53 protein-coding genes and 2 pseudogenes (1 of these 55 cut by a window edge) are annotated in these 55,729 nt (G+C 71.0%); 26 read left to right on the top strand and 29 right to left on the bottom strand.

The window, feature by feature from the left end:
- Nucleotides 1-169: the 3' end of an amino acid permease gene (locus tag ACI2L1_RS38425; RefSeq protein ID WP_404744081.1), read on the top strand. It extends 1,286 nt beyond the left edge of the window; only the last 169 of its 1,455 coding nucleotides appear in the window; the start codon falls outside the window, past its left edge; the stop codon is at nt 167-169.
- A gap of 287 nt (nt 170-456) precedes the next feature.
- The gene (locus ACI2L1_RS38420) at nt 457-726 is read left to right on the top strand and encodes a hypothetical protein (protein ID WP_404744080.1); all 270 of its coding nucleotides are present in this window, start codon (nt 457-459) and stop codon (nt 724-726) included.
- 28 nt (nt 727-754) lie between these two features.
- Here the strand turns inward: ACI2L1_RS38420 and ACI2L1_RS38415 are convergent, their stop codons facing one another.
- Nucleotides 755-2,872 (bottom strand): SpoIIE family protein phosphatase, encoded by a 2,118-nt coding sequence (locus ACI2L1_RS38415; RefSeq protein ID WP_404744079.1) that lies wholly within the window; start codon nt 2,870-2,872, stop codon nt 755-757.
- Between the two features lie 188 nt (nt 2,873-3,060).
- Here ACI2L1_RS38415 and ACI2L1_RS38410 point away from each other — a divergent pair, with 188 nt between their 5' ends.
- Both ACI2L1_RS38410 and ACI2L1_RS38405 read left to right on the top strand, forming a co-directional pair.
- Nucleotides 3,061-4,005, top strand: a complete 945-nt coding sequence (locus ACI2L1_RS38410; protein ID WP_404744078.1) for an ROK family protein — start codon at nt 3,061-3,063, stop codon at nt 4,003-4,005.
- Nucleotides 4,006-4,151: 146 nt separating this feature from the next.
- A complete protein-coding gene (locus ACI2L1_RS38405; RefSeq protein WP_404744077.1) occupies nt 4,152-6,617 on the top strand; it encodes a SpoIIE family protein phosphatase in 2,466 nt (821 codons plus the stop codon).
- A 30-nt stretch (nt 6,618-6,647) separates the two neighbouring features.
- Here the strand turns inward: ACI2L1_RS38405 and ACI2L1_RS38400 are convergent, their stop codons facing one another.
- The 3 genes from ACI2L1_RS38400 to ACI2L1_RS38390 are packed head-to-tail and all read right to left on the bottom strand — an operon-like array spanning nt 6,648 to nt 9,719.
- Nucleotides 6,648-7,496, bottom strand: a complete 849-nt coding sequence (locus tag ACI2L1_RS38400) for a carbohydrate ABC transporter permease (RefSeq protein ID WP_404744076.1) — start codon at nt 7,494-7,496, stop codon at nt 6,648-6,650.
- Nucleotides 7,493-8,434, bottom strand: coding sequence for a carbohydrate ABC transporter permease (locus ACI2L1_RS38395; protein WP_404744075.1), 942 nt, complete (start codon nt 8,432-8,434; stop codon nt 7,493-7,495). The genes ACI2L1_RS38400 and ACI2L1_RS38395 overlap by 4 nt, the downstream gene beginning before the upstream one ends.
- 4 nt (nt 8,435-8,438) lie before the next feature.
- Complete coding sequence (locus ACI2L1_RS38390) at nt 8,439-9,719, bottom strand: extracellular solute-binding protein (protein WP_404744074.1); 1,281 nt, start codon at nt 9,717-9,719, stop codon at nt 8,439-8,441.
- Nucleotides 9,720-9,894: 175 nt separating this feature from the next.
- On the opposite strand from ACI2L1_RS38390, the gene ACI2L1_RS38385 reads away from it, so the two are divergent.
- The 3 genes from ACI2L1_RS38385 to ACI2L1_RS38375 all read left to right on the top strand — a co-directional run bounded on the left by ACI2L1_RS38385 (nt 9,895) and on the right by ACI2L1_RS38375 (nt 11,709).
- Entirely contained in the window at nt 9,895-11,238 is a 1,344-nt protein-coding gene (locus tag ACI2L1_RS38385) for a mucin-1 (protein ID WP_404744073.1), read from the top strand.
- A gap of 124 nt (nt 11,239-11,362) precedes the next feature.
- The gene (locus ACI2L1_RS38380) at nt 11,363-11,527 is read left to right on the top strand and encodes a hypothetical protein (RefSeq protein ID WP_404744094.1); all 165 of its coding nucleotides are present in this window, start codon (nt 11,363-11,365) and stop codon (nt 11,525-11,527) included.
- Between the two features lie 14 nt (nt 11,528-11,541).
- Nucleotides 11,542-11,709, top strand: coding sequence for a hypothetical protein (locus tag ACI2L1_RS38375; RefSeq protein ID WP_404744093.1), 168 nt, complete (start codon nt 11,542-11,544; stop codon nt 11,707-11,709).
- Here the strand turns inward: ACI2L1_RS38375 and ACI2L1_RS38370 are convergent.
- Together ACI2L1_RS38370 and ACI2L1_RS38365 are read right to left on the bottom strand one after the other, a co-directional pair.
- Nucleotides 11,688-11,732: pseudogene (locus tag ACI2L1_RS38370) on the bottom strand (hypothetical protein); the annotation flags it as partial. The gene ACI2L1_RS38375 and the pseudogene ACI2L1_RS38370 sit on opposite strands and share 22 nt — an antisense overlap.
- Before the next feature lie 49 nt (nt 11,733-11,781).
- Nucleotides 11,782-12,660 carry a UbiA family prenyltransferase gene (locus ACI2L1_RS38365; protein WP_404744072.1) on the bottom strand — a complete coding sequence of 293 codons (879 nt, stop codon included), beginning with the start codon at nt 12,658-12,660 and terminating at the stop codon, nt 11,782-11,784.
- Between the two features lie 109 nt (nt 12,661-12,769).
- On the opposite strand from ACI2L1_RS38365, the gene ACI2L1_RS38360 reads away from it, so the two are divergent.
- The 3 genes from ACI2L1_RS38360 to ACI2L1_RS38350 are packed head-to-tail and all read left to right on the top strand — an operon-like array spanning nt 12,770 to nt 15,418.
- Nucleotides 12,770-13,846 carry a type III polyketide synthase gene (locus ACI2L1_RS38360; protein ID WP_404744071.1) on the top strand — a complete coding sequence of 359 codons (1,077 nt, stop codon included), beginning with the start codon at nt 12,770-12,772 and terminating at the stop codon, nt 13,844-13,846.
- Nucleotides 13,847-13,853: 7 nt separating this feature from the next.
- Entirely contained in the window at nt 13,854-14,402 is a 549-nt protein-coding gene (locus tag ACI2L1_RS38355) for an isoprenylcysteine carboxyl methyltransferase family protein (protein ID WP_404744070.1), read from the top strand.
- Nucleotides 14,387-15,418 carry an NAD(P)/FAD-dependent oxidoreductase gene (locus ACI2L1_RS38350; RefSeq protein ID WP_404744069.1) on the top strand — a complete coding sequence of 344 codons (1,032 nt, stop codon included), beginning with the start codon at nt 14,387-14,389 and terminating at the stop codon, nt 15,416-15,418. Before ACI2L1_RS38355 ends, ACI2L1_RS38350 begins: the two co-directional genes overlap by 16 nt.
- Nucleotides 15,419-15,590: 172 nt before the next feature.
- On the opposite strand, the gene ACI2L1_RS38345 is transcribed toward ACI2L1_RS38350, so the two are convergent.
- From ACI2L1_RS38345 to ACI2L1_RS38335, 3 genes and pseudogenes are all read right to left on the bottom strand, one after another.
- Complete coding sequence (locus tag ACI2L1_RS38345) at nt 15,591-16,568, bottom strand: AsnC family transcriptional regulator (protein ID WP_404744068.1); 978 nt, start codon at nt 16,566-16,568, stop codon at nt 15,591-15,593.
- A gap of 195 nt (nt 16,569-16,763) precedes the next feature.
- A pseudogene (locus tag ACI2L1_RS38340) lies at nt 16,764-16,973 on the bottom strand (helix-turn-helix domain-containing protein); the annotation flags it as partial.
- Nucleotides 16,973-17,464: a DUF2975 domain-containing protein gene (locus tag ACI2L1_RS38335; RefSeq protein WP_404744067.1), complete on the bottom strand. Its 492-nt coding sequence runs from the start codon at nt 17,462-17,464 to the stop codon at nt 16,973-16,975. The gene ACI2L1_RS38335 and the pseudogene ACI2L1_RS38340, both read right to left, overlap by 1 nt.
- Before the next feature lie 85 nt (nt 17,465-17,549).
- On the opposite strand from ACI2L1_RS38335, the gene ACI2L1_RS38330 reads away from it, so the two are divergent.
- Nucleotides 17,550-17,963 carry a hypothetical protein gene (locus tag ACI2L1_RS38330; RefSeq protein ID WP_404744066.1) on the top strand — a complete coding sequence of 138 codons (414 nt, stop codon included), beginning with the start codon at nt 17,550-17,552 and terminating at the stop codon, nt 17,961-17,963.
- 527 nt (nt 17,964-18,490) lie between these two features.
- Here the strand turns inward: ACI2L1_RS38330 and ACI2L1_RS38325 are convergent.
- Nucleotides 18,491-19,162: an ANTAR domain-containing response regulator gene (locus ACI2L1_RS38325; protein ID WP_404744065.1), complete on the bottom strand. Its 672-nt coding sequence runs from the start codon at nt 19,160-19,162 to the stop codon at nt 18,491-18,493.
- A gap of 332 nt (nt 19,163-19,494) precedes the next feature.
- Between ACI2L1_RS38325 and ACI2L1_RS38320 the strand changes: the two genes are divergently transcribed.
- Nucleotides 19,495-20,433: an anti-sigma factor RsbA family regulatory protein gene (locus tag ACI2L1_RS38320; RefSeq protein ID WP_404744064.1), complete on the top strand. Its 939-nt coding sequence runs from the start codon at nt 19,495-19,497 to the stop codon at nt 20,431-20,433.
- Nucleotides 20,434-20,457: 24 nt separating this feature from the next.
- Here ACI2L1_RS38320 and ACI2L1_RS38315 read toward each other — a convergent pair whose 3' ends face one another.
- Nucleotides 20,458-21,552 carry a Gfo/Idh/MocA family protein gene (locus ACI2L1_RS38315; protein WP_404744063.1) on the bottom strand — a complete coding sequence of 365 codons (1,095 nt, stop codon included), beginning with the start codon at nt 21,550-21,552 and terminating at the stop codon, nt 20,458-20,460.
- 139 nt (nt 21,553-21,691) lie between these two features.
- Between ACI2L1_RS38315 and ACI2L1_RS38310 the strand changes: the two genes are divergently transcribed.
- A complete protein-coding gene (locus tag ACI2L1_RS38310) occupies nt 21,692-22,315 on the top strand; it encodes a ScbR family autoregulator-binding transcription factor (protein ID WP_404744062.1) in 624 nt (207 codons plus the stop codon).
- Between the two features lie 250 nt (nt 22,316-22,565).
- On the opposite strand, the gene ACI2L1_RS38305 is transcribed toward ACI2L1_RS38310, so the two are convergent.
- From ACI2L1_RS38305 to ACI2L1_RS38285, 5 genes are all read right to left on the bottom strand, one after another.
- Entirely contained in the window at nt 22,566-23,603 is a 1,038-nt protein-coding gene (locus ACI2L1_RS38305; RefSeq protein WP_404744061.1) for a rod shape-determining protein, read from the bottom strand.
- Between the two features lie 195 nt (nt 23,604-23,798).
- Nucleotides 23,799-24,197, bottom strand: coding sequence for a hypothetical protein (locus ACI2L1_RS38300; protein ID WP_404744060.1), 399 nt, complete (start codon nt 24,195-24,197; stop codon nt 23,799-23,801).
- Nucleotides 24,198-24,478: 281 nt separating this feature from the next.
- Nucleotides 24,479-24,637, bottom strand: a complete 159-nt coding sequence (locus ACI2L1_RS38295) for a hypothetical protein (RefSeq protein ID WP_404744059.1) — start codon at nt 24,635-24,637, stop codon at nt 24,479-24,481.
- Nucleotides 24,630-26,108, bottom strand: coding sequence for an acyl-CoA synthetase (locus ACI2L1_RS38290; protein WP_404744058.1), 1,479 nt, complete (start codon nt 26,106-26,108; stop codon nt 24,630-24,632). Before ACI2L1_RS38290 ends, ACI2L1_RS38295 begins: the two co-directional genes overlap by 8 nt.
- 72 nt (nt 26,109-26,180) lie before the next feature.
- Complete coding sequence (locus ACI2L1_RS38285; RefSeq protein WP_404744057.1) at nt 26,181-27,053, bottom strand: RimK family alpha-L-glutamate ligase; 873 nt, start codon at nt 27,051-27,053, stop codon at nt 26,181-26,183.
- A gap of 231 nt (nt 27,054-27,284) precedes the next feature.
- On the opposite strand from ACI2L1_RS38285, the gene tnpA reads away from it, so the two are divergent.
- The 4 genes from tnpA to ACI2L1_RS38265 all read left to right on the top strand — a co-directional run bounded on the left by tnpA (nt 27,285) and on the right by ACI2L1_RS38265 (nt 30,743).
- Entirely contained in the window at nt 27,285-27,707 is a 423-nt protein-coding gene (gene tnpA / locus ACI2L1_RS38280; protein WP_404744092.1) for an IS200/IS605 family transposase, read from the top strand.
- Nucleotides 27,704-28,912 (top strand): RNA-guided endonuclease InsQ/TnpB family protein, encoded by a 1,209-nt coding sequence (locus ACI2L1_RS38275; RefSeq protein WP_404744056.1) that lies wholly within the window; start codon nt 27,704-27,706, stop codon nt 28,910-28,912. Before tnpA ends, ACI2L1_RS38275 begins: the two co-directional genes overlap by 4 nt.
- 101 nt (nt 28,913-29,013) lie before the next feature.
- Nucleotides 29,014-30,066, top strand: coding sequence for a MerR family transcriptional regulator (locus tag ACI2L1_RS38270; RefSeq protein ID WP_404744055.1), 1,053 nt, complete (start codon nt 29,014-29,016; stop codon nt 30,064-30,066).
- A gap of 20 nt (nt 30,067-30,086) precedes the next feature.
- Nucleotides 30,087-30,743 (top strand): O-methyltransferase, encoded by a 657-nt coding sequence (locus tag ACI2L1_RS38265; protein ID WP_404744054.1) that lies wholly within the window; start codon nt 30,087-30,089, stop codon nt 30,741-30,743.
- Nucleotides 30,744-30,749: 6 nt separating this feature from the next.
- Here ACI2L1_RS38265 and ACI2L1_RS38260 read toward each other — a convergent pair whose 3' ends face one another.
- From ACI2L1_RS38260 to ACI2L1_RS38215, 10 genes are all read right to left on the bottom strand, one after another.
- Nucleotides 30,750-31,340 (bottom strand): hypothetical protein, encoded by a 591-nt coding sequence (locus ACI2L1_RS38260; RefSeq protein WP_404744053.1) that lies wholly within the window; start codon nt 31,338-31,340, stop codon nt 30,750-30,752.
- Nucleotides 31,315-32,148, bottom strand: coding sequence for an FkbM family methyltransferase (locus ACI2L1_RS38255; RefSeq protein ID WP_404744052.1), 834 nt, complete (start codon nt 32,146-32,148; stop codon nt 31,315-31,317). Before ACI2L1_RS38255 ends, ACI2L1_RS38260 begins: the two co-directional genes overlap by 26 nt.
- Nucleotides 32,145-32,354 (bottom strand): Trm112 family protein, encoded by a 210-nt coding sequence (locus ACI2L1_RS38250; protein ID WP_057615464.1) that lies wholly within the window; start codon nt 32,352-32,354, stop codon nt 32,145-32,147. Before ACI2L1_RS38250 ends, ACI2L1_RS38255 begins: the two co-directional genes overlap by 4 nt.
- Complete coding sequence (locus tag ACI2L1_RS38245) at nt 32,351-33,256, bottom strand: hypothetical protein (protein ID WP_404744091.1); 906 nt, start codon at nt 33,254-33,256, stop codon at nt 32,351-32,353. The genes ACI2L1_RS38250 and ACI2L1_RS38245 overlap by 4 nt, the downstream gene beginning before the upstream one ends.
- A 25-nt stretch (nt 33,257-33,281) precedes the next feature.
- Nucleotides 33,282-34,019, bottom strand: coding sequence for a methyltransferase domain-containing protein (locus ACI2L1_RS38240; protein WP_404744051.1), 738 nt, complete (start codon nt 34,017-34,019; stop codon nt 33,282-33,284).
- Nucleotides 34,016-35,404, bottom strand: coding sequence for a condensation protein (locus ACI2L1_RS38235; RefSeq protein WP_404744050.1), 1,389 nt, complete (start codon nt 35,402-35,404; stop codon nt 34,016-34,018). The genes ACI2L1_RS38240 and ACI2L1_RS38235 overlap by 4 nt, the downstream gene beginning before the upstream one ends.
- Nucleotides 35,401-39,597: an alpha-(1->3)-arabinofuranosyltransferase family protein gene (locus tag ACI2L1_RS38230; RefSeq protein WP_404744049.1), complete on the bottom strand. Its 4,197-nt coding sequence runs from the start codon at nt 39,595-39,597 to the stop codon at nt 35,401-35,403. Before ACI2L1_RS38230 ends, ACI2L1_RS38235 begins: the two co-directional genes overlap by 4 nt.
- Nucleotides 39,594-40,271 carry a class I SAM-dependent methyltransferase gene (locus tag ACI2L1_RS38225; protein WP_404744048.1) on the bottom strand — a complete coding sequence of 226 codons (678 nt, stop codon included), beginning with the start codon at nt 40,269-40,271 and terminating at the stop codon, nt 39,594-39,596. The genes ACI2L1_RS38230 and ACI2L1_RS38225 overlap by 4 nt, the downstream gene beginning before the upstream one ends.
- A 125-nt stretch (nt 40,272-40,396) precedes the next feature.
- Nucleotides 40,397-41,578, bottom strand: coding sequence for a glycosyltransferase family 4 protein (locus ACI2L1_RS38220; RefSeq protein ID WP_404744047.1), 1,182 nt, complete (start codon nt 41,576-41,578; stop codon nt 40,397-40,399).
- Nucleotides 41,579-41,771: 193 nt separating this feature from the next.
- Nucleotides 41,772-42,761 carry a DUF3068 domain-containing protein gene (locus tag ACI2L1_RS38215; protein ID WP_404744046.1) on the bottom strand — a complete coding sequence of 330 codons (990 nt, stop codon included), beginning with the start codon at nt 42,759-42,761 and terminating at the stop codon, nt 41,772-41,774.
- Nucleotides 42,762-42,977: 216 nt separating this feature from the next.
- On the opposite strand from ACI2L1_RS38215, the gene ACI2L1_RS38210 reads away from it, so the two are divergent.
- The 4 genes from ACI2L1_RS38210 to ACI2L1_RS38195 all read left to right on the top strand — a co-directional run bounded on the left by ACI2L1_RS38210 (nt 42,978) and on the right by ACI2L1_RS38195 (nt 46,244).
- The gene (locus ACI2L1_RS38210; RefSeq protein ID WP_174269114.1) at nt 42,978-43,130 is read left to right on the top strand and encodes a hypothetical protein; all 153 of its coding nucleotides are present in this window, start codon (nt 42,978-42,980) and stop codon (nt 43,128-43,130) included.
- A gap of 3 nt (nt 43,131-43,133) precedes the next feature.
- The gene (locus tag ACI2L1_RS38205) at nt 43,134-44,363 is read left to right on the top strand and encodes a PucR family transcriptional regulator (protein ID WP_404744045.1); all 1,230 of its coding nucleotides are present in this window, start codon (nt 43,134-43,136) and stop codon (nt 44,361-44,363) included.
- Between the two features lie 262 nt (nt 44,364-44,625).
- Nucleotides 44,626-45,399 carry an IclR family transcriptional regulator gene (locus ACI2L1_RS38200; RefSeq protein WP_404744044.1) on the top strand — a complete coding sequence of 258 codons (774 nt, stop codon included), beginning with the start codon at nt 44,626-44,628 and terminating at the stop codon, nt 45,397-45,399.
- The gene (locus tag ACI2L1_RS38195) at nt 45,396-46,244 is read left to right on the top strand and encodes an SMP-30/gluconolactonase/LRE family protein (protein WP_404744043.1); all 849 of its coding nucleotides are present in this window, start codon (nt 45,396-45,398) and stop codon (nt 46,242-46,244) included. The genes ACI2L1_RS38200 and ACI2L1_RS38195 overlap by 4 nt, the downstream gene beginning before the upstream one ends.
- 19 nt (nt 46,245-46,263) lie before the next feature.
- Here the strand turns inward: ACI2L1_RS38195 and ACI2L1_RS38190 are convergent, their stop codons facing one another.
- Genes ACI2L1_RS38190 through ACI2L1_RS38180 form a run of 3 tightly spaced genes read right to left on the bottom strand, consistent with a single transcriptional unit; the run spans nt 46,264 to nt 49,488 of the window.
- Nucleotides 46,264-47,676: an NAD(P)/FAD-dependent oxidoreductase gene (locus ACI2L1_RS38190; RefSeq protein ID WP_404744042.1), complete on the bottom strand. Its 1,413-nt coding sequence runs from the start codon at nt 47,674-47,676 to the stop codon at nt 46,264-46,266.
- Nucleotides 47,669-48,901, bottom strand: a complete 1,233-nt coding sequence (locus ACI2L1_RS38185) for an MAB_1171c family putative transporter (RefSeq protein ID WP_404744041.1) — start codon at nt 48,899-48,901, stop codon at nt 47,669-47,671. Before ACI2L1_RS38185 ends, ACI2L1_RS38190 begins: the two co-directional genes overlap by 8 nt.
- Nucleotides 48,898-49,488 (bottom strand): toxin-antitoxin system, toxin component family protein, encoded by a 591-nt coding sequence (locus ACI2L1_RS38180; RefSeq protein ID WP_404744040.1) that lies wholly within the window; start codon nt 49,486-49,488, stop codon nt 48,898-48,900. Before ACI2L1_RS38180 ends, ACI2L1_RS38185 begins: the two co-directional genes overlap by 4 nt.
- A 179-nt stretch (nt 49,489-49,667) precedes the next feature.
- Here ACI2L1_RS38180 and ACI2L1_RS38175 point away from each other — a divergent pair, with 179 nt between their 5' ends.
- From ACI2L1_RS38175 to ACI2L1_RS38155, 5 genes are all read left to right on the top strand, one after another.
- Complete coding sequence (locus ACI2L1_RS38175) at nt 49,668-51,017, top strand: extracellular solute-binding protein (protein WP_404744039.1); 1,350 nt, start codon at nt 49,668-49,670, stop codon at nt 51,015-51,017.
- 14 nt (nt 51,018-51,031) lie between these two features.
- Entirely contained in the window at nt 51,032-51,970 is a 939-nt protein-coding gene (locus tag ACI2L1_RS38170; RefSeq protein ID WP_404744090.1) for a carbohydrate ABC transporter permease, read from the top strand.
- A complete protein-coding gene (locus ACI2L1_RS38165) occupies nt 51,967-52,824 on the top strand; it encodes a carbohydrate ABC transporter permease (protein WP_404744038.1) in 858 nt (285 codons plus the stop codon). Before ACI2L1_RS38170 ends, ACI2L1_RS38165 begins: the two co-directional genes overlap by 4 nt.
- A gap of 310 nt (nt 52,825-53,134) precedes the next feature.
- On the top strand, nt 53,135-54,124 hold the full coding sequence (locus tag ACI2L1_RS38160) for an arabinan endo-1,5-alpha-L-arabinosidase (RefSeq protein WP_404744037.1): 990 nt from the start codon (nt 53,135-53,137) through the stop codon (nt 54,122-54,124).
- Nucleotides 54,121-55,638 (top strand): alpha-N-arabinofuranosidase, encoded by a 1,518-nt coding sequence (locus tag ACI2L1_RS38155; protein WP_404744036.1) that lies wholly within the window; start codon nt 54,121-54,123, stop codon nt 55,636-55,638. Before ACI2L1_RS38160 ends, ACI2L1_RS38155 begins: the two co-directional genes overlap by 4 nt.
- Nucleotides 55,639-55,729: the final 91 nt, after the last annotated feature.

Here is a 55,729-nt window from a genome sequence, read left to right as displayed (position 1 = left end):
CGCCCTCATCGTGTTCGTGCTCGGCTACATGCTCACCGACACCGCCTCCGGCGGCGGCCGGGACCAGGTCGTCCTGTCCTCCTTGGTGGCCGGGGCCGTGGTGGCCTTCGCGCTGGTCCGCAAGCGGCTGCCACGCAAAGCCCGGCAGGACGCGGACATCCCCTCGTAGCGGCCAGGGGCCCGGCCGGCCTGCGCGGAAATGATCCGCTCCGGGGTCACCACCTTCGCCGACCACCGCTTTTTGGCCGCGGAGACAGGACTGCGGGCCGGCGTCGCGCCCATGTACTTCAGCAGCCCGGGGCGCGGCGGCGTTGGAGGAGACGGTGACGTTCGCGCAGGCGTGGCACGGCGGAGCCGACTGCAGGGTGAGCGTCTCGCTCGGGCCCCATGCGCCGTACACCGTGAACGACGACGATCTGCGGGCCCTGCGGACACGCCCGGCGGCCGGGCCTACGGATGCACATCCACGCCGCCGAGCATCAGGAACTGACGCGGTTCAGCCTCCAGTGGCGCGGGATCACCCCGATCCGCGTTCTGCACGAGACCGGGATGTCGGACGCCGGGGCACTGATCGCACACGGCCGCGGCGTCGAGGAGGACCTGCCGTTGCCGGCCGAGCACGCCGCCATGACCGCCGTGGTCAGCTACCCCGAGGTGTACCTCAAGCACGCCCTCCGCCCTCCCCTTCAGCACTTCCTCCACCTCGTCATCACTGTCAGAAGCTGACCGATGCGCGACTCCCGAACACGCGAGTTCAGGAACGTTCCGGGGTGTCCGGAAAGCTCACGAGCTGAGCCAGGAGCAGTGCCACGTCGTCGCGTTCTGTCCCCGGCTCGAGGATGCTCAGCATGCCGTCGCAGGCTGCCTCCAGCGAGGCGTACGGCTGGGCCAGTTGTGAGCGCAGACGCTCAAGCCCCTGGCCGATGTCCTCGCCGCGGGCTTCGATGAGGCCGTCGGTGTAGAGGACGAGGACCGCCCCATCCGCCACGTCGAATTCCGCTTCCTCGAACTCCACACCGCCGACGCCGAGCGGGGCCCCGGACGGCACGTCCAGCAACCGGACGTCGCGGCCACCGTCGGCCGTGGGTTCCGGGCCGATGAGCAGCGGCGGTACATGTCCCGCCCTCGCGATGACGCAGCGCATGCGCGCGGGGTCGTGCACGGCATAGACGCAGGTGGCCATGAGGGCCTCGCCCGGGTCGCTGGTCAGGTCGGCGGCGATGTCGTCAATGTGCCGCAGCAGCCTGGCCGGTGGGAGATCGAGTACGGAGAGAGTGCGCACGGCAGTGCGCAGCAAGCCCATCGTGGCGGCGGCGCGCAGGCCATGGCCGGCGACATCACCGATGACCAGAGCCACCCGTCCTCCGGCGAGTTGTGTGACGTCGAACCAGTCGCCGCCGGCCTCGTTGCCTGTGCTACCGGGGACGTACCGGAACGCGATGTGCACACCGGGCGGTTCGGGGATGTGCTGGGGCAGGAGAGCGCGCTGCAGCATGAGCGCGTCCTCGCGCTGGCGTGCGTAGAGCCGGGCGTTGTCCACTGAGGTGCTGGCGCGATTGGCCAGCTTCATGGCGAAGGCCAGGTCGTCCTGGTCGAACGGCGGGCTGCCTTCTGCCCGGTAGACCACCAGCAGGCCGAGCACGATGCCGCCGACACGTAGCGGCAGCATCATCATCGAGTGGACGCCAAGCTCCAGGGCAGCCCGGATCTTGGGATCGCCCGGGTAGGTCGCGGTCCGCAACAGCACGGGCGAGTCGAGGAGTTGCGGGATGCCGGTGCTCAGTGTCCGGCTGGCGGCCGAGTTCTCCGCGACACCTACCGACTGACCGACGCGCAGCATACGTTCGACCAGGGGGTTGTGCTGTGCGCAGGCGACGCCCAGCTGGATCAGGGGGGTGCGGTGGGTGGGCGGATGGCGTGGCAGCTCCCCTTCGGCGACCACCGACTCGAGCAGGATGACACTGGCGTAGTCGCTGAATCCGGGGACCAGGGTGTCGGCCAGCCGCCCGGCGATCCCGCGGATGTCGAGCAGGTCGGCCACGCGCGAGCCGACATCGTTGAGAAGGGCGAGGCGTTCGCGGACGATCTCGTTCTGTCTGGCGATGCGGCGGCGTTCCGTGACGTCCATGACGGTGCAGCCGACGCCTGTCACTCGATGGTCCGTGCTCTCCAGGCGGCTGAAGGACACGGAGCGAAATCCCTTCCCGTCCGGCCCTGGCAATGTCATGTCCAGCACCGGTCGGCCGGTTCCGAGCACCTGTCGCTGCAACTCCACGAGCCGACGGCCGACAGGGCCGGCGATCACCTCGTCAATGGTGCGGCCCAGGTGTTGCACGAGCGGACGACGGTCGAGCCGGGCCAGCGCCTCATTGGCCCTGACACACCTCAGGTCGTTGTCGAAGATCGCGACGCCCAGTGGGGACGATTCGAAGAGCGATTCCAGGTCGGCCGGGCCGGGCTCCCCGGTGTTCGGCCCACCCGTCTCGGTGAGCGAAGCGTGGACGAACGCCCTGCCGTCGACGTCGACGAGGCGGGACGCCTGTACGTGGACCTGGACGGGGTGGCCGTCGTGGTGGCGCAGTAGCAGGACACCGCTCCAGCACTCGGAGCCCAGCAACTTGGCGAGGATGTCCTCGGGCGCTTCCGCCTCGGTACCGCCCGCGTCCATGAGGCGGTCGAAGCGACGGGCCGGCACGTACGGTCCCGTCCAGCCCAGCATGTCCCCGACCGACCGGCTCCACAGCCTGATGTGGCCGGTGGCGTCCAGGACGACGTCCACGGCATTCGGCACGAGAACCGGGGGTTCCGGCACGCCGCGGAAGGGGCCCGGGTCGTGCTCTGATCCGCCGGAGGCATGTGGTGGGAAGGTCACCCGTCACCTCCCTCCACAGGGGATTCCCCGGCTCGTGCCTCTGATTATCGACCCATATCTTGGGGAATGATAAAAAAGTGCCGCCGCCCCCGTGGCTCGACGCGGCAGTGGCCCCTGGAACCGCTGCAACCCCGGACACCGCCGAAGCCTTGCCGTCGGCGGCCGCTCCGCGGGCCATCGACGGGCCGGTGGACAAGAGGGAGGCCTTGGTGGAGCGCCTGCTCGGCATCGAGATGGGTGTCGACGAATTGAGGTGGGCGCTGATCGTCGAGGGCTCGATCGAGACGAAGGGCAGCTCCAGAACTCCTCGGGCGGGGCTGGTGCATTTGATCGACGCCGTGACCCGGACGACCCGGGAACACAGTCCGGACCGGCTGGGGGTCGCGGTCCCCGGGGACCTGAACCGCACGACCGGTGTCGTCGGTATGGGCAGCATGAACCTTGTCGGTCCGTGGGCCGGCTACCCGCTGCGGGACGAGCTGGCGTACCGGGTCGGATGCCCGACCGAAATTCTCAACGATGCCCGCGCGTTCGGGCACGGCGAACTTGTGCTGGGTGCGGCGAAGGGTTTGGAGAATGTGCTCTTCATCATGCTGCACCGGGGCGGAGTGGGCGGTGCCTACGCCTTCGAGGGGCGGATCCTGGCGAGTGCGGACGACCGACTCGGCGAGTTCGGCCACCTGACCGTGGAGCCTGGTGGTGCCCACTGTCCGGGCTGCGGCGGACGGGGGTGTCTCGAGACCTTTGCCAGCGGCCAGGCCATCGTCCGCCGCTTCCGGGCCCGCTCCAGCTGGAGTCCGTCCGGAGTGACCGCAGTGACCGAGGCCGCCGCGGACGGCGATCAGGTCGCCGTGGCAGTGCTCGCCGAAAGCGGGCACGCCGTGGGAATCGTCCTGAACAGCCTGGCCGCCGCCTTTCCCACCCAGGCCGCGGTGGTGGGCGGCGACATCGCGTCCGCTGTGCTGCCGTGGATGGAGGACGCGATCAGGATCCGGCTCGCCGAGCGTCCGGGCTCGACCTTTGAGCCAGACCTGCTGCCCGCATCGCTCGGCGTCTGGGGGCCCGCTGTGGGCGCCGCCCTGACCGTCGCCCTCCCCTCGTCCTCGACCCGGGGAAAGGAGAGGGAAGCATGAGGCCCGACGAAGCACGGCGAACTGGGGGCGGTGCTGAACCCGTCGCGCTTCCCACCCCGAGTAATAGCCTGGAAGGCGAGGTTCCGATGAGGACGGTGAGGACCCGAGGACACGGTCGCCGATGCCCTGCGGCGAGGTGAGTGACGATGGATTCGTTTGGTGACGCCCCTCCGGGCGGAGGCGGGGGCCCCGTCCGCTGGACGGACGCGGTGGCCGCCGTCGATGCCCGCGGTCTGATCACGGCATGGAGCCCAGGCGCCGGGCAGTTGCTCGGTTACGCGCCCCCAGATGTCATCGGCCGTCCCGCGTCCCTCCTGCTGGCTGGGGATCCGCCCGCGGCTGCCCTGCGGCAAGCGGCCGCGTCGCCGAGCTGGAGCGGCAGGGTCGCGCTGCGCCACCAGGACGGCCGCCACCTGGAAGCGGATCTGCGGGCATGGTCGGCGCTGGATGCCGACGGACGTCCTCAGTGGTTTCTGATGCACTCCCCGGCGCGGCGAAGCTCCGGGAGGGGGCACGACGACCCGCACCTGGTGGAGTGGGCTTTCGCGCGGTCCCCGCTCACTCTGGCGATCTACGCCCCCGACGGCCGGATCCTGCGGATGAACGCCGCGGCACGCCGTCTGCTCGGCTTCGAAGAGGACGACCAGGTGCTCGGGCATGTCGTCGAGGACCTGTATGAGGCTTCCCGGGAGCAGGAGGTGTCGACCGCCTCCGCGTTCTCCGAGGACGTGACCGCGACGATGCGCCGAGTGGCGGTGACGGGTCAGGAGATCCGTTACGACGTCTCCGCTCCTGCGTCGGTCGGCTCCCAGGATCTGACCTGGTGGTCAGTCACCATGTCGCCCGTGACAGATCCGGCGGGCAGGGTGCACGGAGTGTTCACCACGGGATGCGACATCACCGAGCAGTTCGAAGCGCGGCAGCGGCTGGCCGTGCTCAACGAGGCGGGCGCCCGGATCGGTACCACGCTGGACGTGACGGTCACTGCGGAGGAGCTGGCCGACATGTCCGTCCCCCGGATCGCCGACTTCGTCAGCGTCGATCTGCTCGATTCCGTGCTGCACGGCGGCGAGCCGCTCCCGGGCCCGGTCGAGGGCACCATCGCCCTGCGCCGTGTCGCGCACCGGTCCATAACCGAGGGCATCCCCGAGGCCGCCGTCGCGCTGGGCGCGGTCGACACCTACCCGGACTACTCGCCGCCTGCCCGCTGCCTGGCCTCCGGTCAGCCCGTGCTGAGTATGAAGGGAGACGGCGACTTCGACCGGTGGACCCAGGCGGACCCCATCAGGGCCGCCCGGGTACGCGACTACGGCTTCCACTCGCTGATGGCGGTACCGGTGCGTGCCCGCGGCACCACGCTCGGCGTAGCGGTCTTCGCCCGTCGGCGTCCGAGGCCCTTCGCGGCGGACGACCTGGTCCTGGTCGGCGAAATGGTGGCCAGGGCGGCCGTCTGCGTCGACAACGCCCGCCGCTACACCCGCGAGCGTTCCACCGCCCTGACCCTGCAGCGCAGCATGCTCCCGAGGCAGCTGCCGCAACAGGCGGCAGTGGAGGTCGCCACGCGCTATCTGCCCGGCAGCTCCCAGGCCGGCGTCGGCGGCGACTGGTTCGACGTGATCCCGCTGTCCGGCGCCCGGGTCGCCCTCGTCGTCGGCGATGTCGTCGGCCACGGTATCCACGCGTCGGCAGCCATGGGACGGCTGCGTATCGCCGTACGGACGCTCGCCGATGTCGACCTCGCTCCCGACGAACTCCTCACCCAGCTGGACGACCTGGTCATCCGCCTGGCAGCGGAGAGCAGAAGCACCGATGGCGACGACCACGCGGAGCGGGCCGAGGCCGCCGACGACATGGGCGCCACGTGCCTGTACGCGGTGTACGAACCGATCGGCCGTCACTGCACCATCGCCCGTGCCGGTGGCCCGGTGCCCGCACTCGTCAGGACCGACGGCACGGTCGAGCTGCTCAACATCCCGGCCGGCGCCAGGCTCGGCGTCGGCGGCCTGCCCTTCGAGGCCACGGAGCTGGACGTGCCCGAAGGCAGCCTGCTCGCCCTCTACACCGACGGCCTGATCGAGGCACGGGCCGGGAACCTCGACGAGCTGTGCCGTGTCCTGTCCCGCCGTCCCGGGCACTCGTTGGAAAGTACCTGCGACTCCGTGCTCCAGGCGCTTCTGTCGGAGCAGCCCGCCGACGACGTGGCGCTGCTGATAGCCCGCACTCATGCCCTGGACGCGGCCCATGTCGTCACCTGGGACCTGGCCCCGGATCCCTCCGTCGTGGCCACGGCCCGGAAAAGGACGTCCGACCAGCTGGGCCTCTGGGGGCTGGAGGAACTCACGTTCACCACCGAACTGGTCGTCAGCGAGCTGGTCACCAACGCCATCCGGCACGCTCAGGCCCCCATCCGGCTGCGGCTGATCCAGGATCGGTCCCTGATCTGCGAGGTCGCCGACGGCAGCAACGCCGCACCGCATCTGCGCCGGGCCCGCACGTTCGACGAAGGCGGTCGTGGTCTGCTTCTCGTCGCTCAGCTCGCGGATCGCTGGGGCACCCGCCAGACACCCACGGGCAAGATCATCTGGGCCGAGCAGACCCTCCCCGAGGCCTGACCGCCTCCCGCGCGCGGCACCTGCGTTCGCTCACCCTCGCACGGCCGAACTCGCCACGCCCTGCACGAACCAGCGCTGGAAGACCGCGAACATCACCAGCACCGGAGCGACGAGCAGGACTCCGAAGGCCAGGATCTGGCCCCAGTCCGGCGGTTCCTGGCTCTGGAAGACGCTCATCTCCAGCGGCAGCGGCCGCAAAGAGGGGTCGGAGATCATGAGCACCGGCCAGAGGAAGGCTCCCCACTGGGTGAGGAAGGTCAGGACGGCGACGGAGGCGAAGACGGGCCTGGACATCGGGATGACGATCGAGAAGAGAGTGCGCCACGGCCCCGCGCCGTCGATCCGGGCCGCTTCCTCGACACTGCGCGGGATGCCGCTGAAGAAGGCGTGGAACTGGTAGACCGAGAACGCGTTGGCGATGAACGGCAGGGCCAGGATGTGCAACGTGTTCCGCTCGCCGTTGAACAGGTAGAACAGCGGCACCGCCACCGACTCGAACGGCACCAGCATCAGCACCAGCACGATGGTGAACACGGCGTCGCGTCCTCGCCAGCGCAGCCGGGACAGCGCGTACCCGGCCATCGAGTTGATCAGCAGCCCACCCGCGACCACCGCGGTCGCCACGGTGAGCGACACGGCCATGAACTGCCAGAAGTAGCCGGTGCTCTCGGAGGACAGGCTCGCGAACACCCTCTGGTAGTTGCGCAGCGTCAAGTGGTTCGGCACAAAGCCGGAGAAGCCGCTCAGCACCTCGTCCGAGGGCTTGAAACTCCCGATGACCAGGTACAGCACGGGCAGGACGAAGAGGAGGGCGAGAACGCTCAGCGCGAGGTAGTGACCGACGCGGCGCGGCCGCCCGTACCGCCCCCGGCGGCTCACTCCGCCTCGCTCGCGGCGCGCACGACGTAGCGTTGCAGGAGCGTCAGGGCGACGACGACAACGAAGAAGACCACCGTGATCGCCGAGGCCATCCCGATGTTGCCCTGATCGAAAGCGGTGGTGACGGCCTCGTACATGACGGTTCGGGTGGTGTTCTCGTCGAGCCCCCCGCCGCCCCGGATCAGAATGTAGATCTGGTCGAAGACACGGAACGCCAGCACCGACGTCACCAGCGCGACGAAGACCAGAGTGCCCCGAATCCCCGGTAGCGTCACATGGCGGAACTGCTGCCAGCGGCCGGCCCGGTCGAGCTTCGCCGCCTCGTACAGCTCCTCCGGGATCTGCTGCAGTCCCGCCAGCAGGATGACCATCTGGAAGCCCACGCCCTGCCACACCGACAGCACCACCACGGACGCCATCGCGGTGGTGGCAGAGCCCAGCCAGTCGTACGCGGTCCAGTGGCCGAAGGTGACGTACGACAGAAACGTGTTGAGCATGCCCCGGTCGCTGCGGGAGAGGATCAGCCGCCAGATGACGGCGACCAGCGCCATCGGGAAGACCACCGGGACGAAGAAGAGGGACCGGAACACACCGATTCCCCTCAATCTGCGATTGAGCAGCACGGCCAGCGCAAGGGCCAGGCCGGTCTGCAGCGGGACGGCGGTTGCGGCGAAGATGAGATTGTTCAGCAGCGCCCGCAGAAACGGCTCCGACAGGTCGGGGTCCGTGAACAGCCGCCGGTACTGCTCCACTCCGAAGAACTCCGGCGGCCGCGGGGAACCGAGCCGCACGTTGTAGAAGGACAGCACCACCGCGTATCCGAAGGGCACGCCGACGAAGGCGACCAGCCCGAAGAGGGTGGGTGCCGACATCAGCAGGCCGGGCACCCGGTCCCGGCCGCCCGGGTGCCCCGGTGCGCTGCCACGGGCCGCCCTCACCCGCTCAGTTCAGCTTGTAGTCGTCGTTGTCGGCGTAGTCCCGATCGATCGCACGGGCCGCCTTGGACAATGCGGACTTCGGGTCCGCGCCTCCGTAGATGGAGTTCACCGCCGAGCTGAACTCGCTGGTGATCACCGGGTAGCCGGCGGTGACCGGCCGGGTGACGGCCACACAGGACTTGGTGATGTCCGAGTCGCCGCACGGCTTGTCGAGCTGCTCGGCAAACAGCTGCAGCGGACCACCGGACTTGTACAGCGGGCTCGTGGCGAGCACGGAGTCGGTTCCCGGCGGCGCGCCGTTGACCTTGGTCATCGCGGAGACGTTCGCGTCGTTCAGCAGGTAGTCCAGGAATTTTCCGGCTGCCTTGCCTTTCTGGGTTTCGGCGCCGAGACCCCAGGCCCACGAGCCCTGTCCGGTCTTGGGCCCGTTACCGAAGTCCGGCAGCGGCATGATGACGAGATCGGAGCCCAGAGCCTTGCTGTACGCCGGGTAGAGCCAGTGGCCGACCCAGCTCAGCGCGACCCGCCTGCCCGTCATCGCGTTGCCGTCGGTGTTCGGGTCGACGTACGCCTTCCAGGACTGGAACTTCTGGAACGCCGCGGCCGCTTCGGGTGTGTCCATCACGCCGGTGGCCTTGTTGTCCTGGATGAGCTTGCCTCCGGCCGACCAGAGGATGGGTGAGAAGCCGTACGTCCCCCATTCGGTGCCGAGGCCGTCGGCTTCCTGGATGTCCAGGACCTTGCCGTCGGAATCCTCGGCGGCGAGCTTCTTCAGCACATCGGCGAACTCGTCGGCGGTCCACGCGTCGGACAGACCCTTCGGGTAGTCCACGCCGGCCGCGTCCAGCAGTTTCTTGTCGCCGTACAGCCCAAGGGCGGAGTCGTACATGCCGAGCCCGTAGAGCTTCCCGTCCGCCGTGCCCTGGTCCTTGATCGCGTCGGTGGCGTTGTCGACCGTCTTGGACGAGACGTACGAGGAGATGGGGGTGAGTTTCTCGTTGTAGACGAAGTTCGCCATGGTCGGACCGTCGAACTCCAGGACGTCCGGCAGTTGCGACGCCTCGGTGGCCGTGACGGTCTTGGTGTAGTCGTTGGCAGGAATGAGCTTCAAGCTCGCCCTGACCTCGCTCTGCGAGCTGTTGAAGGATCTGACAACGTCCTGGAGAACCCGGTTCTCACCCTCCTGGCCCTGGTGCGCCCAGATGGTGATGTCACCCTTGCCGCTGCCGCCTTCGCTGCCCGTCGAGTCGCCTCCGTCTCCGCCGCACGCGCTGAGAGCCGTCACAGGAAGAACCAACGCCACACCCAAGCAGGCGACCCGCCACCTACTACGACCGATCACGATGAGCCTCCCGAGGTTTTATCCGTAAATATCATGCTAGATGTAGGTGAGTCTTCGGCAGTAGAGGCTGATGCGCGCGTCGGCGCGCGGGTCAGCACCACAGCGATGGGAACCACGCATGCGCTACGCCCCGCCCGGCCTCTGCGTGAACGACTTCGCCGTCATGTCCGACGGGGACGTCTACACGGTGCTCCATCTGCAGGGCCCCTGGACGGATCGCTTCGACCACCTGCACATGGAAACCTCGTACGGCCGGGCCACCTCCACCGATCTGGTGGCCTGGGAGCCGCAGGGCACCGCCTTCGGCGTCGGACTGCCCGGCCGGTTCGACCAGCAGGCCGTGTGGACGATGCATCCGTTTCCGCACCGGGACGGGCTGGCGATGTTCTACACGGGCGTCGAAGGGCTGACGTCCAAAGGCTGGCCGCTGCAGTCCGTGGGACTGGCGTTCTCCGACCGCAGGGACGGGACCGCCTGGCGGCGCCACGGCACTGGTCCGGTGGTACGGGCCGACCCTCGCTGGTACCGGACGGGCGAAGCCATGGGCTGGCGCGATCCGTTCGTGGTCCGCGACGACGCCGGAACGGGCTGGGCCATGGTCCTCTGCGCCAGTGACGCGTCCCTGCCCCTGGAGGTCAGCGGGTGCGTCGGCTTCGCCACCTCTCCCGACCTGACGCACTGGCAGGTGCACCCGCCGCTGCTCTCGCCCGGCGACATCGACCAGTTGGAGTGCCCGGTGCTGGAGCGGACGGCGGACGGCTGGCTGCTGCTCGGGAGTCTGGGCTACGCCAACCGGTTCGACGCCTGGTCGGCGCCACGGCTTCAGGGACCGTGGGAGCATCTGGGCCCAGTCGGTCCGCCGGGCGCCTACGCTCCCCGGGTGATCACGGCGCCCGACGGTGCCAGGGTCGTCCTGCACACCGCCCCCCGCCGGGTCGGTCTGCGGGACTCAGGCGACCTCTGCCGCGGCATGCTGGCCCAGCCCAAACTGCTGACGGTCGCACCTGGTGGTGCCGCCGGCGCCGTGGCCCGGCTGGAATGGTGGAGCGGCCTGGACGCCTGGCTGGGTGAGCCCACGGATCGCCCGGTCCCACACGCGGCCGGGGACATCGACATCACCGGCCGGACCGAGGTCGTCCTGCGCACGGACGACGACCGACCGGCGCTCGCGGTCCACTGCGACGAGCAGCGCGTATGGGTGGCCGGACCCGGTGGATCCCCGCTCCAGGAGACGGTGCTCGCACAGCCCGCCCGACGGCTGCGCATCCTGACTGTCGGCGAGTACGTCGAGGTCTACGCGGACGGCGTGTTCGCCCTGATGGCCATGTGCTACTCAGGTCGATCCGTGAGCTGGACCGCAACCGCCGACGGCGGCGTCCGCCCCGTGCCGGTGCGCCCCGTCCGGCTGCCGAGCCCGCACCGCGACGACGCCTCGGCGATCTGGCCGGGCACCACCGCGTGACCTGACGCGCACGACGCGCAGGAATGCGCACTGCTGCCCGGAGTGTGACAGGCGCCCGTTCAGGCACTGGTCGTCGAGAACTCGACCCACGCGCCACTCCGCGCGCGTTCTTCATGCCAAAGGGATGCCCCCTACGACGCGGGGAGCCGAGAAGGTACGTCTCATCACCGAAGTCGGCGACGATCTCCAGTCAGCCGCCGAGCGCCTTCACGTAGGCCGCAAGGGCGGGTGGACCAGCGCCAACGACTGGAAGGTACGGGTCTTCCTGGTCGACCTGCGCGCGAAGTGACCTTGTCATCAACGGTGGACGGACCCCTCGCGGGCAGAGGAGTTGACCCGCTTGAGGAGGGGCTGGGCGCGGGGCTGGTGGTCGCGGTGCCGCTCGGGCCGACCACGTCCCAGGCGCCTCCGAAGGCCGTGCTGCCCTGGCCCGTGGTGTCACCGGGCTTGGCGTCCTGGGAGAAGCGGTGAAGGAGGTGGCCGTTGTAGGTCACCCGACTGGTGGGGTCCTTCTCATCGACGCACGATCGAGGCGATGTCCCCTCACGCGAGGCGCGCGCCGCGGAGGAGCAGAAGGGCGACGTCGGAGGCGGCCAGACCCAGACAGGCGAGGAAGGGGGCCCGGCTCCGCCCGGTCGGCCACAGGGCGACGGTGAGCGAGAGCGCGCAGGTCGCGGCGAGCCCGGCTCGTCCGGGAATGCCGACGGGACCCGCCGGGCCCAGGACCAGCACGGCCGAGCCCGCGGCGAGCGCCGACGCCGCCAGCGTCCGCGCGCCGCGGAGGCCGCAGCGTTGGGGCAGGCCGCGGATGTTCACCGCGAGGTCGTCGTCGATGTCCGGCAGGACGTTCGCGGCGTGGGCGCCCACCCCCAGCAGCGCGGCGCCAACCGGCGCCCACCAGTGCGGCCATGGGCCGCCCGGCAGGGAGAGGGTGACGAACGCCGGCAGCAGCCCGAAGGCGACCGCATACGGCAGCCACGACCAGACGGTGCACTTGACGCCGAGGTTGTAGCCCCAGGCCGCGGCCACGCCGATCAGGTGGGCGCCGCCCGCCTGCCACCCGTTCGCGAGGGAGAGCGGCACACAGGCCATGAAGGCGCAGCCCGCCGCGATCGTCACCGCCCGCACCGAGGCCGCTCCGGTCGCCAGGGGCTTGTCGTGCCGCGTGGCGGCCACGTCCCTGTCGACGTCGATCAGGTCGTTGCTCCAGCCCACCGACAGCTGACCGGTGAGCACCGCCGCCGCGATCAGCACCGTACCCGCGCCGCCCCGCCCGGATGCGGCGGCCAGCGCGGTGACCACCGCGGTCACGGCCGCCGAGGGCGCGGGGTGGGCAGCCTTCAGGAGGCCGATCGCGCGTGCGGTTCCGCGGCGACGAGGCCCCGCGGTGGCCGGGATCGGCGACGTCTCGACGCTGTGCACGCCCCGAATGCTAGGCGCGGTCGGTTTGCTCCCACAGCTGCCACACCTACGAAATGCCGTTGATGTGTGTCTTATAAGGATTTTTATAGATCATCACTATTCTTGCCGAATGACGCGTATCGCCGCTGTCCACGGAGTGCTGCCGGCTCACCGCTACCCCCAGCGCGAGATCACCGATGCGCTCGCCCTGATGCGCCTTTCCGGAGCCGGTCCCGCGGAGCGGGACCGTGGTGTGCTGGACCGGCTGCATGCCACAGCCTGTGTCCGCACCCGTCACCTCGCCCTGCCGCTGGAGCGGTACGCCCTGCTGGACGGCTTCGGCCAGGCCAACGACCTGTTCATCGAGGAGGGTCTGCGGCTCGGCGAGGACGCACTGCGAGCCGCCCTTGACCAGGCCGGGCTCGTCCCGCACGAGGTGGATTTCGTCTTCGCCACCTCGGTCACCGGGATCGCGGCCCCGTCACTGGAGGCCCGGCTGGCCGGACGCCTGGGGCTGCGGCCGGACGTGAAGCGCGTGCCGGTCTTCGGCCTGGGCTGCGCCGCCGGCGCCGCTGGGCTGGCCAGGGTCCACGACTATCTGCAGGGCCACCCGGACCAGGTCGCGGTGCTGCTTTCGGTCGAGCTGTGCTCCCTCACCCTGCAGCGCGGTGACACCTCCGCGCAGAACACGGTGGCCGGTGCGCTCTTCGGAGACGGTGCCGCCGCGCTGGTCGCCGTCGGCCGGGGCCATCCCCGCCTCCAGGAGTACGCCGGACCTCAGGTGGTGGCCACCCGCAGCCGCCTGTACCCGGGCACCGAGGACGCCCTCGGCTGGGACATCGGCGACAGGGGTTTCACGATCGTGCTCCGCGCCGAACTGCCGGAACTGGTCCGGCTCCACCTGGGCGAGGAGGTGCGCTCCTTCCTGGCCGCACACGACCTGAAGCCGGACGACATCACCGGCTGGGTCTGTCACCCCGGCGGCCCCAAGGTACTGGAGGCGCTGCAGGAGACACTCGGCCTCGGACCCGACTCGCTGGAACTGACCTGGCGCTCCCTCGCCGAGGTCGGCAACCTCTCCTCCGCCTCCGTGCTGCACATCCTGCGCGACACCCTGGCCCTGCGCCCGCCCCCGGCCGGCACCCCCGGCCTGCTGCTGGCGCTCGGGCCGGGCTTCAGTTCCGAACTCGTACTCCTGCGCTGGTAGGTGACGGATGACCGGCTACACCGTGCTGATCCTGCTGGTGGCCGCCGAGCGGCTCGCCGAGCTCGTCGTCGCGCGCCGCAACGCCTCCTGGAGCCGCGCGCACGGCGGCGTGGCGTACGGGGACGGCCACTATCCGGTGATGGTGGCCCTGCACACCGGACTGCTGGCCGGCTGCCTCGCCGAGACCTGGCTCTCCCCGCGACCCTTCCAGCCGCTGCTCGGCTGGCCGATGCTGGCCCTGACGCTCGGGGCGCAGGCGCTGCGCTGGTGGTGCATCAGCACCCTCGGACCGCGCTGGAACACCCGCGTCATCGTCGTGCCCGGCCTGCCGCTGGTCAGCGCCGGTCCCTACCGGCTGCTGCGCCACCCCAACTACCTCGCCGTGATCGTGGAGGGACTCGCCCTGCCGCTGGTCCACGGGGCATGGCTGACCGCGACCGGCTTCACTCTGCTCAACCTGCCCCTACTGACCGTCCGGCTCCGCTGCGAGAACGCGGCACTGACCCGGTCCGCCCTGCCCCCGGCCCCCGCGACTCCGCCATGCTCGACCTGCTGATCGTCGGCGGTGGGCCGGCCGGACTCGCCACCGCGATCCACGCCGCCCGCGCCGGACTCGACGTGGCCGTGGCAGAGCCCCGCCCGACGCCGGTCGACAAGGCCTGCGGCGAAGGGCTGATGCCGGGCGCGGTGCGGGCCCTCGCCGAACTGGGCATCGCCCCGCCCGGGCACCCCCTGCGCGGCATCCGCTACCTCGACGCCGAGGATGACGCCCGGCAATACGCCGAGGCGGGCTTCCGTCACGGCCCCGGCCTGGGCGTGCGGCGTACGGACCTGCACGCGGCGCTCGCCCGGCGGGTGGCGGAGCTGGGCGTCCCGGTACATCCGGTCAAGGTCGATCCGGTGACGGTCCGTCAGGACACCGGCAGCGTCACCGCAGCCGGGTTCACAGCCCGATATCTCGCTGCCGCCGACGGCCTGCATTCGCCCGTCCGCCGACACCTCGGCCTGGACCTGCCCGACCCGCGCCCGTCCCGTTACGGGCTGCGCAGACACTTCGCCATCGCGCCCTGGACCGACCACGTCGAGGTCCACTGGTCCGCGCGAGCCGAGGCCTACGTCACCCCGCTGGGTCCCGAGTTGCTCGGCGTGGTCATCCTGACCGGCGAGCGGGCACCGTTCGACGTGCAACTCGCCGGCTTTCCGTCCCTGGCCGCCCGCCTGCCCGCGCACGCCTCCTCAGCCGTCCGCGGTGCGGGACCACTGCGGCAACGGGTCCGCGGCCGGGTGGCCGGCCGAGTTCTGCTGGTGGGCGATGCCGCCGGATACATCGACGCGCTCACCGGCGAAGGCATCTCGCTCGCCCTGGCCGGTGCCGCCCAGCTCGTCCGCTGCATCCGAGGTGACCGACCCCTGGACTACGAACACGCCTGGCGCCGGGCCTCCCGCCGCCACCGTCTGCTCACCGACACCCTGGTACGCCTCCGCGCCCACCCCCGACTCACCCACCTGGTCGTCCCCACCGCAGTACGCCTGCCCTCCCTGTTCGCGGGGCTGGTCAACGGCCTGGCCTGAAGCCCGCTCCGGCGGCTGCCCTCGCCGGCCCCCAGCCGGGGTGGGTGCTCACGGGTCGCTGCCGGACAAGCCGCCGAAGGTGGCTGTGCGAGCGGGCGGACGCCGAAGCCGGGACGCTGATGGGCCGCAGGTAATGGGAAGTCCGCCTGGGCCCCTCGCCCAGGGGGTCGGCTCACAGGCTGCCGGGGCGGATCAGGCCGGTCCGCTTGACCCCGGACAGGATGGGCGTGACCTCGATGGTGGAGATGTGTTCCAGGGCACCGAGGGTGTCGCTCATGAAGTGGTAGAGGGCGTTGAGGTCGGCGGCGGCGACGGCCACCAGGAGGTTGGCCGAGCCGGTGGTGGCGGAGGCGAAGCGGACCTGCGGGTGGCGGCTGAGCTGCCGTCCCGTCTCCTCCAGGCCACCCGGGGTGACGGTGATCCACAGGAGTGCCTCGGTACGGATGCCCAGCCGGGCCAGGTCGACCTCGGTCGCGAGCCTGAGGGCCTGGCCGTCCAGCAGCGCCTCCAGCCGACGACGTGCGGTCAGGGGAGTGGTGTCGGCACGGCGGGCGAGGTCGGTGTAGGAGGCGCGGCCGTCCTCGACCAGCGCGGCGATCAGCTGGTGGTCGAGGGGCAGGAGGGTGGGGCGCGCGGGCTCGGCGGGCGTGTCCGGGCGGAGGGCGGCCAGTTCGGTCTCCGAGAGCAGGCCACCGCTCCAGTCGAAGGCGGCCGGGAAGACCCGTAGAAGGACGTGAGAGGTCCACGACTGGACCGCCGGAGTGGCGGGGAGGTCGCGCAGCAGCAGGTTGTTGCGGGCGTCCGGCCCGTCCAGGAACAGGATGGTGCAGATCTCGTCGCCGCCGCCGAGGACGTCCACCCAGACGGTGTCGGGGCGGCGGGCGAGCGTCGCGGCGATGGCGCTGATCCGGTTGGGCTTGCAGCGGATGCGCAGGGCCAGCGGGATCAGATCGGGGAAGTACACGGGGTTGCGCACGGCCGTGGCCCGCAGCGTCCCGTCGTGGAACAACGGCGCCGCCCGACGTACGACGGTGCGCTCCGAAATCCCCAGGACGCGGCCGACCGTGCGCCATGAGGCACGCGGGGCGGCCAGCATCGCGGCGGCGATCCGACGGTCCGTCCCATCCAGATGGTGGCGCACTTTCTCCATGCGGCAAGACTCTATGTCCGTTGATCGCGGTCGGTAATGCACACGGAGGCGTGCGCTCCGCTCGGCCGCCGGTCCGTCTCACCGGGGCGAAGCCGCCGAGGAGTTGGCGCCCTCTGCGCCCGCCGTGCCCGCCGTGCCCTCTGCGACCGCCGCGTCCTCTGCGCCCTCTGCGCCCGCCGTGCCCTCTGCGACCGCAGCGTCCCCCGCCTCCCAGCGCAGCAGGTCGCCCGGCTGGCATTCGAGTACCTCGCAGAGCGCGGCGAGGGTCGCGAAGCGTACCGCCTTGGCGCGGCCGTTCTTGAGCACGGCCAGGTTGGCGGGCGTGATGCCCACGCGGTCCGCGAGTTCGCCCACGGACATCTTCCGTTTGGCCAGCATCACGTCGATGTCGACGGCGATCGGCATCAGATCACCTCGTCCAGCTCGGCCCGCATCCGCGACGCCTCGACGTCCCGCGCCACGGCCTGGGCCAGCAGCATCCGCAGGACGAGCACGATGAGCGCGATCCCCAGGATGCCCAGGCCGATCCCGCCCATGATGACGGTGACACCCGGGTCGTCCCGCTGGCCCGGCGCGTTGACGGCCGTGACCGCGAACCACAGCAGGGCGGCCGCCACGATCGCGCCGATCACTCCGTCCACGTACCGGAAGGCGGCGTGGGAGAACACGGTTCCGCGGCGCACCATCGTCACCAGCCGCCCTACGCACACCACCGCGACCTGGACCGACACCATGCCCAGGATCGTGATCACGCGCAGCGTGGTCAGCGGGAGCGACCCGTCCTCCGGGTCGTTGCCGGTGACCAACGTCCACACCATCAATGCCTGGACCAACACGGTGCCGATGAGCACCACCCCGAGCACGGCGCGCAGCGCACGCACGGTCAGCTTTCCCACGAATCCATCCTCCCATCGACTTGCGATGGGAATCTATCGACTTTCGATAGCCTGAGCAAGGCGTTCCGGATGCTGGGCGAAGCCGGTGAGCCTCGCGGTGGCGCGGGCCCGGCGGAGCGCCACGATCGCCCCCTTGCGGCGCTGGATGCGCGAGACGGCCGGGATCCGTCAGTCCCGTCTGCTCGACGCGCTCATCGTCCCCGTCATGAACGCGGCCTTCGCCCCCGCCCACCTCGATCCCAGGGTCGAACTGCGCCTGCTGGAAAGGCTCTCGCCCTCCACGGTCGAGGTGCTCGCGCCGGTCAGGCTCGGCATCCCGCCCCGCAGCGAGGAGGTGCTGACCCCGGCGCAGGCCCGCGCCCGGCACGGTTACGCCAAGCCCGCCGAAGCCCATCTCGGCCTCCGGGCCCGGCAGTCCGCACGGGTCTTCGGCGACGGTGCGGCACCCAGCGACCAAGGGCTCATCGACTCCCAGGAGATCCTGGGACCTCTCTCGTGACGCCGGCCACTCGTCAGGCGCGGGCCGTGCGGGCCGGCTTGGCGAGCGGCCGGAACGGGACGCCGAGGAGCATGAACAGGCGGTGCCGAACCAGTGGTCCACGGCGTCCGGCACCGCCTGCGCGGATCCGGGTTCGGTGACTTCTGCCCGACGTACGCGGCCGTCGGGTGCTCCGGTGTGCGCCTCGCGCGCGGCCGGGTGTTCCTCCGGAGCAGGCTTGATCGGGCGTTCCCGGGGGTAGTTCTCCTCCCCCGGGAGTAGCGCGAGGGTGGGCAATCGTCCCGGGGAGGCAGGGCAGGTGCCTCCGTGGGCACGATGTGCGGGCGCGTCTCGACGGCGAGGCTGGTCCGTGTCGGGGAACAGAAACCAGGCCCTAGGAGGGCGCCATGAACCGCCAGATCCGTGTTCGTGTCAGCCGTCGGCCCTCGTCCTCCCGTGACACCCGGCAGTCGGAGATCGACCGCAGGACGCCGTCGGGGCGATTGCTGCCGTACTGATGCCGGCCCGGCCGGCGTCTGACGTCCGGATCAGTTCAGACACCGGTCGATCGCCGTCCGCAGCGCCTCGCGCAGCTCGGGAGGCGGCAGCGGGCTGCCGCCCCCGGCGCCGGCCGTGACCACCGCGGCGACCTTGCGCAGCTTGGTGTTGGAGAGCTGGGAGGCCTCCCGCAGAACGTTCCACGCCTCGTCCGAGGAGCAGGCGTGGGTGGCCATCAGAACCCCCCGTGCCTGGTCGATGACCGGGCGGGTGACGATCGCCCGGCGCAGCTGCTCGACCTCCGTGCGCAGCAGGTCCAGTCGCTGCGTGGGCTCCAGGACGACCACGGACGGCACGGTCTTCTGGCGCGTCCCGGGGCCGTGCAGCGGGTCCTCGGGATCCAGCCCTGCCATCTCCAGGACGCGGCGCGGCTGGCCGTTCCAGCCGGTCGCCGTCACCGGCACGCGGCGGTGGCGGCCGTAACTGTCGAGGACTTCCAGGAACTGCAGTCCCGCCGTGTCCATGAACAACACGCCGGCCATGTCGAGGTCGACCCGGCCGGTGTCGTCCGGAAGCCCGTTCAGGGTGCCGGTCAGGGTGTCCGCGCAGCCGTGCACCAGTTCTCCGCGTGGGACGAGCACGGCTCGGTCCCCCTCCACGCGGTCGTCGATGGTCAGGGTGTTCAGTCGCCCTGTGAGCGATGTGTGTGCCGCTGAGCTCATGTTCGCCTCGCTGCTCCCCACAGTCGTCACGACGTTGAGTCACCGATCGCCGCCGGTCTCCGGCCCGGGCCATGGGTGTGGCCGTGCGTGGTCCGGCGGTGCTTGGATGCGCCTGCCCGGCACGGCGAGGACTACACCCGGCCCTTCGGGGAATGACTGGCGCCCCCCGGGGGTAAACGCGGTCTCGTCCAGGTATCGGCGGGGAGACGTTTCGGGAGGGGAGACGTATCGGAGGAGAGAGAGTCCGGTCAGCAGTGGGGAGTCGGTGTGGACATCCGGCACGAGGCGCCACGGCGCCGCCTTCCGGCGAGCGGGAGCGCGGTGACGCCGTCATGACCGCCGAAGCCGAATCCGCGGGTCCGTTCGTGCATCCCGCGTTGTTCTACCGCGACGAGCGGGAGTACCTCGCCGGCGTGGTGCCGTTCGTACGGAAGGCGCTCGCCGCCGGGGAACCGGTGGCCGTCGCCGTGCCCACCGAGAACCTCCGGCTGCTGAAGGCGGAGATCGGCGCCGACGCCGCCGTACGCTTCCTCGACATGCGCGAGGCCGGGCGCAACCCGGGCCGGATCATCCCCGGTGTGCTGCGCGCCTTCGCCGACGCCCAGCCGCCCGGCACCCCGGTGCGGATCGTCGGCGAGCCGATCTGGGCCGGGCGCTCGGCCACCGAGTACCCCGCCTGCGTCCAGCACGAGGCGCTGATCAACGCGGCGTTCGAGGGCCGTAGCGCCACCATCCTGTGCCCGTACGACACCCGCCGCCTCGATCCGCAGGTCGTCGCCGACGCCTACGCCACCCACCCCGTGGTCATCGACGCGGATTCCGGGCGGGAGCGGGCGAGCGGACAGTACGACTTCGAGGCCGTGCACGCCCGCTACAACGAACCGCTGCCACCGGCACCCGACGTACCGGCCCACACATTCGTCGCCGACCTGCTCGGCCAGGTCCGGCACCTCGCCACCGACACGGGCGCACGGCTCGGGCTCCTCAGGCCCCGGCTCGACGACCTGGCTCTGGCCACCGCCGAACTGACCACCAACAGCGTGCTGCACGGCGGCGGTTCGGGGGTGCTCCGGGTGTGGGCCGAGGACGGGTACGTGGTGTGCGAGGTGCGTGACCAGGGGCGCCTCACCGACCTGCTGGCAGGGCGCCGGCCGCCCGCGAGGGCTCAGCAGGGCGGCCGGGGCCTGCTCATCGTCAACCTGGTCGCCGACCTCGTCCGTGTGCGCACCGGGCCCGAAGGCACCACCGTCCGCTGCTGGTTCGCCCGTTGACAGGTCCCCTCGCGGAGCGTGCGCTCAGCCCAGCCGCACCCGACTGCCGCTGCGCGCCGAGAACTTGACGGCGTCCAGCAGCCGGTGTGTACGGACGGCGGCGGCGAAGTCCGGGCCGAAGTCGCCGCCCGTACGGATCGCCCGGGCCAGGTCCGTGTACACCTGGGCGACATTGCTGACCGGCGACGGGTCGCCCAGCAGCGGCCGGTACACGTCGGGGACGGGGACCTCCCGCGCGGGGGAGCCGTTCGCCGTCTCGTGGGTCAGCGTGAACCGCGGGCCCACCAGCGAGTCGTCGGACGACACCAGGACGAGCCGCCCCGTCCGCCCGTGCACCTCGATCCGGAAGCCGTCACCGCGCGGACCGCCCGTCATGAAATGCGCCGAGGCCGCCGCACCCGACTCCAGCAGACCGCCCAGCACGATCTGGTCCGGCGAGGTCACCTCGACCTTCTCGCCGGTCTCCGCCATGGTGATCCGGTCGATCCGGGTCGCCAGGGTCGCCGACACCTCCGCGAAGTCCCCGACGGCGTACTGGAACAGGTCCAGGGAGTGCCCGCCCACCACGGCGAGATGGTTGACGCCCTTCGTCTCGTCGAACAGCGCCGCGTACCGCGTCGACCACACATCGGGCGTGGACAGCGAGTACAGCAGGGAAGCCGACAGCACCTCGCCGACCAGCCCCTGGGCCAACAGGTCCCGCAGCAGCCGTACTTCGGGGTGGTGCCGGCTCTGCAGCCCCACCGCGTGCCGTACGCCCGCCGCTCGTGCCGCCGACTCGAAGCGCTCGGCGGTCGCCGCGTCCGGTGCCAGCGGCCACTCGCTGTACACATGCCGGCCCGCGGCGATCGCCGCCTCCACCAGCCCGTCCCGGGAGGGGAGTTGGACGGCGACCGTGACGAGATCGACGTCCGGGTCGGCCATCAGCGCCCGGGCGTCGTCGTACCACCTCCTCGCGCCCCACACTTCGGCGGCGGCCCGCGCCGACGCCACGGTCGTACCGGCGACTGCCGTGACCTCAAAATCGTTTAGCGCCCTGAGTGCCGGGAGATGGATGTGGAGACCCCATCCCCGCTCGGCGTGCGCGCCGATGACCCCCACCCGGATCCTGTCCGCCATGTGAACTCCAACTCCCCCTCGCCGCACCGGATGTTTCCCTGATCCGCCGAGAAAAGTACCAGTCGGTTGGTTTTTTTGTTGAGAGGGAAGGCAGACTGATCCAGAGAGCTCGTCGTGCACACAGGCAGGGGTTGGACGCATGGTCAGGCAGGAACGCGCGGAGGTCACCCGGTCGGCCATCCTCGACGGGGCCGCCCGCGCCTTCGACGCCGAGGGGTATCACGGCACGAGTCTGGGCGACATCGTCAAGGAGGCCGGGGTGACGAAGGGCGCGCTCTACTTCCACTTCGGCTCGAAGGAGGAGCTCGCGCAGGCCCTCATCGACGAGCAGTTCTCCGCCCTGGAGCCGGTCACGGAGGCTGGGAAGCCCGGGGTGCAGACCGTCATCGACATCGTGCACTCCATGGCCCGGCGACTGGTGGCCGACGTCCGGGTGCGGGCCGGCATCCGTCTGGTCATCGACCAGAGCTCCAAGACGGGCATCGTCAGCGAGCCGTACACCCGCTGGATCGAGCTCTTCCGGGAGTGCCTGGTCCAGGCGCAGCGGCGCGGGGACGTCAAGGCGGACCTCGACCCCGGCCGGGTGGCGCGGCTGATCGTCGGCTCCTGGACGGGACTGCAGCTCAGCTCCCAGGTCCTCAGCGGGCGGGCCGATCTGACCGAGGAGACGACGCTCATGTGGGAGATGCTGCTGCCGAGCATCGTGCCGCCGCGCAGGATGGAGCGGTTCCGTCCGGAGGGCAGTGTGCTGGAGACTGTCTGACGACACTTCAGCATTTTGTCTTGCGAGGAACCCCAGGGCTTCGGACCGGGGAGGAATCGCGTCCTTGCGCGTCGCGGCGCGGAGCGGCCGGGCGCCGTCCTGCGGCGGAGCCGGGGGTACTACGCGTACGGCGAGATCAAGGCGCGGTGGGGGCTGGGTGCGCAGGCCGCCCAGCACGTGATCAAGAAGATGTGTGACGGGTACGCCACCGAGGGGCGGAAGGGGAGCCTCGGGCATGCGCCACGGCGTCTCAGGTGGCCAGCGGGTCGAGCGTCAGCGGCTGGATCCGGCCCTCCAGCATGTAGCCGAGTCCCTGTACGGCGCAGACGTCGGGCCGCTCGGCGATGTGCACCGGCATCCCGGTGGCGTGCCGCAGCATCTGGTCGAACCCGGGGAGCAGGGCGGAGCCGCCGACCATCATGATGCCGCGGTCGGCGAGGTCGGCCACCAGGTCGGGCGGACAGTTGCGCAGCACCCGGCCGATGCCGTCCAGGACGGCGGTCAGCGGGGTCTCGATGGCGTCCCGTACGGCGGCGGTGTCGACCTGTACGGAACGGGCGAGTCCGGTGGCGACGTCCCGGCCGTGGATCTCGGTGGAGGCGGGGCCCTGCGAGGTGAGGCCGTTGCCGGAGAGGGCGAGCTGCAGCGGTCGTACGGACTGACTGGGCAGCATCAGCTCGTGCTCGTGGCGCAGGTGCTGGACGATCGCGTGGTCCACGGCCTCACCGCCGACCGGAATGCGTTCGGCGGTCACGATCGAACCGAGCGAGAGCACGGCGACCTGGGTGGCGGCCGCCCCGCACACCATGATCATGGTGGCTTCGGGGCGTTCCACGGGCAGCCCGCAGCCGACCGCGGCGGCGATGAGGGTGTCGACGAGCTCGACGCGGCGGGCGCCGAGGCCGACGAGGGTCTCGATGGCGGCGCGCTGGGCGAGCGGGTCGGCGTCGTGGGGGGTGCAGGCGGCGGCGCGCAGGATGGGCTTGCGGCGCAGCGCGCGGCGGACCTTGTCGCCGAGCAGGTGGCGCAGCATGCGCTGGGCCATCTCGATGTCGACGACAGTGCCGCCGGAGACGGGCCGTACGACACGGATGTAGTCGGGCGTCCGCCCCGTCATCTTCTCGGCGAACTCGCCGACCGCGATCAGCGCGCCGGTCTTGGTGTTCATGGCGGCGACCGACGGCTGGTCGACGACGAGCCCGGCCCCCTTCACGTACACCCGCGTCCTCGCCGCGCCGAGGTCGACGGCGAAGTGGCAGCGGCGCAGCTGCTCCAGACTGGCGGTCATGGCGGGTCCTCCCGAGAACACAGACCGTGGGGCGCGCCGGGTGGCGGGCCTAGTGGCATCGTGCGGCGGGTGGGGAAGGGGCGCCCTTATTAGTGGGCCGGGCGGGGTGCGGCTGAATGGGGGTTTTGTCTATCATGCCCGATATGGAGATGGCGTAGATGTTCTGACGGGGACTCATGAGGGAGAGGGGCGCGTCTACGAGGGGGAGTCCACCGCGATCTCATCGTCGCCGTCCGAGGTCCGTGCCGCGACCGTGAGCACGGCGAACCGGCGGGCGGAGCCGTGCAGGGGGCGGAGGAGGGTGACGGCGCACGGCTGGGCGGTCGCCGCGGCCGCGGCCCGCACTTCGAGCGCGCCGACACGCTCCCGCGGGGCGGTGTCGAGACCGACACCCGAGAAGGCGCGGACGACGACCAGGGGATGTGCCGCTTCGGTCCCCCGCGCGCGTTCGGGTGGCCTCCCTGAGGAGGTGGTCGAGGAGTTGCTCGGAGATCCGGGTGGACCGGCCGTGCGTATGGCGACCGGGGCGGCGACGTGCCGCGACAGCTCGGCCGACGCGGCGAAGGGACCGCCCCCGGAACTCGGCGGCGACACCTGGTGGCCCGCCTGCGATCCGCGCCGTGGACGGCGCCACGTCCTGGTCCGGTGTGCGGCGAACCAGGACGTCAGCCGGAGACGGGCGGGTCCCGCAGCTCCACGAGGAGCATGGGCAGGGTTGCCGTGAGCACGGTCCTGGTCCGGTGTCGCGAGCTTCGTTGTCGGGGGCGGAGCCTCGTCACCGGGAACATACAAGCGATCCGTCACCGACACGAAGCAGGGTCCGGCTCCGCCCGAACGCCACCGCGACGCTCCGCGCCGCGACCACGGGATTCGCTTCACCCCCGGCCTGAAGGCCGGACCACTGCGATTGAGTCCCGGTAGCCCTGCCAGGTCAGTGGTCCGTCCGGCTTCGACTGGCGTTCGGGGTACGGGATTTCGGAGACGTCGTCGGCGACCAGCGCGACCATCTCGCGTGCGGACAGGCGCTCAGGCATGCAGTGCCCGCTTCATGATCTTCCCCATGTCGTTGCGGGGGAGGGAGGTGAGGTGGTGGAGGACACGCGGGCGCTTGTGAGGGGCGAGGCGGCCTGCCACATGATCCGCCAACTCGTCCAGGGACGGGGGTGATTGAGGGTCCGCTGGGACGATCCACGCCACGATCCGCTCACCCAGGTCCGGGTCCGGCTCCCCGGTCACGGCCGCCTCCCGCACCCCCGGGTGCTCCAGCAGCGCGTTCTCGATCTCACCCGCCCCGATCTTGTAACCCCCGCTCTTGATCAGGTCGGTGGCCTTCCGGCCGACGATACGGACGTAGCCGTCCGGATCACGCACCGCCATGTCCCCCGTGCGGAACCACCCGTCCGCCGTGAACGCGGCCGCCGTCGCGTCCGGCCGGTTGAGGTACTCGGTGAACAGGTTCGCGCCGCGCACCTGGATCTCGCCCACGGTCTCGCCGTCGTACGACGTGATCGGCGCCCCGTCCTCCTCCACCAGCCGCAGCTCCACACCCGGCAGCGGCACGCCCACGGTCCCGGCACGCGGTGCACCGTCCGCGCGCACGCTGGGCCGGGGGTCCGGGGGTGTCCACCGGGACGAGCACAGCATGAGGGTCTCCGTCATGCCGTAGCGCTCGACGACGTGCCGGCCGGTCGCGGCCGCGATGCGCTCGTGGTCGTGCACGGGGAGCGCGGCCGAGCCGGAGACGAGCAGCCGGGCGCCCGTCAGGGCCTTCACCAACTCCGGGTCCCGCGCCAGGGTTTCGGCGATCCGGTGGTACATCGTCGGCACGCCGAAGAGCATGGTCGCGCCGTCGTTCAGCTCCCGGGCCACGCCCTCCGTGCTGAAGCGGCCGAGGTGACGGACCGAGCCGCCGCGGCGGAGCGGGCCGAGGATGCCGAGGACCAGGCCGTGCACGTGGAACAGCGGGAGGCCGTGCACCAGGACGTCGTCCGGCGTCCACTGCCAGGCGTCGGCCAGGGCGTCCAGGGTGGTGGCCACGGCCCGGCGGGGGATCACGGCGCCCTTCGGCGGACCGGTGGTGCCGGAGGTGTAGACGACCAGGGCGGGGTCGTCGTCCTGTGCCCGGGGTTCGGGGCCGGGGCCGCCGATGCCGTGCACCTCGATGTCGACGCGGTCCAAGTCGCCCACAGCCGCAGGGAGTTCGGCGCCCGGTGCGGCGAGCAGCAGTCCCGGTGCGCTGTCGTTCAGGATGTGCCCGAGCTCCTTCTCCCCGGACTTCGGGTTGAGCGGCACCGCCGCGACCCCGGCCTCCAGCGCCGCCACCACGGCCACCGCGGTCTCCAGTTCCGGTGTCGCCCAGACGGCCACGCGGTCGTAGGACACGAGCCTGGCAGCCAGCGCCCCGGTCGCCGCGGCGAGTTCCGCGTACGTCAGGGAACGGTCGCCGAACCGCAGGGCGACCCGCCCCGCCGATTCTCCGGTCAGGGCCGGGAAGAGAGTGGACACGCGTCGTACTCCTCAACTGTCGTTGCTGTGCAAAGGCTGACACCCTCACCGTCCCACTTGAGGCGGCCCGCGCTACCCCCGCGCCGCCGCCAGCACCGCCTCCACCACCCGCCGCACCGATCCCGGATGCAGGAACAGGAAGAGGTTCGGCTCGACCAGCTCCAGTTCCATCACCCGTGGCTGCCCGTCCTCCCCGTCGACGAGGTCCACGCGCGCGTACAGCAGTTCCGGCGCATCCGGTACTGCGGCCAACGCGCGCTGGGCGACCGAGAGTTCGGCCGGTGTCGGCGTCCAGGGTTCCAGGCCCGGGTGGGCGACCTTGTCCGCGTCGAAGGCCGTGCCGGGAGCGAGGACGGCCCGCTTGCGGCTGGCGTGCAGCAACTGTCCCCCGAAGAACTGCAGCGCCCGCTCACCGCCCGCGTCGATGCCCCGCATGTACGGCTGCACCATCGCGGTCAGCCCCTCGGCGTGCATGCGCTCCAGATGTCGTACGGCACTCGCGTGCTGCTCGGGCGTGTAGCGCGCCGCGTACCGCGCCCCCGCCCCGGAGGTCGGCTTGACGACGTACTCGTACGTGTCGGGGAGGTCGAGCGGGTCGCCGGGTGCGAGATAGCGGGTCGGCACCACCGGCACGCCCGCCTCCGCGAGCTCCCCGAGATACCGCTTGTCGGTGTTCCAGCGCACGACCTCGGCCGGATTGGCGAGCCGTGTCGCCTTGCCGCACCGCTCCGCCCACGCCGTGAACTCGGCCGCCCGCCAGCTGTAGTCCCAGGTGGACCGGATGACGGCCAGGTCGTACCCGGCCCAGTCGACGTCCCCGTCGTCCCAGAACACGGCGTCCGCCTCGGCCCCGGCCTCGCGCAGCGCGGCGGTCAGCACAGGCAGATCCCGGTCGCGGCTGGGCTCCGGGCGGGGATCGTAGGTGACGAGGGCGACTCGGGGCACGGTGGGTTCCCTTCCGGCATTCTCAGGCGGCTCGACCGGCAGGTTAACCGCGGCGAAGGAAACCGCGGCAATCCATCAGCACCTAACCAGGGGACGCCCCGCTTTAGCGGGGCGGGGAGTGGCTTCTGGCCCTGCTCTGACCTCAGCTGTGTGCACGGATCCGCACTGTTCGCCTGAGCCCACCCCTCTGGCGCGCTAGACCTGTGTCGTGTGTATAGTGATCGCGTGACTGTGACCAGGAAGGTTCGCCGGTTCTCCGGCGGCGTGTACGACCTCGGGCTCCACGTGGTGTGGTGCCCGAAGTACCGCCGTCCGGTTCTCGGCGGCCGGGTCGCGGAACGCCTGGACGAGCTGATCCGACAGAAGGCGGAAGAACGCGGCTGGGAGATCATCGCCCTTGAGGTGATGCCCGACCACGTCCACCTCTTCGTCAAGCACGACCCGAAATCGTCGGCCTCGTACGTGGCCAACCAGTTCAAGGGCTTCACCTCCCACGTCCTGCGTGAGGAGTTCCCGCACTTGAAGTCGCGGATGCCCACCTTGTGGTCGTCGTCGTACTTCGCGGCATCGGCCGGCGCGGTATCGGCGGCGACGGTCGAGAAGTACATCAACACCCAGTGGGAACGCCCGGGGAAGAAGGGGGACGGCTCGTGATCCGCGCGTACAAGTTCCTCCTGCGTCCCACGTCCCGTCAGTCGGCCGCGCTGGGCGAGATGCTGCGGGATCACTGCTCGCTCTACAACGGGGCGTTGCAGGAGCGCCGGGACGCCTACCGGCACACCTCGAAGACGACCGTGCGCTACGGGGACCAGTCCGTCCAGCTCAAGGAGATCCGCACGTTCGACCCCGAACGCCAGGGCCGCTGGTCGTTCTCCTCCCAGCAGGCCACGCTGCGCCGCCTGGACAAGGCGTTCGCCGCGTTCTTCCGCCGCGTCAAGGCCGGACAGACGCCGGGCTACCCGCGGTTCAAGGGTATCGGGCACTTCGACACCGTGGTGTTCCCGAAGGACGGGGACGGCTGCCGCTGGGACAGTACGCCCCACGACCCCGCCACCCGCGTCCGTCTCCAAGGCATCGGGCACATCCGCGTGCACCAGCACCGGCCCGTGCGCGGCCGGGTCAAGGCGATCAGCATCAAGCGCGAAGGCAACCGCTGGTACGTCGTCCTGTCCTGCGACGACGTACCGGCCGAGCCCCTGGCGGACACGGGCGCGGTGGTCGGCATCGACATGGGCGTCACCCACTTCCTGACCACCTCCGACGGCGAACACATCACCAACCCCCGCTTCCTCGAAGCGGCGGCCGACGAACTCGCCGAAGCACAGCGGCACCTCGCGACGTTCCCCCAGCGCACCAGACGGCGCACCAAGGCACACCGCGCCGCCGCCCGCCGCGTGGCGAAGCTGTATGCGAAGACCCGCCGCCAGCGCCTGGACCACGCGCACAAGAGCGCGCTCACCCTCGTGCGCGATCACGACATCATCGCCCACGAGCGGCCGAACACGGCGGGCATGACCCGCACCCCCGCCCCCAAGCCCGACCCCGACAACGACGGCGCGTTCCTCCCGAACGGTGCCGCCGCCAAGACCGGGCTCAACCGCAGCATCCTCGACGCGGGTTGGGGGGTGTTCCTCGCGATCCTCACCAACAAGGCTGAAAGCGCCGGTCGGAGCGTCATCGCCGTGGATCCCCGCAACACCTCCCGCACCTGCCCGTCCTGCGGGCACACCGCGAAGGAGAACCGCACCACCCAAGCGAAGTTCCAGTGCACGGCGTGTGGGTTCGCAGCGAACGCGGACCACGTCGGCGCGACGAACATCCTCAACAGGGCCGGGCTGGCCCTCTGCGCGGCGGCCTAGCCACCGACACAGGAAGCCCGCGCGTTCACGCGTGGGTGGAGTCACTTACCTTCCCCCTCGGTGAAGCCCCATCATCGGGGGTGAGGAACGGAGGGGCCCGTATGGAGTGGCTGACGATCGGTGCCTTCGCGAGGGCGAGTCGCCTGTCGCCGAAGGCCCTGCGCCTGTACGACGAGCTGGAGCTGCTGCGTCCGGCACGCGTCGACGCGGCGACCGGCTACCGCTACTACACCCCGGGCCAGCTGGAACAGGCCCGACTGGTGGCGTGGCTACGGCGGCTGGGCATGCCGCTGGCCCGGATCCGCACGGTGTGCGCCCTGCCGCCCGCTGCCGCCGCCGACGAGATCCGGGCGTACTGGGCGCGGGTGGAGGCGGAGACGGCCGTACGGCGTGATCTCGCCGCGTTCCTCGCTGACGAGCTGACAGCCGCACCGAGGAAGGACACCAACGTGCTCGAACTGCGGTACTCCGCCCACTCGGATCCCGGCCGGGTCCGCCCCGCCAACCAGGACACCGCCTACGCGGGTGCCCGGCTGCTAGCGGTCGCTGACGGATACGGTCCGGCGGGGGCGCCCGCCAGCAGCGCGGCCGTGGCGGCCATGCGCTTCCTGGACACCGACGAGCTCCCGGCCGGCAATGTGCTCAACCTCCTGGAAGATGCCGTGCACGGGGCGAGTGAGGCGGTGCGGGACGTGGACGCCGGTGCCGACGAGAACGGCACGACCCTGACCGCCCTGCTGTGGACGGGCTCCCGTCTCGCCCTGGTCCACATCGGCGACTCGCGCGCCTACCTCCTGCGCGGCGGCGCCCTGTTCCGTATCACCCACGACCACACGGTGGTCCAGTCACTGATCGACGAGGGCCGACTGACCAGGGAGGAGGCCGTCACCCATCCCCAGCGGGCCCTGCTCCTGAAGGCGCTCACGACCGGCACCCCGGACCTGAAACTGCACGACGCCGAACCCGGCGACCGGTATCTCCTGTGCTCCGACGGCCTCTGCGCCATCGTTCCCGACGCCGCCATCCGCGACCTGCTCACCGCCGCCCCCGACCCCGAGGCGGCCGTGCACCGTCTGGTCGACGCCGCGAACGCGGCCGGCGGCCCGGACAACGTCAGCTGCGTGGTCGCGGACGTGGTGGAGACGGCGGCCTGACCCCTGGCACCCTCACGGTCATGTCGCTCTCCGGAACGGACGCGTACGACAGGGAACCCGGCCTCCCGGCGCTCGTCGAACGAGCCCTCGCCGCGGCCCGCGCCCACGGCTTCCCTCACTCCTGCCGCCCTGAACAGGGCCGGCTGCTGCACGCCCTGGCGGGCGGGGCACGGAAGGGGATCGGCGAGACGGGCACGGGGTGCGGGGTCGGGCTCGCATGGCTGGTCTCGGGGGCCCGGGACGGCGTACGGCTGCTCAGTGTCGAGCGCGACCGGGAGCGGGCCCGGGTCGCCTCCGAGGTGTTCGCCGACCGTCCCGACGTGCGAATCCTGCACGGCGACTGGCACCGCGTCGAGGACCACGGCCCCTACGACCTCCTCGTCCTCGACGGCGGCGGCACTGGCAAGACCCCCGACGACACCCCGGCCGACCCGGTCCGCCTCCTCGCCCCGGGCGGCAGGATCGTGATCGACGACTTCACCCCGGCGACCGACTGGCCGCCCCGGCACGAGGGGGCCGTGGACCGGCCGCGCGTGTTCTGGCTGGAGCATCCCGCCCTGGACACGGTCGAGCTCCCGCTGGCCGAGGACCTGGCCACACTCGTGGGGACACGGCGCCGGGACACGGGGCTGTCGAGGACTCGCGCTTTGGGAGCCGAGTCGCCCAGCACGTCGTAGACCTGCCTAGCGGACGGCGACCCGCTGCAGCAGTCCCCACGTGAACTCGGCCACCGCCTCCCGTCGTACCCCCTCCCCGTCTGATGCCGTGAACGCCAGGCCCCAGCGGGTCGGAGCCGTGCCCTCCAGGGGGCGGGCGGGGGCGAAGGCGCGGGCCGCCTCGTCGACCGTGCACGACCAGGGGGTGAGGTCGGCGAGGGTGCGCAGGGTGGGGGCGGGGGCGTCCGGGGCGCGGATCAGCCACTCGTTCCAGACCGCTCCGGTCGGCGAGAGGAGCACCTCGAAGCGCAGGTCGGGCCAGAGTGGGACGGGCCAGAGCAGGGCTTCGCACTCCAGGTCGCCGACCTTGCGGGTGAGGACGGTCTCGGGGGTGCCGAGGACCGAGCGATAGCGGGACGCGGCGGTGCGGGCCCGGGGCGAACGGACCATCGCCTGCCATCGCTTGTTGGCCTCCCGCATGTCCGCGATCGAGACGCCCAGCGTGTGCCGGGCCTCCTCCACCAGGTCGGGGTTGTGGTCGGCCATGCGGCGCAGCAGGACCAGCTGGAAGTCGAGCGGGGTGAAGGGCGCGCTAGCCGCCTGCTTTCCGGAGGGCATGCTCTCCATCGTCCCCCACGGCACTGACACCGGGGCGGCGGCCGTCGGGCAGGAACAGCACCGAGTTGATGTACCGGGGGCGGTGGAGGAAGGGCAGGACGCGCCGCAACAGGCCGTGGGCGACCACGTACGAGGACGCCTCCTGGTGTGCCTCCAGGGGGAAGCCGGCCAGCGGGACCCAGGTGGTGCGGGGCAGTACCCAGCCGTCGTAGCCGAGCAGGGAGAGGTAGGTCACGACCGGGGCGATCGGCTGGATCCGGGACTCCAGTTCGACGAAGAGCGCGGGCCGGTCGCGCGCGAGGATTCCCGTCGCCCCGCGCAGCACGGCCAGCTCGCTCCCGTCCACGTCGATCTTGATGAAATCGACGTCACGCAGGGCCAGTTCGTCCAGCGTGACACAGCGGACGTCCATCGCCCGGCCGTGGATGTCGCGCCGGACCAGGGAGGACACCCCGCGGTCGCCCGCGTCGCCGGGCGGCAGCCACAGCCGGGCGGTGCCCGGACTGTCGGTGGCGGCGGCCTGCACGACCCGGACGTTCGCCGGGGCCGCCGAGGTCAGCAGCCGGGCCAGATGGGGCACGGGTTCGACGGTCACCACCCGTCGCGCCCGCCCGGCCAGCCGGCGCGTCCACGGCCCGTACCAGCCGCCGACGTCCACCGCCGTCCCGCAGTTCGCCGGGCACAGGTCGGCCAGGCGTGCCAACTCCGGTTCAAAACGCGGGTACACGGCCCGGGCGGCCGCCGCGACCAGGCGGGTGGGCAGAAGGGGGGCCACTCTCGCCGCCCAGGTACGAGCCGGTCCGGTCATGGAGTCATCCGTTTCAAGAGATCCTCGTGCTCGTCGTCCGTCACCTGCTCGCCGGAGGCCGGCAGCAACTGCGGGATGCCGTCGACGATCGGATAGCGGCGGCGCAGCCGCGGGTTGTAAAGGGCCTCGTCCGGCGGCACGAGATGCAGGGGGCCCTTGTCGAGCGGGCAGGCCAGGATCTGAAGCAGCGGGTCGTCCGGGTTCATGGGGGTGTCAACTCCTTGGCACCGACGGGGGACTGGGGCGCCGGATCGTGCTTGGGCATGGTCAGCAGTACGGCCACGGCGAGCACCGTGCCCGCGAGGCGCAGCGCGAGCCGCAGCGGGTCGTGCGGCAGGGACTCGCCGAACGAGAGCGTGCCGAGGACCGCCGTGTACAGGCAGGTCACGGTCGTGCACACCGGCACGATCAGTGAGGCCCGGCAGCGTTGCAGCGCCGCCTGTGACATCACCAGGCCGAACGCCCCGGTGAACAACAGGAGATACGGATACGGCGAGCGGAGCAGCTCAACCACCGTGCTGCCCAGCCCACTTGAGGTCAGACAGCTCGACACGCCCTTGATCGCGAGCGAGCTGACCCCGTAGAGCAGGCCCACGGCCACGCCGTACTCGACGCCGGTCGTCGGCATGCGGTGCCGGTGCCGGGTGCGTCGCTCGGCGGACCCGTACAGCCACACGCCCGCGGCCAGCGAGGGCACGCACACCAGCAGGATCAGCTGGTACGGGGCGTCCCGGCTGACCTGGTCCGAACCCTCTTTCAGCGACAGCACGACCATCAGCAGCGCGGCGAGGATGGCGCCCAGCGCGTACCGCTCCCGCCCGGAGGTCTCCTCGCCGAGCAGCCGCGCCGACAGCAGCACCAGCAGCACCAGTCCGGAGACGAAGATGCCCTGGGCGGCCGCGATGGGCAGGGTCCGGTAGACCGCGAGCTGCGCCCCGAACCCGGCCGCCAGCGAGAGGGAACCGCCGATCCAGAGCGGACTGCGCAACACGAGCCCCAGCAGCCGCACCGGTTGACGGACCGTCACCTCGGGCAGCGCACTCAGAGCTCGCTTCTCCAGGACGAATCCGACGCTGTACAGGGTGTTCGCCAACAGGGCGGCCGCCACTCCCCACCACATGATCGAGGGCCCCCTACGTCTTTCGCGCATGCAGCAGCAGGATCGACGCGAGGGACGGTCTGGCACACGCCAGCCGGTCCAGTGCGCGCAGCGGGCGCGGCACGCCGTGGAAGGGGGCCCCTTCCAGTCGTACGACCTCGAAGCCGGCCGCCGTGACGAACTCCCGCAGCGCACGGGCCGTGTACAGGCGCAGATGCCCTACGACCTCCCGCCCCGGCCTGCCGTGGATCGCCCGCAGGCTCACCTCCGAGAACACGGGCTGGACGCCGGCCAGCAGCAGTCCGCGGTTGTACCAGGCGGCCAGGTTCGGTGTGGACAGCATGAGATGACCTCCCGGGCGCAGGATGCGGCGGATCTCGTCGAGCGCGGAATCCGGGTCGACGAGGTGCTCGACGACCTCGCTGAACAGCACGGCGTCGACGGAGCCGGTCGCGAACGGCAGCCCCGGGCCGGTCAGTTCGCCTCGGACGGCGTACGACAGCCGGGTGCGGGCGCGGCGGAGGGCGTCCTGGGACCAGTCGACGCCGACGATCCTGTGGCCGGTGAGGAACGGGGCCGCGGTGGCGGCGGCGGTGCCGTCGCCGCAGCCGATGTCGAGGACGGTGCCCGGGGGCGCTCCGGTGCCCTTGAGGGCCGTGGCCAGCATGCGGGCCTGCCGGAGGGAACGGGGGCTGCCGGAGGCGACGGGGACGGTGGGGTCCTCGTAGAAGTCACGGAGGCCGCTTCGGCGTGTGGGGGCGGTGGTGTTCACGGGGCCACCTCCGTGGTGTGCAGGTAGTGCTCGAACAGGTCCCGCAGATGGGCGCCGTCGCCATGACCGAGCAGGGCCCGTGACCAGCGCAGGGCGAGGTGCAGCCGGCCGGCCGTCGAGGCGGTCGTGACCGTGAGGCCGCGGGGCATCCTGGCGGGCGCCGAGAACCACACCGCGTGCGCGCGGCCGGCCTCCTCGCCGAAGTCCAGCGGGTACGGGACGCGGCCGATGTTGCTGAGGAGGGTGGTGGAGGTCCAGGGGGCGGCGGCTGTGCGCAGACCGCGGGTGAGGGCTGCCCGCCAGGCCACCGGGGTGACCGGGGCGGTGAGCAGGCTTGCGCCGTGGCCGAGTTGGGGGCGGGTGAGGGATTTGAGGGCGCGGGTTCGTTGTGCCGTGCGGCGCAGGAGGTCCGGCATGTCCTCGGGGGCGGGTGTCAACTCCTGTGGGGAGAACGGGACTTCCACCAGGCGGGTGCCGTTTCCTATCGGCATCGTGGTGTCCCTCGGGCGGTCGTCCACGGGCATGGTGATGCGGAGCGGGCGGGGGATCGCGCCGTGTTCTCTGTTCCAGTGGGCGATCGTCAGGGCGGTGGTGACCATGAGCTGGTCGTTGACCGTGTAGGGGGAGCCCTTGGGGCGGTGGGGGAGGGGGAGTTCGGTGACGAGGAGGCCGTTGCCGGGGGAGTGTTCTGGGGCGCCTTGCGCTACGCGGGCTGGGCGGGTCCAGTTGGAGGGGGTGTTCTCGGGGGGAGCGGGGGGTTCTTGTGGGCGGGTGGGCGCCGGTGTCGGCGAGTTGTCCTTGCCGCCGTAGATTTCTGAGGCTGTGGCGAGGATGCGGAGGCAGGCGGGGCCGTCCAGGGCTGTGTGGTTGATGGTGAGGAAGAGGACGGTTGTGTTTCGGGTGCGGGTGCGTTGTGGCTGGTCGCGCCCCGCGGCGGAGCCGCTGTTCGACTCGGCCCCGCGCCCCTTACGGGGTGGGTGCAGTCCGACCAGATCTGTGGCCTCGCTGCCCTCTGCGGGGCCTCCTTCCACTACCTCCACACGTATCGGCGGTGACAGTGACAGTGGGGGTGCCTTCGTCAGAGCACGAGTCCTCGCGTCCCGCAGCCCATTCCTCCCCGGCGTCGGGAAACTCACCACCTCCACATCCGGTTCCGCCGTCAGTTCCCACTCGTAGCGGCGGCGGTACCAACCCCCCGGTACCTCCCGCATCAGAATCCGTGGATGCCGGTGAAGGGCCTCCAGGAACGCCTTCCTCAGCCGGGACTGGTCCAGGCGCCCCGGCAGATGCACCTCGATGTGGACCGTCTCCGGTTCCTCCTCCTGGAGGCAGTGGCGGGAGACCTCGTCGACCACGGGGAACGGGATGCGTGTCGGTGGGGTCATGTCGGTTCCGCCCTCCCCTTGCTCACCTCGACCGGCGGCAGTTGCTGTGTGGGTGCCTCGGAATCGGGGGGCTCCTCGCGCTCGCGGACACTCACCAGCGCCCCGAACAATCCGACCAGTGCGAGCAGTTGGGCCGCGTGTCCGAAGGCGCCCTCCGACGCGCCCACCGGCTCACCCGCCCCCGTCGCCGCGGCGATCCCCGCCCCGGCCAGTGCGACGAAGGCAATCGGCACCAGCACCGCGTGACGCCGGTACGCGACCAGCGCCAAAGCCGGGACCAGCAACGCGAACCAGCCCGCGATCACCACACCCACCACCGTGAGCGCCACCACCCCGAGCCACACCCCCGGCTCCGGAGGCACCCGTTGCGGGTCGTCGGGGTTGGGGGCCCGTCGGCGCCACAGCACCAGGCCCACCAGCACCGCCAGTGCCACCCCGCTGCCGATCAGCGCGCCGTCGTACGTCGTCGCGGGCTCGTACGACAGCTTCACCGTGCCGCCCGCGCCGGCGGGGATCCGCCAGCCCTGCTGCCAGCCGTCCAGCCGTAGCGGGGACAGCGACTTGCCGTTCAGGGTGGCCTTCCAGCCGTCGTTGTAGTTCTCGTACGTCGTGAGGTACGAGGCCGCCCCCGACCCCACGGTCAGCTCGCGCCTGTCACCCAGCCAGTCCCGGATCCGCAACTCCCGTGTGAGCGAGGTCGGTTCGGCGATCGTGCCGCGGGTCAGCGTGATGTCGGTCAGGGCGAGCGGGCTCGCGTCGCCGCCCTCGACCAGGTGCTCGCCGGAGGAGAGGGACAACTCGGCGTCAGCACGCCCACCCTGACACAGCGTCACCGCCACCTGACGACGGTCGGTCAGGTCGCGGATCCGGCCCGAGACGCCCGTCTGGTACAGCTTTCCGTCGACCGCCACCACCGGCCCCTGTCCGCACGGCAGGGAGAACTTCCGGGTGGCCTTCGGCTGCGGGGTCCGGTACTGGTCGAGGGCCGGGATGTACGCCTCCGTGAGGCCCACCGGGAGTTGGAGGTCCTCGTCGGCGACCGGGTTGTGCAGGGTCAGCGGGGCCGTCTTGGTGATCGTGATGTCGAGGCGGTCGGTGGTGATCGGCGGGAACCGCACCGCGCCGTTCTCGTCGACACCGGCGATCGTGGCCCCGTCGGGCGAGCTGATGTCGACCTCGGTGGGGCGGGCGGACAGGCCGCCCGCGGGGGCCAACACCACTTCTCCTACCGGCTGTTCGCCGTTCCAGCGCAGATGGATCGTCGGGCGGTCACCCGCGATCCAGGCCGTCGTGAGGTCACCGTCGGTGAGGTTGCGGGCGGACAGGCCCGTGCCGAGGGTGGCCGTGGAGTCGGCGGTCGCCGTGATGCGGTTGCGCTGGTCGGGTGCGACCTCGTACAGCAGCCGGTCGAGTTCCTCCCCGGTCACCGGCACCGCGTTCGCCTTCATCGAGTACGTCCCCGCGGACGCCGTGTCGAAGCGGCGGTGCAGGCCCGCCTCGGTGCCGGTGGGGGAGATCCCGGCCGGGTCGGGCACCCGGTGCAGGGAGACGACCTCGGCGGCGGAGTCCGAACCGTCGGCGTCGGTCGGCAGCCGCAGCAGCCTGGTCACCTGCACGTCCGGCAGGTCGATCTCGGAGAACCCGGCACCGGCGAGCCCGGTCCGGCGTGCCACCGAGTCGACGATCGTCAGCTTCATCCAACTCGTGGCCCCGGGCGGTGCCTTGATGCTCTGGGTCGATCCGTCCGCGCGCAGGAAGCTGGTCCGCGACCCCCGCTCCGTCTCCACCCGCACCTTCGTCGCCGCCGACCGCACGCTCTCCTGCGGCAACGGCGTCACCTTGAACGAGGAAGGCATGTCGTACGCGGGATCCGAGAAGCCGATCCGCAGCCACTGCCCGTTCGGTGAGCCCGCGACGCCCTCCGCCCACGCGGTGTCCGGGTTGCCGTCGAAGGCGCCCACCGGGTCGAACTGGGGCAGGTGGAAAAGCCAGTTGCCGTACGACGACGCCGTCACCGAGCGGGCACCGCGCAGTTCGGCCACCGTCTGGTGGGCGAGGCCCTTGGTCGGCAGGATCTGGTGCGGTTGCTCACCGGCGTCCTGGGCGGCCCCGGAGGCGTTCCGCTCGTCGCTCGTGTACGTGTAGGAGGTGTTGGCGTTGACGAGCCCGAACCGGGTGTCCGCGCGCCGGAGTCCGTCGCCTGCGATCTGGAGCGGTGGGGTGCCGAGTCCGGGATGGTTGTCGCCGGTCAACACCGTCGGCCTGCCGCGTAGTTGAGTGGCCAGCGGCAGCAGGGCCTCGGGGCCGCCTGACACCTGGGCCGTGTCGGCGACCGGCAGCAGGCCGGCCTGTCCGGGCCGGGGTACGCCCGAGGACTCCACCGGCCGGAAGATCTCCACCGCCCGCTGCCTCGGGTACAGCCCCTCGATCTGGAGCGGGGTGTCGTGCGCGATCTTCCCGCCCGTCATGAGCGGCCCGAGGCCCGTCACCCGCTCGTAGCCGGACTGTTCCAGGGCCCGCTTGACGACCGAGGACGACACGGTGCCGATCTGGTCCGGGTCGAGGTCGTTGCGGACGACGACGTAGTAGACCCCGGCACGGCTCAAGTAGTCGGCCAGGCCCGGGATTTCACCGCCCGTCATCAGCGCCTGCTCGACCGCGTCCGTCACACGCCGGTTGCCGGGGGTGCCGAAGGGGACGTAGTCCCGTTGCGCCCAGCGGGACTCGGCGAGGACGTCGAGGGGCTGATCGATGGGGGAGCCCCAGGTGTAGATGCCGTGCGCGGTCGCGGGGACGACGAGGGCGCGCGAGTCGGGGGAGTACTTGTCCAGCCAGTCGGCCGTGGACTGCCAGTACGTGGGCAGCTGCTGGAAGGAACCCGGGTTCAGGATCGAGCCGTTGAGATACGGCCACATCAGTCCGGGCAGGACGAGGACCGCCGCGATCAGCGGGGCGTACCGGCGGCCTCTGATCGCACGTGCCCCGCGCGGCTCGGCGGCCACCCCCACCAGATGGGCGAGGCCCAGCACCAGCGCGAGTGCCAGCCCCGGCTGGAACTTGTAGATGTTGCGGAAGGGGGCGAGACCGCCGTTCAGCCAGTCCTGCACCAGTCCGTGGAAGGGGGCGCCGAACGCGCCGCCGTACCCCGCGAGCAGCACCAGGACGGCCGTCAGCACGGTCAGCACCAGCCACCGCCGCTCCGGCATGTCCCGCCGCGCGAGGCCCGCGAGACCGAGCCCGGCCGCGAACGCCGAGCAGAGGATCACGATCACCGAGGAGGCCACGGTCCAGCCGGCCGGCAGCCACGCCTGCCCCAGATGCAGATAGGCGACCCAGTTCCCGGCACCGCGCAGGGCCTCCGTCGCCGACATCGTCTCGGTCGTGGTCCGCGCGCTCTCGACGTACGGCAAGAAGTTCTCGCCGTAGAGGCCGAGCAGCAGCAGCGGGATCACCCACCAGGCGGTCGCCAGGATCACCCCCGGCACCCACCAGGCGATCAGCTTGCGCTGACGGGGTCCGGGCGGCCGGGAGAGCAGATACAGCCCGACCGGAAGCAGACACGCCAGGGTCGAGGCAGCGTTGACCCCGCCCATGAACGGGATGATCAGCGCCGAGCGCAGGGCGGCGATCCGGGCGCTGTAGCGCTCGTTGGTCAGCGGCAGCAGCACCCAGGGCAGAAAGGCGCCGGGCAGCGCGGCGGCGGAGGTCGAGCCGACGACGATCGTGAAGGTCGGCCACAGCGCGTACGCGACGGCGGCGAGCAGCCTTCCCGGTCCGTTGCCGATGCGCAGCCGCTCGGCCAGCCTGAGCGCGCCCCAGAAGGCGACCGACACGACCAGCGACAGCCACAGCCGCTCCACCAGCCACACCGGCAACTGGAGAGCGTGGCCCAGCCAGTAGAACGGCAGCATCGGCCACAGATAGCCGACGTACTGGTCCTGAATCCCGCCGAAGGAGCCCTGGTCGTGCCACAACTGCCCCAGATCGGCGAGGAACCGGCCCGGATCGACGGTGACGCCCAGCTTGGTGTCGAAGGTCTGCCGGCCCGGGTGCACCGCGAGGAACAGCACGAAGACCACGGCCCAGAACCCCAGCAGCCAGCGCCGCGACCGGGGGCCCTCCGGCGGGCCCGACATGATCGCGGTGCTGGGGACGGCTGCCGGAGGAGGGGCCTGGACCGTGGACGTCGTCATGGTGGACACCGCCGGAGAATGAGGAGGAGGTTCCAGGTGGCCACCTCACGGATCCCCGGAGCCCGTACGACGGTCTCCGCGAGGATCGGCCAGTAGCGGGAGCGCGCCGAGACGACCGTGACGTCGTCCCGGGCACGCACCTGCCGCAGGGTCGGGCCGATGTGCACGGCGAACAGGTTCTCGCCGAGGGTGTGCTTGGCGGCCTTTCCGGTACGGCGCCGATAGCGGGCCCTGGCCCGCTCGGCACCCAGGTAGTGCCAGGGCGCCCACTCGTGACCGCCCCATGGGGACAGCCAGTTGGTGAACGACACGTAGATCAGTCCACCGGGCCGGGTGACCCGGATGAGCTCACTGAGAAAGGTCTGCGGATCGGCCACATGCTCCAGCACGTTGGAGGAGAAGGTGACGTCCGCGGAGGCGTCCCGCAGGGGGAGCAGGTAGCCGTCGGCGATCACGGTGGAGTCGGGCGGTTTCTCCCCCAGTTCGGTGGGATCGGGCTCGAAGAGAAACGCGTCGGCACCACGTCTGCGGAACTCCTGGGTGAAGTACCCGCTCCCACCACCGACATCGACGACGGTACGACCGGCGACGGGACCGTCGTACGCCTCGACTTGATCGACGGCGTCACGGGCGAGGAGTGAGTAGCAGGACACGGGGTCGTCCTGCTCACGCATGAAGGCCCTGAACAGAGTGACGGAACGTCGAAACGAGGGGTCCCTGATTGTCCGGGGGCGCGGGGCCGTGACCTGTGCGGCTCCGCCGCGTGGGCGCGGCCAGCCACGACGAACCGGCAGCCGCCTCACGGCCCCCAGCCCCTCACCGCCTCGGCGGCGACGGCACGGAACTGTCTGACAGTACGGTGCCAGCGGTACCGAGCAGCGCGATCACGAGCAGCCTTGCCCATCACTTCGCGGCGATGTCCCGACAGGGCAAGCGTGCACCAGGCAGCGGCGAAGGAGGACTCGCCCTGCGCCAGAACCCCCGTCTCGCCGTCCACGACGGAATCCCGCAGCCCGGGCACATCGAAGGCGATGGTCGGCGTCTGCCGAGTCGCGGCCTCGGTGACGACCAGTCCCCACCCTTCAACGGCCGAGGGATGAAGCAGCAACCACGCCTCGCACAGCAGCCGATGCTTCTCCGCCTCGGAGACGTGGCCGGTGAACTCCACACCGGGACCGGCGAGTTGCTCCAGACGTGGCCGCTCGGGGCCGTCCCCGACGATCACCAGCCGACCGCCGGTCACGGGCCGCACCCGCTCCCAAAGCCGAAGCAGCAGATCGATCCGCTTGTACTCGACCAGCCGGCCCACGGCCACGAACAGCGGTTCCGGCGAGCGCCGAGTGAGTGGCTCCGGCTCCTCGACCCCGTTGTGCACGACCCGGATACGGTCCCGTTCGACACCGATCGCGCGCAGCGCGTGTGCTGTCGACGGAGATACGGCGACCAGCAGATTCCGGTGCCGGGCCGCCGCACCGGCCAGTGCCCAGTGTTCGAGTCTTCGGCCGATCCGCGCGGCCGGCGCGAGGGGCCCGCCGAACCGCATCTTCCACAGGTCGGTGTGCACATGGTTGACCAGGCACAGGGTGGGGCCGCGGTGCCACAGGGGCGCGAGGTACGGCATGCCGTTGCACACCTCGACCAGCAGGTCGGTCTCGCCGACCTGGCGGGCGAAGGCCGTACGGGCGCGCAGGTAGTGGCCGAACTCGCCGCCCGCCGACACGACCCGGTAGTCCCGGTAGGAGGCGGGCCCGCCGCACAGCAGGGTCACCTGGTGGCCGAGCCGGGTCAGTCCTTCGGCGAGCCGGTCGACGAGCAGTTCGGAGCCGCCGGCGGCCGGGTTGTCGAGGTCACGATGGGCGAGAAAAACGATTCGGCGTGGTGGTGGGGGAAGCGCCGAACGGTGCTGCGAGCTGTGCGGTGAGGGTTGCCGCTGCGACGCCTGGGGAGGCGTGTGCAGCGGGTGGGGCACGTGCTGGGGCATGGGTGCTCCAACTCGTCTCAGGGTGCGGAACTCAGCATTGACTTTCAGGCTGGTTGTGGGGGGACTGAGCGTTTCCTAGGAGGGTGGTGTGGACGGGTTGTGCTCGGGTGGGGTGGCACAGTTTTCGCCCACCCGATCGCCGTGGCTACTCACCCACGTGACAATTTCCGGCGTTATTAGAGCTGACGTCCAGTCACATCGTGAGGACAGGCTGGGGCGTACCGTTCATATCGGTGGACTCGGGGCGCCTGCGTCCCCGTACCACCAAAACGCCCCCCACGGCCGTCAGTACGAAACCGGCCACAGCCGCCCCGACCGGCAACGTCTCGCCCACGGCGCGCAGTTGGCCACTGTCCCGCTCGGCCAGCCGCACGGCCTCCTTCTGCGTCGCGGTGGTGAAGGAGATCTTCCGGCTGTCCAACAGGACCACGGCGTCCTTCTTCGCGCCGGGGGCCCGTAGGGTGCGCTTGGGGCCCACCTGTGCGTAGACGACCCGGCCGGTGCGCTGGTCGACGACCAGCTCGATGCCGTGGTTGGAGTACCACTCCTCGGCCAGCACCTGCGGCCGGTCGGGCTCGTCCACGATCGTGCCCGGCACGAGCCGTGTCCCGGTCTTCGTCGGGGCGACCGTGCCGGTGAACCGGTAACCCGTGTACCCCTGAACCTTCTTCGTACCCTGGTAACGCAAGGTCACTGTTGAACCCAGGGAGTTGTCCCACCACTGGTAGGAGCGTCGCTGCACGTCGAAGGGGAACTTCAGATAGGCCTCGCCCTCGATGTACGGCTTCTCGCCGCAGCAGTGCACCGGCCTGGTGGTCTTCCGGTCCATGACCCAGCGGTGCGGGACGAACTCCAGTGCGTCGTGCGGGTCGGCAGCCGGCAGCGTCTTGTCGGTGTCGACGGTGGTGGTCACGTCCCACACCGCGGCCCGGCCGCTGCGCTCGCTGGCCTCGACGTCGCCGCGCACCCGCTGGGTCACGGTGATCCGCTGCCCGGGAACCGTCTCCAGTTCCTCGGTGTCGAAGACGCTGCCTGTGCCGCGGTAGACCGCGGTCTGGTCGATGTCGATCGGATTCACGGCCGCTCGCGGGGCCACGTACCACGCAAGCAGCGGCGCCAGTACCAGCAGAAACGTGCCGAGTCCCAGCAGAATCAGGGAGATTGGAGAGGCTGTACGGCGCATCCGGACACTCCTGGGGCGTGAGTTGACGGAGTTCGGGCCGCTCTATGGGCCGGAGACCGTAGGCGTCTTGGCACCGGGTGTCAATGTCTTGACGGATTGTCAGTGAGGTGTCGAGACTGGGCCGACAGGCAGGGTGGGTACCGGGATGCATGGCCAGGTGGGTCCCGGGTGGGGACGTACGCCGGACCGAAGCCGCTCAGAGAGGCTGCCCCTGCGATGTCCAGACTGCTCGCCGCCGCGCTGACCGTCGTGGTCGCCGCTTTGCTCGCCCTGGGTGCCGCGCTCGGCATCGTCGCGTTGCTGGAGGCGACGCCCGAGCAGCCCAACACCCCCCTGATCACCTACGAGCAAGCGGACCAGGGGAGTTGACGCGTGGCCGCCCGCCCGGCAGCCGTGAACGCCCGCTCGGCCTGGCACGACGTCCCTCGCCTCCAGGTCCGCCGCTTCGCGGCCATCGCCATGTCCGAGGCACCGGCCCTCGCGGAGGAGATCCTGCGCGAGATCCGCCGCGAGTATCCCCATCTGCCGGTGGTCCTGGACGAGTCCGGCGAACCGATGGCCCTGGTCGGCATCCGCCGCGCGATCGAGGTCTTCGTCCAGCACCTGGAGACGGCGGAGGGCCGCCCGTCGGTCCCCCCGGGTGTCTTCCAGGAGTTCGGCAGGGGCGAGGGCCTGAACGGCCGGAGCCTTGACTCGTTGCAGGCGATCTACCGCATGGGCGTACGCCTGGCCTGGCGCCGTTTCGCCGACATCGGCCAGCGCGTGGAGATCCCGCCGCCTGCGATGTACGAGCTGGTCGACGCGGGCTACGAGTACCTCGACGGCCTGGTGGACCAGTCGGTCCGGGGCTACGCGGAGGCGGCGGCTCGCCAGGCGGGCGAACGCCTCCGCCTCCAGCGCCGCCTGATGGAGTTGCTGCTGGCCGAACGCCACCGGGGCGACCCTGCGGAGGCGCTCACGGAACGGGCGGCCCGCATAGGCTGGCCCCTCCCGACGAAGGTGGCGGTGGGCGTCCTCCTCCGCCCGGCCCGGGAAGCGGTGCCCCCCGCGGTGGGCCAGGGAGTCCTCCTGGACATGGACTACGAACAGCCCCGCATGGTCGTACCGGAACCGGACGCTGCAGGCCGCCCCGAACTCCTGCACCGGGCCCTGACCGGCTGGGCGGGCGCGATAGGCCCCCCGGTCCCGCTCTCCGACGCGGCGAAGTCGCTGCGCTGGGCCGAGGCTGCCGTACGCCTGATGGAACGCGACCTGCTCCCCGCCGGGGACGTCCTGTACTGCACCGAACACACCGAGGCGCTGGTGCTGCTGCAACCGGAGGAGCTTATAGACGACCTGGCCCTGCGCTGCCTGGCCCCCCTCCGGCACTGCGGCCCCACCCACGGCCGCCGCCTCGCGGAAACGCTGCTGGCGTGGCTGGAGACCAGGGGCGGGGCGCCGGAGGTGGCGGCCCGGCTGGGGGTCCACCCACAGACGGTCCGGTACCGGCTTCGCCAGATCCGGGAGCTGTGGGGGGACGAGATCGACAATCCGGACCGGCGGTTCGAGCTGGAGCTGGTGTTGCGGGCTCGGCGGTTGAAGGGGGAGCTGGGGGACAGCTGAGCCCGGCCGGCGCGAGGCCGTGAAACCCCCTGGAGCCATAGTCGCCGGGACGCACCACGCAATGTGACGTGTCGCACACGATTACAGTAGTACCGGTGACCCGTACCCGTACTCTCCTGCGGAAACGGGCCGGATACGGAGTTCGTGCCCCGCATGCCCATTGCCGGAGGAAAGCGCCTGTCGCTAGCCTGTGTTCGTCATTCCGATCGTCTGTTGAAATATCGAACGCAGACGCCTTAAACACAAAGAGAGGGGGCCGGTTGTGGGACGCCTCGTACCTGCCGTGACCCGGGCTCTCGACATTCTCGAGCTCTTCCTCGACGGGGACGGGACGCTCTCCGCCCCCGACATCGTGCGCAGGCTGCAGCTGCCACGCACCACCGTGCACGAGCTGGTGACCACTCTCGCCGCCCGGTCGTACATCGTCCAGGTCCCCGGCCAGCCGGGACGATACCGGCTCGGAGTGCGGCCGTACCAGCTCGGCAGCCGGTACGCCGAGCAGCTGGACCTCGCCGCCGAGGGGCAGCAGGTCGCCCGGTCCGTCGCCGAGACCTGTGACGAGACCGTGCACGTGGCGATCCTGGAGGGCACCGACGTCATCTACATCGCCAAGGTCGACTCGACGCACGCGGTGCGGATGGTGTCGGCCGCGGGGCGGCGGCTGCCCGCGCACTGCACCTCCGTCGGCAAGATGCTCCTCGCCTCCCTCCCCGAGCCGCAGCTCGCCTCCCGCGTCCCGGAGGGCGGCACGCTGGTCGGCATGACGCCCAACAGCATCACCGACCCGGCCGCTCTGCGCGAGGCCCTCGACGAGATCCGGCAGCGCGGCGTCGCCGTCGAGAACCGTGAGTCCAACCCGGACGTCTCCTGCGTCGCCGCCCCGGTCCGCGACCGCACCGGCCAGGTCGTCGCCGCGCTCTCCATCTCCGTGCCGATGATCCGCTGGAGCGACGAGCGCCGCGTCGAACTGGAGCAGCTCGCCGCCAAGGGCGCCGCCGAGCTGTCCGAGCGCCTCGGCCACCGGAGCGTGGGATGACCCGCCTCACGAAGTACGAGGTCGCCGTACGCGCCGAGGCCACCCTCGGCGAGGGGCCCACGTGGGACGGCCACCGGCTCCTGTGGATCGACATCCTGGGCGCGCGGCTGCACACCTACGACCCCCTCTCCGGGCACCGCACGGTCCGCGTCCTCGACCAGCACATCGGCGCCGTCAAGCCGCGCGTGGGCGGCGGTCTCGTGCTGAATCTGCGGGACGGCGTGGCCGTACTGGATCCGGACGACACCTTCCGCTGGCTGCACCACGAGCCGGTCCCCGGCCGCCGCGCCAACGACGCCGCCGTCGCCCCCGACGGTTCGCTGTGGGCCGGCACCATGCGCTACGACGAGGCCCCGGGCGGCGGCACACTGTCCCGGATCACCGGTGACGGCACGCATCACACCGTCCTCGACGACGTGGCCGTCAGCAACGGCACCGGCTGGAGCCCGGACGGCCGGCTCATGTACTACATCGACTCACCCACCCGCCGTGTCGACGTCCTCGACCACGAGCGCGGGCACGTCTCCGGCCGCCGGCCCTTCGTCGGGATCGAGGACGGTGCCGGGTTCCCCGACGGGCTCACGGTCGACGCCGACGGGTGTGTCTGGGTCGCCCTGTGGGACGGGGGAGCGGTACGGCGTTACACCCCCGACGGTGAACTGGACCAGGTGATCACCCTCCCGACCCCGCGCGTCACCGCGTGCGCCTTCGGCGGTCCCGACCTCACCGACCTGTACATCACCACGGCACGGGTGGGCCTGGACGCACCGCATCCGGTGTCGGGCTCCCTGCTGGTGGTACCGGGTGCGGGGAAGGGGCTGGAGCAGCGGGCATTCGCAGGCTGACCGCGCTTCACCCGGGACGTTACTGAAGCCCCGCCTTCTTCAACTCCTCGGCGGTCAGCGGCGGTTCGGTCAGCACCGGCTTCGAAGGACCCACCGCCGCCGCCAGCAGCACGTCCGGCGTCAGCAGTACCTCCGCCCGCCGCTCCAGCGACGTGACGTCGGTGACCCGGCGGGCGATCCGCCCGTTCCCCGTGGCCGTGTACATGAGACGAGAGACGTACGCGGCCACGAGCCGGTCCCGCAGGGTCGGCCCGGCATCCGTCGCCCCCGGATAGAACACGTCCTGTCCGGTGGCCAGGTCCCATGCCGCCCCCACCGGCCGGGCCACCGCCTTCTGCACCCGACGGGACAGCCCGGCCGCCCCGAACCCGTGCCGCCGCGTCAGGTCCCGCAGGATCAGCGCGCTCTGGGCACCCACGGCCAGGCCGTGCCCGTAGACCGGGTTGTACGCGGCCAACGCGTCGCCGAGCACCGTGAGGTTCTCCGGCCAGGCCGCAGCCCGCTCGTAGAAGTACCGCCGGTTGACGGTCGCACGGGTGAAGGCGACGTCGGACAGCGGCTCGGCGCGGGCGAGCAGGTCGCCGATCAGTGGATGTCTGAGTTCCTCGCGGGCGAACCGTACGAAGTCGTCGCCCGAGGCGTTGGCGGCGGAGGGTTCGCCGCCGCGCGTGCCGTTGAGGGTGACGATCCAGCGGCCGTCCTCGATCGGCAGCAGGAAGCCCGACCGGCCCGGTCCGGCTTCCCGGGCGCCGGGCTGGACGCTGACGACGGGGAAGCCGTCACGGGCCTGTTCGGGCGCGAGGTAGAGGCGGCTCGCGTACGCCAGACCCGAGTCGACCTCGCGGCGCTCCGGCGCGGGCAGCCCCAGGTCCGTCAGCCAGCGGGGCGTCCCGGAGCCCCGCCCGGTGGCGTCCACGACCGTCCCCGCCTCGATGGTCCGCTCCTGACCGTCGGCCTCCCGCACCCGGACCCCGGTGACGGCCTCCGCGCCCCCCACCAGCCCCAGCACCTCCGTGCCGCCGAGCACCTCGACCCGTTCGTCCGCGAGGACCCGTGCCCGGATCGTGGCGTCCAGCAGGTCCCGGCCGGCCAGGATCACGTGGTGGGACTCCGGCCAGCGCCGGAACCAGCCCTGTGCCGAGAAGACGACCATGTCGGTCGTGACCGGCGCCCGGCGCGCCCCGGCGGCCAGGAGTGCGCCGGTGATGCCCGGCAGCAGCTCCTCCATGGCCGCCACCCCGCCCGACCACAGCATGTGCGCGTGCCGGGCCTGCGGCAGACCCTTGCGTGGTGCGGGCCCCTCGGGCAGTTCGTCGCGCTCCACCACGACCACCCGGTCGGCGAGGCCCGTCAGCGCGGCCGCCGCGAGCATGCCGGTATGGGATCCCCCGAGGACGACGGCGACTTTCGCGGGGGAGGGGCGTTCAGTCATGCGCGGACATGCTCTCTGCCGGGACGGTCGCGCGGGCGCGTACCGCCTTGATCTCGTCGGGGCTGCGCAGGGCCTCGGACACGGCCGCGATCTCCTGGAGCAGGTAGGTGGTGTCGGGGTCGCCGTCGCCCTCGGTGTCCGGCGAGTGCCGCCCGGCCTCGATGGCGTCCAGGATGGTCACGGCGGCGGCGAGGGCCTGGGCCCGGCCGCGCTCGAAGCCGAGGGCGAGGGCGGTGTCGTAGGAGCGGACGCGCAGGTCCTCGTCGATGAACCGGGACAGCTGCAGGAGCGCGTCGCGGATGAACGTCTCGCGGCGGATCAGCCGCATCTCGGCGGTGGCGCGCAGGGCGAGCGGCTCGCGGCTGCCCGCGACGGTCCGCATCAGCCGGGACAGGGCCCTGAGATCGCGGTGGCGGCGGCGGACCAGCCAGTGCTCGTGGAGGTACTGGCCGGCGTGCGGGACGATGAAGCCGATCGCGACCAGGGTGGCGGCGACGCAGGCTGCGGCCGGCGCGATGTTGGTGTTCAGCCAGTCCAGGTCGTGCCCGGTCCAGCGGGCCACGATGGCGGTGAGCTTGGCGGCGCTGAAGAGCAGGTTCGTGGCGAAGCCGATCCCGAGGAACCGCAGCCCCCAGCGCAGCCAGGCGTCGAGGCCGGCGGTGCGGATCCAGTTCCACACGAGTCCGGACGTGATCAGGCTGGCCACGGTGTGCGCGAGCAGGTAGAGCAGGATCAGCTCGCGCATGAACGGCGTGCCGGCGTAGTAGGTGTCCAGGTCCCGGATCCGCTCCACGGGCACGTCGGCGAGGGCGAACAGCACCCACATCGCGAGGACCACACCCGCGTACACGCAGACCACCCACCGGGTCGCCCGCCGTGTCCGGGCCTGGTGCTCGCCGCGGCCGTCGCGCCAGCGCACGACCAGCAGCAGCCAGGACGCGCAGAGCGCGGTGAGCAGCGTGTACACCCAGGGCGCGGCGATGTTCGGGACGCCGGTGACCCGGTTCGTCCAGGCGATGGTGCTCGGGGCCGCGAAGAGGAACACCGCGCAGGCGAACAGCAGCAGGCCGCCCACGGCACGCAGCAGCGGGTCCCGCCACAGCTTGACGATGCTGGGCAGTTTGATCGCCAGGGCCGCTCCGAGGACCAGGCCCGGCAGCCAGAAGGGGATGCTCAGACCGGTGAGGGACCCGACCGTCCCCTCGGCCAGGTGTGGGTGTGTCACCGCGCTCCGCCTCCGCGGTAGCCGAGGGCTCTCTGGACCGCGCCGGGCCGGGCGCCGGAGCCCCGGTCGGACACGAACGGCCTGAACGCCGCCGCGAGCCGGTGCCCGAAGTCGTCGGCCTCGGCCTCGTCCGCCTCCCGGGAGCCGTTGCGGGCGGCCACCGTCAGGGCGACCGAGTCCCAGCCGGGCCGCCCGGCGAGGGCGCTCGCGGCGGCCGCGTGATGGTGGGTGTGGCCCGCGTGCAGGTGCCACAGCTCATGGCCCAGGATGACCAGCTGCTGCATCTCCTCGGCCCGCTCCTCCACGATGACGAGGTCGAAGTCCTGGAACTCCACCCACAGCCCGGTCACCGCGATCTCGTCCGGGAACCGCTCGAAGCGCAGATCGACGGGCCGGCCGTCACGGCGGGCGCTCATCTCCTGGCACAGTGCCCGGCACAGCTCGGGCACGTCGGCCGGGGGACGGGGTCTGGCCCGGACCGCGGCGGTGAGGTGGGAGACCAGATCGCGCATGGCCGAGGTCGCTCGGGTGCGTCGTAGCGCCGAGGCGATCCGGGCCGCACTTCTGCGCGCGCCCGCGATGTCCATCCCACCCCCTGAGCTCTCCCGCCGCCACAGGACGGGCTGTTCGAGACTACGCGCCCGGCCCTGTCCCGTCACGCGATCCTCTTTTGCTGCGTACCCCATTGACTAGAAAGCGCTTCCTGCTTACGGTCCCGTTCGAAGTTACGGGCGCAATTCGAGATCTCGAACAGTAAGGGCAGGCAATGGGACGACCTGACCTGAGTCGCAGGCAACTTCTCGCCGCGGCCGGCGGCCTGACCGTCGCCGCGAGCTTCGGCTTCGCGGCCCTCGGCACCGGCGCCGACGCACTCGCCTCCGGCGCGGACACCCGGGTGCGCTACTGGAACCTCTTCAGCGGCGGCGACGGCGCCAACATGATCGCGATGCTGGACGCCTTCCGGAAGGCCAACCCGGACATCGACGTCAAGGACTCCACCTTCCAGTGGGGCAACCCCTTCTACACCAAGCTCGCCATGGCCGCGGCCGGAAACCGTGCCCCCGACCTCGGCGTCATGCACATGGGCCGGGTCACCGGCTTCTCGCCCGGCCGCCTCCTGGACGCCTGGGACGTCGACCTGCTCGCCGAGTACGGCGTGCGCGAGCAGGACTACAACCCCGCCCTGTGGAAGCGCGGCGTCATCGACGGCAAGCTCTACGCCCTCCCGCTCGACATCCACGTCCAGCTCTGCTTCTACCGCAAGGACGTGCTGGGCAAGGCGGGCCTGCTCGGCGACGACGGCCGGATGATCCCGGTCACCTCCACCGACGAGTGGTTCGAGGTCCTGAAGAAGGCCAAGGCCGCCCAGAAGAAGGGCCTCCAGACGATCGGCCTGTGGACCAACGACCAGAACTTCCAGTGGTGGTTCTTCGTCGCCTTCTACACCCAGCTCGGCGGCAAGTGGTTCGACGACGGCAACACCGAGGTCCTCTTCGACCCCGACAAGGCCACCCAGGTCCTGGAGTTCCTCCGCAAGCACGTCACCGACGGGTACGTCGTCCCCGGCGCCCCCACCGGAGAGCAGTTCATCAACGGCGCCCCCTTCACCTGGGAGGGCAACTGGTCGGTGCCGGTCTTCTCCGGCGCGAAGCTGGACTACGGAGCGACCCCGCTGCCGCCCGTCTTCGGCGAGCCGGCCACCCACGCCGAGTCGCACGCCTTCGTCCTGCCGCACCAGGCGGACCGCGGCGGCGCCACCAACGAGGGCGCCCACGAACTCGCCGCGTACGTCGTCAGGCACGCCCTCCAGTGGGCGGCCGGCGGCCACATCCCCGCGTACACACCGACGCTCGCCACCGAGGCGTACAAGAAGCTCACCCCGCAGAACGAGTACGTGAGCGCCATGGACCACCAGGCCACCGAGCCCAAGGTGTGGTTCGCGGGCTCCACCGGCGTCCTCGCCCAGGATCTCGGCCCGGTCGTCGTCTCCTCGACCATGGGCTCCGCGAAGCCCGCCGCGGTCGCGCAGACGATGAAGAAGCACCTCACCAAGCTCCTCGCCTCGAAGAACCCGATGGACGGCAGGACCGCCGCGCAGGGAGGTGCGGTCGCATGACGACCAGCGCACACATGACGACCAGCGCCCAGACCGCCGTGGCGCCGGCGCGCGCCAGGACCGCCGCCGCCACCGCGAGCCTGCGCCGCAAGCAGGGCTTCCAGCACGGGGGCTGGTTCGTCGCCCCCTTCCTCGTGCTGTTCGCGCTGTTCGTGGTGTGGCCGCTGCTGCGCGGTGTCTACCTCAGCTTCACGGACGCCAACATCTCCGGCGAGGGCGCGAGTTTCGTCGGCCTCGACAACTACCGCGAGGCCCTGCACGACCAGGCGATGTGGGACGCGCTCGGCCACAGCGCGTACTTCACGCTGCTGGTCGTCCCCTGCATCACGGCCCTCGCCTTCCTGCTCGCGATGCTCGCCCACCACATCGAGCGCGGCAAATGGGTGTGGCGGCTGTGCTTCTTCGTGCCGTTCCTGCTGCCCTCGACGGTCGTGGGCAACATGTGGGAGTGGCTGTTCAAGCAGGGGATCGGTCTGTTCAACGAGACCCTCGGACTCGACACCCCCTGGCTGACCGACAAGTCGTACGCGATGCTCGCCATCGTCATCGCCACCCTGTGGTGGACGGTCGGCTTCTCCTTCCTGCTCTACCTCGCCGCACTCCAGGGCATCCCCGACCACCTCTACGAGGCCGCCAAGCTGGACGGAGCCAACGCCTGGCATCGCATGGTCCACATCACGCTGCCGATGCTGCGCCACATCACCGGCCTGGTGATCGCGCTCCAGATCCTCGCCTCGCTCCAGCTCTTCGACCAGGCCGTGGTGATGCAGGACTTCGGCCCCGGACCCGAGCTCAGCACCCGCGCCTTCGTCCAGTACACCCTCGAACAGGGCTTCACCAGCTACCGCGTGGGCTACGCCTCCGCGATGTCCGTCATCTTCTTCGTGATCATCGCGGCCGTCGCCCTCGGACGGATGACACTGCTGCGCAACCGTGAGGAGGGCGCCCGATGAGCAGCACCCAGATACGGCTCAAGTCCCGCAAGCCCTGGACGCCGAGCCAGATCGTGCTCACCCTGATCGGCGTCGCCGTCTCCGCCGTCTTCGTGGCGCCGATCGCCGCGGCCCTGTTCACCTCGCTCAAGTCCGAGGCGGAGGCGGCCGAGATCCCGCCGCACTGGCTGCCGAAGGTGTGGACGGCCCAGGCGTGGAAGGCGCTGTGGGAGACCGGCAACGTCACCAACTGGTTCGTCAACTCCCTGGTGGTGTCGGTCTGCGTGACCTCCGTCGTGCTGGCGGTCAGCGCCCTCGCCGGATACGGCTTCGCCCGCACCGAGTTCCGCGGCAAGAGCGCGCTCATGGGTCTCGTCATGTCGGGCCTGATGGTCTCCCCGGCCGTCCTGGGCGTGCCCCTGTTCACCACGGTCCAGCAGATGGGGATGGTCGACACCTACTGGGGCATGATCCTGCCCCAGTGCGCGCCCGCCGCGATGGTCTACATCCTCTACAAGTTCTTCCAGGGCATCCCGCGCGAACTGGAGGAGGCGGCCTTCATCGACGGCGCGGGCCGCTGGCGGGTCTTCTTCACCATCGTCCTCCCGCTCTCCCGGCCCTCCCTCGCCGCGGTCGGCATCTTCACCTTCATCGCCTCCTGGAACAACTTCCTGTGGCCCTACATGGTGACCAACAACCCCGACCTGATGACCATGCCGAACGGCATCGCGACCGTCATGAACTCCTACGGCATCCAGTGGGCCCAGCTCATGGCCGGCGGCCTCATGGCGGGCCTGCCGCTGATCATCGTGTTCGTCTTCTTCCAACGCCAGATCGTGGCGGGCGTGGCCCACACGGGCCTGGCCGGCCAGTGAACACCGAGCGGCGGCTGACGGGGCTGTTTCGGCCGCGTCGTGCTGTGGGTTGTGTCGGCGGTCGTGACTTGGCGGTGGTGAGGGGGCGGGGTCGGGCCGGTCTTGTTCGGTTGGCCGGACGGGCGGGCGTCGCCGAACGCCGGCCGACCGGTCCGCCTCCGCCGCGTCGTGCCGCCGTCCCTGCCGATGGCCGTGATCCGGCGGCGTCGCGTGCCCCCAGTCGGGCGGCTTGGCGCTCGGGGCCAGTGGCAGAGCCGCATCAGTCGTGTCCGGCCCCCGGCGGGGCCAACACCGACCTACGGAGCCGCAGTTGACTCGTCTCAGACTCGCGACCGTCCTGACCGTCGCCCTCATGGGCCTGCTCCCGACCACGGCCCGCGCGGACACTGCCTACCCCGACCCACTCCCCATCACCGGCCAGCAGATCATCCACGACCCGAGCGTCCTGAGGCTGAAGTCCGGCCAGTACGTGGCGTACTCGACCGGCGGTGTGATCGGCGCCCGCCTCTCCAAGGACCTCCGGCACTGGACCGACGCGGGCAACGCCTTCGCCGAGCCGCCGAGTTGGTGGTACGAGTACAACGGCACCGGCGATCCCTGGGCGCCGGACGTGTCGTACCGCGCGGGCCGGTACTGGCTCTACTACGCCGTCTCGTCCTGGGGCACCAACCACTCCGCGATCGGCGTGGCCACCTCCCCGAGCGGGCTCCCCGGCACCTGGACCGACCGCGGCAAGGTCTTCACGTCCGAGACCACCGACTCCTGGAACGCCATCGACCCGGCGGTCGTGCGGGCGGACGGCAGACTCTGGATGTCGTTCGGCTCGTACTGGACGGGCATCCGCATGGTGGAGCTGGACCCGAGGACGGGCAAGGCACTGACGGGAGCGCCGGTCCACCACCTGGCGACCCGCCCGGACGCCCCGTACGCCGTGGAGGGCCCGGCTGTCGTGAAACACGGCCGCTACTACTACCTCTTCGCGTCGTACGACGCCTGTTGTGCGGGAGTGAACTCCACGTACAAGATCAGAATCGGACGGTCCACGACGATCACGGGCCCGTACACCGACAGCACGGGCAAGCCGCTGCTGGAGGGCGGCGGTGACCTGTTACTGGCAGGACATGGCAGGTTCATCGGCACGGGAGGCGAGTCGGTCTTCCGCACCCGCGGCCAGGACTGGCTGGCTTACCACTATTACGACGCAGAGGACAACGGCACCCCGAAGCTGGGCCTGAACCGGCTCGGCTGGGTTCATGGCTGGCCCGTTGTCAGCAACTCCGTTCCTGAAAGGTCCCCATGAGCACCGCCGCCCGCTTCACCCTCGACCCCGCCTTCACCGTCGGTGAGGTGAACCCCCGACTCTTCGGCTCCTTCGTGGAACACCTCGGCCGCTGCGTCTACACCGGCATCTTCGAACCGGGCCACCCCACCGCCGACGACAAGGGCCTGCGCCAGGACGTCCTGGAGCTCGTCCGCGAGCTCGGCGCCACCGCCATCCGCTACCCGGGCGGCAACTTCGTCTCGGGCTACAAGTGGGAGGACTCGGTCGGCCCGGCCGAGGACCGCCCCCGCCGCCTCGACCTCGCCTGGCACTCCACCGAGACCAACCGCTTCGGCCTCTCCGAGTACATCGACTTCCTCCGCAAGGTCGGTCCCCAGGCCGAGCCCATGATGGCCGTGAACCTCGGTACGAGGGGCGTCGCCGAGGCCCTGGAGCTCCAGGAGTACGCCAACCACGACAGCGGCACCGCCCTGTCCGACCTGCGCGTCAGCCACGGCGACAAGGACCCCTTCGGCATCAGGCTGTGGTGCCTCGGCAACGAGATGGACGGCCCCTGGCAGACCGGCCACAAGACGGCCGAGGAGTACGGCCGGGTCGCCGCCGAGACAGCTCGCGCGATGCGCCAGATCGACCCGGGCGTCGAACTCGTCGCCTGCGGCTCCTCCAGCCAGTCCATGCCGACCTTCGCCGAGTGGGAGGCGACGGTCCTGAAGGAGACGTACGACCTCGTCGACTACATCTCCCTGCACGCCTACTACTGGCCCGAGGACGGTGACATCGACTCCTTCATCGCCTCGGCCGTCGACATGGAGTCGTTCATCGACAACGTCGTCGCGACCGCCGACCACGTGGGCGCCGCGCTGAAGTCGAAGAAGAAGATCAACCTCTCCTTCGACGAGTGGAACGTCTGGTACCAGCCCGAGTCGGAGGCACGCGTCAAGGCGTTCGCGCAGGACGACTGGCCCGAGGCCCCCCGCCTCCTGGAGGACAACTACAGCGTCCTCGACGCCGTCGTCTTCGGCTCCCTCCTCGTCGCCCTGCTGCGGCACGCCGACCGCGTCACCGTGGCCTGTCTCGCCCAGCTGGTCAACGTGATCGCCCCGATCATGACCGAGCCGGGCGGCCCGGCCTGGCGCCAGACGACCTTCTTCCCGTTCGCCCAGGCCGCGCGGTACGGCCGCGGCGAGGTCCTCGACGTACGGGTCGACTCGCCGACGTTCGAGACGAAGAAGTACGGCGAGGCCGACCTTCTCCACGCCACCGCGGTCCGCGCCGAGGACGGCTCGGTCACCGTGTTCGCGGTCAACCGGAGCCGGACCGAGGCGCTGCCGCTCGAAGTCGCCCTGAACGGGCTCGACCTGACGAGCATCGTCGAGCACAGCGTGCTCGCGGACACCGACCCGGACGCCCGCAACACCCTCGACCAGCCCGAGCGGGTCGCCCCGCACGCGGCCGAGGGCACCGCGCTCCAGGACGGCACCCTCACCGCCGTACTGGAGCCGCTGTCCTGGAACGTGATCCGGCTGGCCTAGGGCGTGTGTCGGAAGTCCCTTCTGCCCCGCGACGCCTGGCACGCACTCTCGCCGCACGGGGTGAAAGCCCAAGTACGTCCAGTACGAGGAC

The sequence above is a fragment of the Streptomyces sp. NPDC019531 genome (assembly GCF_044903305.1).
Lineage (GTDB): Bacteria > Actinomycetota > Actinomycetes > Streptomycetales > Streptomycetaceae > Streptomyces.
This window is presented reverse-complemented; position numbering and strand designations above follow the sequence as displayed.

What these genes read in the sequence shown, in the direction of transcription:
- ACI2L1_RS38270 (WP_404744055.1), top strand. Translation starts at nt 29,014, where the DNA reads ATGGAGTGGCTGACGATCGGTGCCTTCGCGAGGGCGAGTCGCCTGTCG.
- ACI2L1_RS38230 (WP_404744049.1), bottom strand. Translation starts at nt 39,597, where the DNA reads ATGACGACGTCCACGGTCCAGGCCCCTCCTCCGGCAGCCGTCCCCAGC.
- ACI2L1_RS38320 (WP_404744064.1), top strand. Translation starts at nt 19,495, where the DNA reads ATGACCGCCGAAGCCGAATCCGCGGGTCCGTTCGTGCATCCCGCGTTG.
- ACI2L1_RS38170 (WP_404744090.1), top strand. Translation starts at nt 51,032, where the DNA reads ATGACGACCAGCGCCCAGACCGCCGTGGCGCCGGCGCGCGCCAGGACC.
- ACI2L1_RS38220 (WP_404744047.1), bottom strand. Translation starts at nt 41,578, where the DNA reads ATGCCCCAGCACGTGCCCCACCCGCTGCACACGCCTCCCCAGGCGTCG.
- ACI2L1_RS38210 (WP_174269114.1), top strand. Translation starts at nt 42,978, where the DNA reads ATGTCCAGACTGCTCGCCGCCGCGCTGACCGTCGTGGTCGCCGCTTTG.
- ACI2L1_RS38420 (WP_404744080.1), top strand. Translation starts at nt 457, where the DNA reads ATGCACATCCACGCCGCCGAGCATCAGGAACTGACGCGGTTCAGCCTC.
- ACI2L1_RS38305 (WP_404744061.1), bottom strand. Translation starts at nt 23,603, where the DNA reads ATGACCGCCAGTCTGGAGCAGCTGCGCCGCTGCCACTTCGCCGTCGAC.
- ACI2L1_RS38310 (WP_404744062.1), top strand. Translation starts at nt 21,692, where the DNA reads ATGGTCAGGCAGGAACGCGCGGAGGTCACCCGGTCGGCCATCCTCGAC.
- ACI2L1_RS38350 (WP_404744069.1), top strand. Translation starts at nt 14,387, where the DNA reads ATGCTCGACCTGCTGATCGTCGGCGGTGGGCCGGCCGGACTCGCCACC.
- ACI2L1_RS38155 (WP_404744036.1), top strand. Translation starts at nt 54,121, where the DNA reads ATGAGCACCGCCGCCCGCTTCACCCTCGACCCCGCCTTCACCGTCGGT.
- ACI2L1_RS38250 (WP_057615464.1), bottom strand. Translation starts at nt 32,354, where the DNA reads ATGAACCCGGACGACCCGCTGCTTCAGATCCTGGCCTGCCCGCTCGAC.
- ACI2L1_RS38345 (WP_404744068.1), bottom strand. Translation starts at nt 16,568, where the DNA reads ATGGAGAAAGTGCGCCACCATCTGGATGGGACGGACCGTCGGATCGCC.
- ACI2L1_RS38225 (WP_404744048.1), bottom strand. Translation starts at nt 40,271, where the DNA reads ATGCGTGAGCAGGACGACCCCGTGTCCTGCTACTCACTCCTCGCCCGT.
- ACI2L1_RS38360 (WP_404744071.1), top strand. Translation starts at nt 12,770, where the DNA reads ATGACGCGTATCGCCGCTGTCCACGGAGTGCTGCCGGCTCACCGCTAC.
- ACI2L1_RS38175 (WP_404744039.1), top strand. Translation starts at nt 49,668, where the DNA reads ATGGGACGACCTGACCTGAGTCGCAGGCAACTTCTCGCCGCGGCCGGC.
- ACI2L1_RS38380 (WP_404744094.1), top strand. Translation starts at nt 11,363, where the DNA reads ATGCCCCCTACGACGCGGGGAGCCGAGAAGGTACGTCTCATCACCGAA.
- ACI2L1_RS38190 (WP_404744042.1), bottom strand. Translation starts at nt 47,676, where the DNA reads ATGACTGAACGCCCCTCCCCCGCGAAAGTCGCCGTCGTCCTCGGGGGA.
- ACI2L1_RS38355 (WP_404744070.1), top strand. Translation starts at nt 13,854, where the DNA reads ATGACCGGCTACACCGTGCTGATCCTGCTGGTGGCCGCCGAGCGGCTC.
- ACI2L1_RS38255 (WP_404744052.1), bottom strand. Translation starts at nt 32,148, where the DNA reads ATGACCGGACCGGCTCGTACCTGGGCGGCGAGAGTGGCCCCCCTTCTG.
- ACI2L1_RS38215 (WP_404744046.1), bottom strand. Translation starts at nt 42,761, where the DNA reads ATGCGCCGTACAGCCTCTCCAATCTCCCTGATTCTGCTGGGACTCGGC.
- ACI2L1_RS38315 (WP_404744063.1), bottom strand. Translation starts at nt 21,552, where the DNA reads ATGGCGGACAGGATCCGGGTGGGGGTCATCGGCGCGCACGCCGAGCGG.
- ACI2L1_RS38260 (WP_404744053.1), bottom strand. Translation starts at nt 31,340, where the DNA reads ATGCCCTCCGGAAAGCAGGCGGCTAGCGCGCCCTTCACCCCGCTCGAC.
- ACI2L1_RS38385 (WP_404744073.1), top strand. Translation starts at nt 9,895, where the DNA reads ATGCGCTACGCCCCGCCCGGCCTCTGCGTGAACGACTTCGCCGTCATG.
- ACI2L1_RS38180 (WP_404744040.1), bottom strand. Translation starts at nt 49,488, where the DNA reads ATGGACATCGCGGGCGCGCGCAGAAGTGCGGCCCGGATCGCCTCGGCG.
- ACI2L1_RS38325 (WP_404744065.1), bottom strand. Translation starts at nt 19,162, where the DNA reads ATGAGCTCAGCGGCACACACATCGCTCACAGGGCGACTGAACACCCTG.
- ACI2L1_RS38165 (WP_404744038.1), top strand. Translation starts at nt 51,967, where the DNA reads ATGAGCAGCACCCAGATACGGCTCAAGTCCCGCAAGCCCTGGACGCCG.
- ACI2L1_RS38405 (WP_404744077.1), top strand. Translation starts at nt 4,152, where the DNA reads ATGGATTCGTTTGGTGACGCCCCTCCGGGCGGAGGCGGGGGCCCCGTC.
- ACI2L1_RS38265 (WP_404744054.1), top strand. Translation starts at nt 30,087, where the DNA reads ATGTCGCTCTCCGGAACGGACGCGTACGACAGGGAACCCGGCCTCCCG.
- ACI2L1_RS38195 (WP_404744043.1), top strand. Translation starts at nt 45,396, where the DNA reads ATGACCCGCCTCACGAAGTACGAGGTCGCCGTACGCGCCGAGGCCACC.
- ACI2L1_RS38295 (WP_404744059.1), bottom strand. Translation starts at nt 24,637, where the DNA reads ATGCCTGAGCGCCTGTCCGCACGCGAGATGGTCGCGCTGGTCGCCGAC.
- ACI2L1_RS38235 (WP_404744050.1), bottom strand. Translation starts at nt 35,404, where the DNA reads ATGACCCCACCGACACGCATCCCGTTCCCCGTGGTCGACGAGGTCTCC.